The sequence below is a fragment of the Streptomyces yatensis genome, assembly GCF_018069625.1.
GTDB classification, from domain to species: domain Bacteria; phylum Actinomycetota; class Actinomycetes; order Streptomycetales; family Streptomycetaceae; genus Streptomyces; species Streptomyces yatensis.
The window spans coordinates 1777846-1835516 of record NZ_CP072941.1 but is presented as its reverse complement, the minus strand read 5'-3'; the positions used below and the strand labels follow the sequence as shown (position 1 = coordinate 1835516).

Below are 57671 nucleotides of genomic sequence, written 5' to 3'. Positions count from 1 at the left end.
TGATCACGACCTCGCCCGTCCCGGCGGGGTCGCTGGCGCCCGCTCTCACCCTGGCGGTGGCGACCGCCGCGCTCACCCTCCCCGTGGTCCTCTGCCTGGCCCCCGCGGCCTTCCTCGCCGACACCGCGCACCTCGCCGCCCGGTGAGGCCGAGGGCCCTACGCGTCGTCCCGGGCACTCCGCCAGGCCGCGTCGCGCAGCAGGCGCAGACCGTTGAGGCCGACGATGACGGTGGAGCCCTCGTGCCCGGCGACACCCAGCGGAAGCGGCAGAGTGCCGACCAGGTCCCAGACGACCAAGCCGGTGATGAACACCCCGGCGATCACCAGGTTCTGCACGACCAGGCGGCGGGCACGGCGGGAGAGGGAGACAGCTGTGGGAATGGTGGCGAGTTCGTCCCGGACGACGACGGCGTCGGCGGTCTCCAGGGCAAGGTCGGAGCCCGCTCGTCCCATGGCGACGGCCGTATGGGCGGCGGCCAGGGCGGGCGCGTCATTGACGCCGTCACCGACGAGCAGCACCTTGCGGCCCGCGCTCTCCAGCTCCTTGACGGCGGTGACCTTGTCCTGCGGCAGGAGCCCGGCGCGGACATCGGTGATGCCGACCTCGGCCGCCAGGAGGCGGGCGGCGCGAGGGTTGTCCCCGGTCAACAGCACCGGGGCGGTACCCGTCAGCGTGGTGAGCGCTGTGACGGTGGTGGTGGCGTCCTCGCGCAGGCGGTCGGCGATGCCGAGCACGCCGACGGCCGAGTCGTCCACCTCCACCAGGACGGCGGTACGGCCGGCCGCTTCCAGCCGGGTGGCCAACGCGGTAGCGGGGTGGTCGGGGTGCGGCTCCCGCAGACGGCCGGGGCTGCCCACCGCGACGGCGCGTCCCTCGACGGTCGCGGTCACTCCGGTGCCCGGGGTCGAGGCGAAGTCCTGGACCGCCGGAAGCTCCAGGCCACGCTTCCGGGCGGCATCGGTGACGGCTCGGGCCAGCGGGTGCTCGCTGGGGTGCTCGGCCGCCGCCGCCAGGGTCAGCAGGGCCTCCTCGGTCAGGCCCGAGTGGTCGAGCGGGCACACGTCGGTGACTCGAGGGGTCCCCTCGGTCAGGGTGCCCGTCTTGTCGAGGGCCACGGCGTCGACCTGGCCGAGCCGCTCCATGACCACGGCGGACTTGATGAGCACACCGTGGCGCCCGGCGTTGGCGATGGCGGACAGCAGGGGCGGCATGGTCGCCAGCACCACGGCGCACGGAGAGGCGACGATCATGAAGGTCATCGCCCGCAGCAGGGTCGGCTGTAGCGCCGCGCCGAAGAGCAGCGGCACCGCGAACAGCGCCAGGGTGGCGGCCACCATGCCCAGTGAATAGCGCTGTTCCACCTTCTCGATGAACAACTGGGTGGGGGCCTTCGTCTCCGAGGCTTCCTCCACCATCTGCACGATCCGCGCGATCACCGAGTCCGACGGGTCGCGCTCGACGCGCACGGTGAGCGCGCCGGTGCCGTTGAGGGTGCCGGCGAATACTTCGTCACCGGCCGCCTTGGCCACCGGCAGCGGTTCCCCGGTGATCGTGGCCTGGTCGACCTCGCTCGCGCCCTCCCGTACCCGGCCGTCCGCGCCGACCCGCTCTCCGGGGCGGATGAGGATCACATTGCCCACCGCCAGTTGTTCGGTGGGCACCGTCTCCTCGGCCCCGTCCTCGGACAGCCGGGTGGCGGTGGTCGGGGCGAGGTCGAGCAGGCCGCGCACCGAGTCCGCGGTCCGCGCGGTGGCGATGGCCTCCAGCGCCCCTGAGGTGGCGAAGATGACGATCAGCAGTGCCCCGTCCAGCACCTGCCCGAGCGCGGCGGCGCCGAGCGCGGCGACCACCATCAGCAGGTCGACGTCCAGGGTCTTGTCCTTGAGGGCCTGCAGTCCGGCCCATCCCGGCTCCCAGCCGCCGGTGATGTAGGTGAGGGCGTAGAGCGGCCCCCACGCCCATGCCGGTGCGCCGAGCAGCTGGAGCGGCAGCGCGATCAGGAACAGCACCAGGGCGGCCGCCGCCCAGCGGGCCTCGGGCAGGGCGAAGATCCGCGTCCGGCGCTTGGGCGCCACCGAATCACGGGCCGCCCCGGGCGGCGATACCGGGCGGGTGAGGGTCGATGACATGGCAGTCGGTGTCCTTCAGGGGAGGCGGCAATGGGCTCGCCCCTCCACGCTACAGGACTGAATGAACAGCTCTTCATGTGTTCCTGAACGGGCCGGTAGGCTGGACGCATGGGCCATGGAGTCGCACCCGCCGCTGACAACGCCGTACCGCGCGCCCGCCTGGACGCCGGCAGCGCCCCGAGAGTCGCCGCCACACTGCAAGCGCTGGCGACGCCGTCCCGCCTGCTGATCCTGGCCCGGTTGCGGGAGGGACCCTTGCCGGCCACCGAACTGGCCGCCGCGGTCGGGATGGAGCAGTCCGCGTGCTCCCACCAGCTGAGGCTGCTACGCAACCTCGGCTTGGTCGTGGGCACCCGCAAGGGCCGCTCGGTGGTGTACTCGCTGTATGACAACCATGTCGCCGAACTGCTGGACCAAGCCCTGTACCACGCGGAGCACCTGCGACTCGGGCTGAGGGACACACCGGCCGACTCGGTCGGGGACGTGGACGACGACGTACCCGCGGCCCTCTGACCTGAGCACGGGAAGGCCCTCCTCGCCCCTCCGCGAGGATAGGCCCTCCGCTCCGCCCGGACCGGGCGAAGCGGAGGGCCCATGCGACCGCTACTGGCTATGACCGTGCGCCACCGCGGCGGCGCATGACGAAGAACGCCGCCGCGACCACGATCACGGCCGCCACGCCGATGCCGATCCAGGCGCCCGCCGAAAGTCCGTCGTCGTCGGATTTCTCCTCTTCCGCCGTTTCCTTGTCCGAGGAGGGCTGTGCGGTGTCGTCCGCCGTCGGAGTGGGAGAGGCGGTTTCGCTGGGGGAGGGGTCCGCCGGCTTCGCGTCGGACGCCGCGGCCTCGAGCTTGAGCACCGGGGCGGGGCTCTCGCCCTGGTCGTCCAGCTCGATCCACCGGTCGGTGCGCTTGTCGCTGTAGGTCTGCAGCGTCTTGAACGCCAGCTCCTTGGCGTCGGGCAGCTGTCGGACCGTGATGGAGTACTCGGCGTTCTCCCCGGCCTTCAGCGCCGGGCCCCTGACGGTGTAACCGTTGTCCTCGGCGGCGAACTTCCAACCCTCGGGGCCCTTGTCGTAGGTCACATCGGCGGGCTTGATGCCCTCGGGCAGCACCACCTTCAGCTCGGTGATCCCGGCCGAGTCGGACTCCGACTCCGCCTCGAAGGAGATGGTGACGTTCTCGGCGAGGGCCTTGGCCTTCTCGGACTCCACCTCCACGTGGGCGGCGGCCGGGACCGCGGTGAGGAGAACGGCGGTGGCCGAGACGGCGGCCACGATGGTCAGGCGCCGCGCGGCGCGCGGCAGGGCGATACGGGACATGAGTGTCTCCGGGCAGGGTGAGGAGCGGAGCGGCGTAGCCGCCGCCCCGCGATATCAGGTCAGATGACGACGTCGGCCCTGTCGGCTGGAGGCCCCCGCCGGACCACCACATCCGCGAGAGTCGTGCTCAGGGGCGGCGGTCGCGGCTCCAGCCACCCGGCGACCGGCACCGGCGCCACCGGGCCGACCGGTACCGGGCGCCCGGAGAGGTGCGCCCAGGCCGCGGCGATCCTCGCCCGCACCGCCTCCGTCGCCGAGGTCACGCCACGCGCCAGCGTCCAACACACGACATCCGCACGGTGCAGCAGGATCGCCACGAGGACGGCCACCGTGGCGTGGGTCGCCGTCATCGCCGCCGAATCGTGCAACCGCTCGTGCCATGCCGCGTGGGCACCGGTACCCATGGCCTCCGTATGGGCTGCATGGTGGGTGTGCGTGGTCAGCGTCAACCAGAGGTGCAGTCCGGCCTGCCCACCGGCGCTCACCGCCACCACAGTGGCTAACGAGCGCGGGCGCCGCGCACCGGCCAGCCCCACTGCGAAGAGCACCGCCGCCGCCACGGCGCCAGGCGCCCACGGCACGGGCCCGTCAGCGCTCAGATGATGGGCGCCGACCCCCAGTACGGTGCCGGCAATAGCGAACACCGCCGCCCGGATAACGGGCGACGGCGTGCGGAAAGTCGCATTCGGCTGGTGCATGGCTCGCCCATCATGAGCCATCGCCTGGCAGCTCGGCACGCCGATCCCTGAAAGTGGCCATGAGGTGGGAAACCCGTTGCCTCGCCTCGCGCCTCGTAACGCCGGTGGTCCGCCACCCATAGATGCTCGCCGATCTGCTCCTTGGACAGCACCTGACCGGCGTTGACCAGCAGATAGCGCAGTAGTCGGAATTCGGCCGGGGTCAGCTCCAGCGCCCGCCGACCGCGCCGCGCCTGACGGGTCGTATCGTCCAGCGGCAGATCCGCGTAGCGCGGCGAGGGCTCCTCCCGCCGCCGGTTGCGGGTGCGCAGGGCCTGCACCCGGGGCCAGCACCTCGGCGATCCGGAACGGCTTGGTCACGTAGTCGTTCCCGCCGATGCCGAGGCCGGTGACCAGCGGGTCCAGCGAGTCGCGGGCGGTGAGGAAGAGCACCGGCGGATGGTTCTCGTCGGCCGCCACCAGGCGGCGGCACACCGTGAAGCCGTCCAGATCGGGCAGCATCACATCGAGGAATCACCAGGTCGGGCCGCTCCCGCCCGACCCGATCGAGCGCCTCTCCGCCGGTGGCCGCGGTGCCGACCCGGTAACCGGCCAGCTCGAGGGTGGTCGAGAGCAGCTCGGCGATTCTCGACTCATCGTCGACGACCAGGATGTGCTGCCCGTTGCCACGGGTGGGCGCTGGTTTTTCGCTGGCACTCCCGTACACGCCATGGCACTACGTGGACCGACCGTTCCGGGGCACGGGGGCCCTGACCGCGACCGATGAGATCCGGACAGGCCGGAGTGGGCGGGGCCGGGCAGCGCTCGCCGTGGGCATAAACCTAACGGGGACGGGATGTCTCCCGTTCAGGTTCACCGTTTCTGAGTAAAGATTAATCAACGTTGCATCCGCGCAGGTCAAGGCATGTCTATCAGCTCCGGCATAAACATCTCGTGACCTGACGGACATCTTCCCTTCGCTCTCGTCTCCTCGAATCTGGGGGCGGCCGGCCGCCAGAAGGGCGGGCCGGGACGACTAAGGGGTGCCAACATGACCGACGACCGTAGGGGCGCTCTCGGTAAGGTGCTTAAGCGCCGTGGCAAGCTTCTGGCCGAAGCTCTGCGCCCACCGGTGCGGTCTACGGGCGGCGGACAGGCTCGGCCGCCTCTGCCTGCCGAGACCATCGGCGAACCCTACGTCGCACCGGCCACTCCCCGACTGGTGGAATCACCGGTCTTCGTCCTTTCACCGGTACGTTCCGGATCGACCCTGCTGCGAGTCCTGCTCAACAGCCACTCCAAGATCCGTGCTCCGCATGAGATGCACCTGCGGACCCTCCATGTGCACCTGTCCCGTCATTTCACGGCGGACGCGATGCGCGCATTGGAAATCGACAAGCCCGAACTCGAGCATCTTCTGTGGGACCGGGTCCTTCACCTGGAACTTCAGCGGAGCGGCAAGCAGATCATCGCCGACAAGACCCCGCCCAATACCCTCATGTGGCCCCGGCTGCACCGCTGCTGGCCCCAGGCACGCTATCTCTTCCTGCTGCGGCACCCGGGCGCCGTGGTGACCTCACTGGTCAACCGGCGCGACGCCCCCGATCTGGCGCAGATCCACTCCGAGGTGCTGGCGTACGCGGAAAAGCTGGAAGAAGCGCGGCAGGTACTCGGCGGGCACACCCTCACCTATGAGCAACTCACCGCTGACCCCGCTGAGGTCACCCGCGGCATCTGCCGCTTCCTCGGCCTCGAATGGGAAGCGGAGATGCTCAACTACGGTCAGTACGACCACGGCACATTCCGCCCGCAGCTCGGCGATTGGAGCAGCACCATCAAGTCGGGTGTGATCAAAACGGCGCGGCAGTACGACGAGTCGACGGAGCTTCCTCCACGCCTGGCCGAGCTCGCGAAGATCTGGGGTTACTAGGGTCCGTCTTCAAACTGATCTTGCCCAGAGCAGGAATGAGGCGAGTGTGACCGCCGCTTCGTAGGACGTGGCGGTCGATGGTGTTGCGCCGACGATACGTCTCCCGGTCACATGCTGGTGGTCGGCCGCCGCGGCTCCCGCGATGGTGCCGCTGCTGATCGGTCTTCTCGGGAACCGTGTGCGTGATCCCGCGTCGCCGCAGGTGGACGCGGAATCCACGCGAGCTGTAAGCCTTGTCCGCGATCAGATGGGCGGGTCGGCAGCACGGTCGGCCAAGGCCGGTGCGCGGGACGCGAATCCGCTCCAGCACAGTCCGTGCGCAGATGCTGTCGTGACGCTGACCCGGTGTGATCAGGATGGTAAGAGGGCGGCCCTTGCCGGCGCAGGCGAGGTGGACTTTGGTGGTCAGCTCTCCTCGGGAGCGGCCGAGGGCGTGATCGTCCAGTTCGTCCTGTCGCTGCTGCCCCCTTTTCGGCCGGTCGCGGCGCCGTGCTGGTGGGCCCGGGCGATGGTGGACCCGGGAGAACACGCCGTCGAGCGCGTAGCGGCGGAAGCGGGTGTACACCGTCTTCCACGGCCCATTGCGTTCCGGCAGGTCACGCCACGAGATCCCGGTACGGATCTTGTACACCATGCCGTTGATGACCTGCCGGTCCTCCACCCGGGGTCGGCCTGTCGAGGCCCGCGGTATGAAGGGAGCGAGTAATTCTCACTCATGGTCGGTCAGTTCATGACGGCGTATCACCCCTCCATGATCCATCGCCCGGATGATCTCTGAAGACGGACCCTAGTCCTCGCTCATCTGCATCTGCTGGCCGAAGCCGTCCATGGGGGGATGGTCCGTATGCGTCGTTCCGGCTCCGCGCCGGGATCGACGAACAACTGGGGGCAACCGCAGTCGCAGCCGCCGGATCGGCCACCTCCCGCCCCGTGACCAACCCCCAGCATGCCGGGCGGAGCGCCGAACGATCCGGCTCGCCGGGGCCGTTGTCGGTGGCCTCTGCAACACTCCGCAGATGAGCGCCGACTCCCTCGAACTACGCCAGGCCACCTCCCCAAGCGATGTCGACCCCCGGCTCCGGCAGGCCCTGATCAACTGTTGGGTCGACGTCACCAACGCCGGCGGGGCGGCCGGTTTCCCCTTTCCGCCCATCGACGCCCAACAGGCGGCCCCCGCCCTTGATGCCATCATCGCCAACCTGGCCCCGGACACCTGCCGCCTGATCCTGGCCATGGAGGATGGGGAGGTGCTGGGCTGGCTGGACATGCGCCGCGACACCTTCGCTCTCATCGCACACTGGGGAACGCTGCACCACGTCCAGACCCGCCCCCGCGTCCGCGGACGCGGTCTCGGCATCGCGCTGATGGAACGGGCCCGCCAGGTTGCCCGGGACGAGATGCGCCTGGAACACCTGCACCTGGCCGCACGCGGCGGAGCGGGGCTGGAAAAGTTCTACGGACGGCTCGGATGGAAGGAGATCGGCCGCTGGCCCGACGCCCTCCGCCTCGCTCCCGGAGACGACCGCGACGAGATCCTCATGGTCCTCCAGCCGCTGTGAACCCCGGCCCGCAGCTGCTCGACAACATCAGGCACTCGTCTACCCCTGGGCCCGTCTTGCTGGATCAGTGACGCCATCGTTGCGCTGTCGAGCAGCGTGGCCGTCGTCGTGGAGTCCGTGGTGTCCGCGCGGACGGCCTCCGCAGTAGCGACGATCTGTGACTCGGGACGGAGGTTGAGGGCGCAGACACATGTTTCTGCACCCTCGGATGCGGCGTACTGGTCAGCTCAGGTAGATGTGTTTCCATTCGGCGGACGACATGCCCTGTGCCGCTTCGGCCAGCGCGAGCGCCGAGGGTGTCTTCAGCTTCGCCCGCGTGGTGTCCACCCATTCCTGGGCATTGCGGTAACCCTGTTCCAGGTACTCCATGCCTTGCAGCATGCACTCGAGCTTGTCCGCGTCGTGTGCCACGAGAACCTCCAGCGAGTCGCCGTTCTCGTACTCGTGGACCACGGCCTTGATCCCCTCTGCTACGGCTGGATGGGCCTTGGAGACCTGATCGGCGGTGACCTTCTCGTTCGACGCGGCTTCGAGATAGCGGCGCCCGATCCACGGGATGTCCCCGACGCGGGTCTCCTGGGTATCGTGAAAGGTGCACAGAAGGGCGACCTTCGCAGGGTCAGCGCCTTCCATCATCGCCAGCACCGCGCCGATGATCGCGGTGCGGAACGAATGCTCAGCGATGGTCTCGGGGTCCTTGATGCCGGCGATCCACCAGCCACTCCGCTTTCCTCGCTTGAGGGCACCCATCTCAAACAGGTAGCCGACGGTTCCCTTGTCGGCCTGGTCATCAGTCATGTAGATCGTCCCTTCAAGCGGATCACCGGCTGCTCAGCCTCAGACCGTAATGCACATTGTCCAGCTCACGCCTGGACTGGCGCGAGATCGCATCGCTGTCGAGCAGGCGGCCGACTCGGGCGGTCAAGTCGCGGTGCAGATCCAGGTCAGCTGACAGGACACCTGGCTTCGAGCTGATCAGCGCCCACACGGAGTGGATGTTCAAGTCCACGGCGCCCCGCGACGGATCAAGCCGGTCGGCAAGGGCGCGAAGGAGCGGGAGGGCCTCCCAGGACTGGCCGTCGATGTCGCTCATGAACGCGTCGCTCGCACGGGGCACGGGGTCGAGGCCCAGCCAGTGCGCCCAGTAATTGAGGTTGGCCATCTCGCTGGCGTCTGCTCCCATGCCCCGCTCGATGAATGCCTGCAGCGTTTCGATATCTCCATAGCGGATCAGGGACGTTGCCACCGACCTCGCGTCGGACCAGGCCGGTGTCCATGATGCGTGACGCAGTGGCATTGGACGGCGTTCCTGCATGTCAGCAAGCCAGGAGTGGGCGTCGGCGCTGGTGTCGTACGCACACAGGTAGAGCGCCTGCCGACGCAGAAGCGAGCCACGCTCCCCGGCCCGATCAGCGATCTCCGCTGTGCGACGGAGATTGGCGAACAGCCTTTCTCGATCAGGGGCCGGCAGCAGTGGTGAGTCAGGCGTGGGACCTCGCCGCCGAGGGGTCGAGGTGGGGGCTTTGGGGAGAACGGTGGGCTGCTCACCGGTCAGGGCCCAGGTGATCATGTGAGTCGACGCTCGGGTAAAGACCCAGCTGTGAAGGGGGTGCTGGGTGATGTCGTCACCGTCGAGCGTGTCGTCGAGCGAGTACTCGATCACGGCGTCGGCCTCGACTGCGAGATCCAGGAGAGGCAGAAGCGTTGCCTCCGCGCCACGTCCCAGCAGGTGTCGCTTCAAGCGCAGGAATTGCGTGGAGGAGACGGCCGTCAGGGAACGACGGCCTGATTCCCAGCCCTGGACGGTCGTCGTGTCGATGCCGAGTCCCTCGGCGAGTCGGGACTGAGTCAGCGGAATGCGCTCTCGGATGATCTTCAGTAGATGACCGCAGACGATGCCACCCGCAGCGCGGGGTCGGGAACCCTGACAGTGAGTCAGTGTTCCTGTCCTGGAGCCCGATCGATTCTGTGGTGCCATGCCGTGCTCCCGCGTGTTCGGCGTGTGCAACTCATACTCTGTGTCAGTTTTTTTGCCCGCTTGATCACAGTAAGTTCCTGCGTAGTCAGTGACCCAGCGCACACCCGGTCCAGCTTAATCGCGGTGAGCGATCAAGTGGCTACGCAGGTGGTGACCGCGTATGCGCCCTACCAATGAGCAGTGTCAGGGAGTTCGCGAACGCATGGAGTATGCGAAGCGAGATCGCTGGCCGAGAGGGCGGCAATGAGCTCCAGAACCCACCCCGATGGCTTCCGACCGCGACCTGACGGCGACCAGCTTCCAGGCCGCCGCGCGAGGGTCGGACGGACCACTGGCTATGGAGCGTGCCTTTCGAAAAGGGGCGATGTGGAGCCCTTGAGGGAGCTGGTGATGACAACTTCTGTGTGGCCCCCACGAAGCCGCGACGCCCTGGTGAACACGTACGAGGATGCGGATCTGCTCGGGTGGCCGCTGTTTGTCGACAACGAGCCGATGAACGCAGACAGGGTGCAACATGTCTTCGCCCGCAACCCCACAACGGCTTTGTTGGCCGCCTGTACCAAGTTCGACGCGGTGACCGCCTCGCGCAAAGTCGTCACGGATGCGCTGGTCCGGCTCGACCGGATAGGCGCGGCTCTACCATGCCTCTTGTACGGCGAGACGGGCACGTTCCTGGTCGCACGCGGCAGCGGGGTACATGTCTCCGCGCTTGCTGGTGTGCAGGTTATGGCTGGTGCTGACGCACGGATCACTCTGCCGCCGACGCGTGGGGCTCGTTGGGACACTCCGCCGTGGCATCTCACCAAGCGGGCTCCGTTGGAGCTGCCCAGCGCGGCCGTCCTTCATTCCTGTCTGGAAGAGGGACTGCGTCTCTACCCGCGCCGCGAGGCGGGGGTCGGACCATGATGCCGGTGGCCCGACATTCGGCGTCCAGGAGATCAACGAGCTGATGCAGCGCCTTTCTCTGCCCGGGCCCATCAAGGACGTCGCGTAACCGCGTCAGACAGACCTATACCCACGACTCCCTCTTCGGCGGGGTCGTGCGTCGCCGAAGAGAGGCTCTACCAGCCCGGACCGCGTTAACCGGAACCTCCTTTGGTGAGGGCAGCCGCCGCCCCTGCTCCAACTGCCAGGAAGGGAGGGGCGGCGGCTACACCGGGCGTAACACGCGCCCATCACTCCTTACCGCGACCCCGAGAGGACTGAAATGCACCGGGACGAGTTCCCGTGTCCCACGGACAGGCTGCCAGGCAGCCCAGCTGGCGTTCAGCGCCCACGACCGCGTCAATACTTCGCGGGTGGCATTCGCGTGCCGTACATCGCTCCGTGGACAGGAGAAAATGCTCGCCCGGCCGTGATCACGACTCGACACGGGCGCGTGGGCACGGAAATCGGCTACGCGGACGAGTATGGCCTCGCCGATCGCTGGAGCGGCGCTCTGTGGATCAGGGTGCCGGTCCGGCCCGGTACTGGTGCGCCGTTGCTCGGTCGGGTTCATGCCTTGCGTCAGCGACAAGCCATTAATCAATTGCTGTGTGGGGGCTGCGGCCAACCCACCGCTGGCGGCCGCCCCGATCAGCGGCACCTCTTCCTTGTTGCCTCGGCAACCAGGCAGGCGGTTGTCGAAGGAGAGAAGACCACCACACCGCCGGTATGCGATGGCTGCGCTCTTGAAACGGTCCTTGAAGGTCCGCCCCCGCGTACGGGATATGTGGCGGCGCTCGTGGAGCACACCTCAGCCCGGGGTGTCGTTGGCATCGTGTACTCGCCCGACACCCTCGAGCCTCTGCCCGGTGACAACGGCCACAAGTTCTCGTTCGTGGCCTACGACGACCCGAGACTCCGATGGACACTCGCCTGTCGCGAGGTGGTTTCTATGCATGGCTGCACAGCAGTGGACTTGACAGACCTGATCGGACACACCGCCGCCTAGCTGCCCGTCTATCCGCCCGCCCACCCGCGGCCGCCCCCAATCCGAGGCTGTCGGACAGGCCCCGCTCGGGGTCCCGGTTGACACCGATCCCGGGGCCCCGAGCGGTAACAAAATCCCGGCGTGAGAAAGGTGGCACAGCGCCTCGCACCGGGTTTCACGAGAAATCAAACCCAAGAGTTGCGGCCAGGCTGCACGCCGAAGGAGAGTTATGCTCACCCCCCTTAGCTTGACCGGTCTCGAAGAGGCATACCTGGCCTTACTGAGGCTGGTATCCGAGGATCACGATCATCACATCTCTGCCCGTGGCAACGACGCCCGCGAAGTGATCGGCGTGAGCTTCCGCTTGCCGGACCCGCGTCAGCGACTGCCCTTCCTGGCCGAGCGTAAGGCGAACCCGGTCTTCCACTTCGCCGAAGCACTCTGGTACCTGGCCGGCCGCAGGGACCTGGAGATGATCGGCTACTACGCGCCGTCCATGCGCTCCAGCTCCCGGGATGGCATCCATCTGGGCGGTTCCGCGTACGGTCACACGATCTTCAACCCGGCCGACGGCGACACGGTGTCGCCCTTCGACCGCGTCATGGAACTGCTCCGCGGCGAGCGGGACAGCAAGCGGGGTTACATTCCCGTCTTCGCCGCTGATGAGCTGGCGATCAGTGACAACCCCGATATGGCGTGCCTTGCCGGGCTGCACTTCCTGGTGCGGGATGAGCGGCTGCACATGGTGTGCTACATGCGGGCCAACGATCTCGACTGTGGCCTGCTCTCGGATGTCTTCAGCTTCACCATGCTTCAGGAGTTCGCGGCCGTCCAGCTCGGCCTTGAGCTGGGCTCCTACACACACTTCATCGGCTCGGCCCACATCTGCGATCGCAACGCCGAGCGTGTCCACCGAGTCCTTCTGGAAGCCGTCACCCGGTCGGCGCCGATCCAGTTCCCGTTCCCGGCGATGCCGGCCAGCACCACCACGGCGACCGTGGCGCGCGTCCTCGAGCACGAGGAGATGCTTCGCACGAACAAGGCCCACTACAGCGCGGCGCACATCAAGGCATCGGGCCTTCATCCGTACTGGCAGCAGGCTCTGTTGCTGTTCGAGGTCTACCGGCAGGTCCAGCACGACCGGGTGGACAAGGCGCACCCGGAGGTCCTCACCGCTCTGGATCCGGGTCTCCAGTGGCTCGTCGGCCACCGCTGGCCCGCCTGCGCTGCCGCTCTGGACGGAGGCGAGCAGTGAGCCGGAAGCCGCCGAGCGGTGCCGTGGTGGACGGCATCGACTTCGACCGCTGGGCGGTCATCCTGTGCAAGCCGGACTGCGTGGAACGCGGCCTGGTCCAGCGTGTGCTCGACATGATCCGAGCCTCTGGTGTCACCGTCACGGACCGCATGGACGTTGTGGCGCAGCCGTGGCAGGCCCACGTCGTGTACCGCGATCTGCTCGCAGAGGCCAAGCGTGCGCCCCGTGATCTGTCGACCTACCTCGATGAGGCGTTCGCCGACCGCCCGGTGTCCGTGGCACTGGCCCACGGTGAGCCCGGTATCCACGCCTGGTTGCGGCAGCTCGTTGGGCACACAGATCCCACGCTGGCCGTGGCCGGGACGATCCGCGGCGACCTCGGGGACGACAGCCTGAGCGTCGCGCTCGCCGAGCGGCGCCTGGTCCGCAACCTCGTGCACACCAGTGATGATCCGGACGCTGCCCGCCGCGACTTCGGCACCTGGTTCAGGGACGGCGATTGCCTCGCGGATCCCGTCTTCGAGCGGTGCTCGGTCATCCTGTGCAAGCCCGATGCGGTCGAGCGCGGCCTGGTGGACGCCGTCCTGGACCGGATCGGCGCAGCCCAGGTCGCGGTGTCGGATCGGCTCGACCTGACCGTTCAGGCGTGGCAGGCACATGTGCACTACTGGGACCTGCTGGTGGATGCGGACTGGTTCCCGGACCGGGACATCCCCGCTTGCCTTGACGCGGAGTACGCCGACCGCCCCGTCACGGTGGCGCTGGCCCATGGAGAGCCTGGCGTGCATCACCGCCTTCGTCAGCTCCTGGGGCACTTCGACCCCACCAGGGCCGCGGCCGGCACCATTCGCGGTGACCTCGGGGACGACAGTCTGGCCGCGGCGCTCGCCGAGCGGCGCCTGGTCCGCAACCTCGTCCACACCAGTGATGACCTGGACGCCGCCCGCCGCGACTTCGGCACCTGGTACGGCGCCCGCCGCCGCGCCCTGCTCTCCCCGCTGAGCCCGCCGCGCCAGCGCACGTCCGTCGACACCTGACGCCGTTCCCTCGAACTGGAGGCATCATGAGCGAGCCGTACCAGCAACGCCCCTTACCGATCCTCCCCACGGAAAGGATCGGAGAGCTGAAGCCCGCCCTGGCGGAGGTGATCGAGTACCGCAAGTCAGGCCTCTCCCTGAACTGGATCATCGGCTGCCCGCTGGACTGCGGATACTGCATCCGGCACACCTTCGACAACTTCGAGATGAAGGTCCCCCGCCGACTGATGAGCGACGAGGCGGCGGTCACCGCTCTCGTCGAGCACCCGTACTTCCGGCCGCACACCACGCCGCTCCAGCTCCTGAACCGGGCGACCGACCCCATGCTGCCTGCCGTCAAACCGCACCTGTTCACCGTGCTGCGGCACCTGGACGATCGGGGCCTGACCAACCATGTCCTGGTCATCACCCGCTGGCGCGTCTCCCCGCAGGACTGCGCGGTCCTCAACAGCTTCAAGAACCTGCGTCTGACCGTGCTGGTCACCCATTCCGGCATCGACCACGAGGCCATCGAGCCGGTGGACTCCCAGATCGCCGCCGAGAGCCTGCGCACCCTCTACGAGCACGCCGAGCGGTACCGCACCATCCTGTACTGGCGGCCGGTCGTCCCCGGTCTCAACGACTCCGACGCCCATCTGGAGCGGGCGCGCGAGCTGTCCCGGCACGCGCACGCCACGGTCTTCACCGGCCTGTTCTTCCGCCAGGAGATCGCCGCCTACTACCAGGCGCACGGGCTGCCCGTGCCGTACGAGGACACCGCCCGGCGCAAGATCCTGCCCGAGGTGGCCGAGGGGCGGGTGCTCGATGCCTTCCGCAGCCTCGAGGACGTCTCCGCCCCGTGGGGAGCACTGTTCCGCAAGACGAGCTGCGGCGTGGCCTACGCCCACGGCGAGGCCGACTACAACGGCCACTACGGCGTCCGCGAGCTGTGCGACATCTGTCCGGAAAAGCAGCTCGCGCTGTGCCACGCGGCCTGGGACAAACCCGACCTCGCGGACGTCACCGAAAGCGCCCGAGCCCTTGGCACGACGGGGCCCGTTGAGATCACTGACCGGGCCATCATCGTGGAGGGTCTGGACGAGCCGCCGCGCTACTACCTCCAGCACGGCTATGGCTACCAGTGCCACGACCGCGAGAAGCCTCATCACTACCGCCGGCACGGCCGTGCCCCCATCGGCTGGCCGGCGGAGAACGGAACGCCCGCACCATGAACTTCGCCATCTGGCCCGCCCTGTTCGTCGTGGACGTCGAAGGCAACGGCGCCAACCCGCCCGACCTGGTCGAGGTGGCCGCCCTTCCCGTTCGCGACGGCGGGCCGGACACCAGCACGGCTGGGGCGTGGCTCATCCGCCCGCCCCGGCCCGTCACCCCCCGCGCCGCCGGCATCCACGGCCTGACCAACGGACTCCTGGCGCAATCCCCTACGTGGAGGGAGATCGCCGACCAGGTCCACGGACTCCTGGGCACGGCGTGGATCTGCGCCCACAACGCCCACACGGACTACCGAGTGCTCAAGGCCCACCTGCCCAACTGGGAACCGGCTGGAGTCCTCGACACCCTCCGCCTGGCCAAGGCCACCTACAAGGACCTGTCCGGCTACAGCCTCGACGCCCTGATCAAGCACACCGCGCCGGACCTCACGGCCGCTCCCGCCCAGCGGCACCGTGCCACCTACGACGCCTACGCCACCGCACAGCTCCTCATCGCCATGGCCAGCCACTACGACACCTGGGACCAGCTCCTCGCCGCGGCCGTGCCGCCCGGCCTGCCAGGCGCCCCCGAACCAGAAGAGGACCCCGCCCTGTGGTGACCCACCAGCAGACGCCCATCCGTATCGGCGTGCTCGGCACCCACTCCACCGGCAAGACGACACTGCTCAAGCGGATCCAGATGGAACTGCGCGGCCACGGGCTCACCGTGGCCCGCACAGGCCGACTCGCCAAACGCGCCGCCGCCATCGGCCTGCCGAAAATGCAGCACCACACCGCGGCCTCCACCGAGTGGATCATCACGCAGGGCATCGCCGACGACATCGCCGCCGCAGCACAAGGCGCCGACGTCGTCCTCGTCGACCGCGCCTCCTTCGACGCCCTCGCGTATTACCACGCGGCCCTTGAGGACCGCGGCGAGCACGCCCACCGGCTGGAGAGGGAACGCCTGCGGCTCCTCGCCTCGACGCAGGCGCCGAAGTACGACCTCCTCCTGGCGACCGTGCTCGACCCGGATGTACCCGTCGACCCCAGCCACGACTACGACCACCGCTACCGCCTCCTGGTCGACCGCCACGTCCACGGCCTCTTGGCCGAGGACGGGATCCCGCACCAGCGCGTCACCAGCGACCACGAAAGCCAGGCCCGCGCCATCGAACGCGCCCTTCAGCTCTGCCTCCAGGAGGCCGCCGTATGACCGTCACGCCGCCCGCGGGCACCATCACCCTCGCCGGGAAGACCGTCTCCCGGCTCGGCTTCGGCACGATGCGCCTGACCGGCCCCGGCATCTGGGGCGATCCAGCTGACCGGGCCACCGCGTTCTCCGTGCTCCGCCAGGCCGTCCACGCCTACGGCATCACGCACATCGACACCGCGGACGCCTACGGGCCCCACACGGTCGAACACCTCATCCACGATGCCTTACACCCGTACCCCGAGCACGTACTGATCGCGACCAAAGTGGGCCTGGCACGCCCCGCCCCGGACACCTGGGTTCCGCACGGCCACCCCGTCTACCTGCGCGCATGTGTCGAAGCGAGCCTACGGCGACTGGGCGTGGACCGGCTCGAACTCTGCTACCTCCACCGCATCGACCCCGAGGTGCCTGTCGCGGACCAGATCGGCACCCTCCAAGCCCTGAAGGACGAGGGTAAGATCGGGCACATCGGTCTGTCGAAGGTCACGCCCGAGCAGATCCGTACCGTCACCAATGACACCACCGTCGCCGCCGTGCAGAACGTCCTCAACATGAGCGGAGACCGACACGACACCGCACTCGAACTCTGCCGCGACCTCTCCATCCCCTACGTGCCCTACCGGCCCCTCGACGCCGGCACTCTCGCACGGCAGGGGCATATCGACGCAGCCCTCAACTGGCTGCTTCGCCTCGGGAACCACGTCGCACCCATCCCCAGCACCAGCTCTCCGGAACACCTCCGCCAACTCGTCACCGTCGTGACGGGCACGCGGTTATGACGCGAACACTCAGGCCGACCAACGCGGTTCCCCTCGTTCGTCAACGCCACACACGGAAATCAGCTCCTTACAAGAACTGGCGGCCGCCGGTGGCAGGAGTGTCCTTACTCGTGCCCATCGGGACTACCCACCTACTCGTCGCCGAACTACGCGGCGACCTGCTCGTGCCGTCGGGTCCTGTTCACAACGGGCAGGCCCCGGAGCAGGCCGCCCAAAATGTCCTCCTGGGAGCGCCGGGCGGCATACCCGTCCTTCGACGGGTCGCCGTTGACTGGGTTCAGATGCGGCGCCGACAGATCTTCACCCATGTCGTAGCTGCCAAGCCCCTCACCCGCGCCGACGCAGCTTGTCTCACCTACCGCGACGGACGAGCGGACCTGCTGGCGCTCCCCACCGCGCAAGCCGCCGCAGCTCTCCCCGCCCTGGCCCGAGCACGGGTCCTAGCCGGGCTCAAGGCTCTCGCTGATGGGAAGATGGCCTATCTCGAAGCCGGAATCGTGAGCCGCACCGAGTCAACCAGGCTTACCGGCTCCAGCCCACTGGGAATCCAATGGTGAGGGTCTATGAACGCGGGCCAGCGCGAGCAGCGGGGCCGTGGAGACCGGTCACGGGCCAGCCTCGGCAGGAGGCACCGGCTGGTGGTTCGTGACTCGAAACTCAAGAACAACAACGCCTCAGCCCACTGCCAACAGTGACCAGTCCGCATATTCGAACCCCGAGTGGTCGCTCGTTGCGCGAGGAATGCGTGACTCTCAGACAGAGTTTGGTCCCGGCGGGCGCACGTCAGGTGGCCGAAGAGTCCAAGATCGCGGATGCGTAGGAGAAGCACTGCATCAACTCACAGGCAGCCGAAGGGGAGATCTCGGGGACTCGGAGCTCGCCACATCGCTCAAGGTCAGCACGTTGGAAGATTCACGGAACAGCGGCGCCAAGCGTGAGGCGTTCGACTGGTGGTCCGCATGCATGGACGAGCGAGGTTACGCGTATCCCGACCCGCTCGCTGCCCTCGCCGATTCGCGATGGCGCAAGGGCAAGAAACCCACCGAGACCGAACTCCGGACCGCGGTTGCCGACCAGCAGCGCCGCGCCAAAGAGAACGTGGTCGGCATCTGGTTCAGCGTGAATCGGGAGTACCAGGAGCGGGCGGTGGCAAACCACGCCAAGGAGCTGGCCGCGGCAAAGAAGAGCATCGATCGGAAGGTCGATGCTGCACGACGCGCCCTGGCGGACTGAGCGCGGACGCGCCCACGGGCGAGAGACACCGGGTCCCGACACAACCTGGGGGCTTGGTGCTGGTATCCCAGGACGCCAGCACCAACCTTCATCCGCTGTGGTTGATGTGATCCTCAAGGTGGTGGGGCTGGCCCGAGCTGTCGCCTATGGCAACGTCGCTCGGCCCATTGCTCGCTCGATCGTGACCTCGATCACGACGCGCTCCGGATCCGGAGCCGGGGTGCGCCCGTACCGGGCGCCGTACCGCTGGACGGCATCGTCGACGGCGTCGGGGTCGGTAAGGACTTCTGCTGTCCCTTCCAGAGTCGCCCAGCGCCCTCTGTCCACCTGACAGAGGGCAACGCGTGCCTGGCTGGACTGCGCGGCCAGGATGTTGGCGACCTTCCTGCTTCCTTTGCGGGTGATAACTCGTGCCACTCCTGAATCCGCATCGATGGTGACACCCACCGGTACAACATGCGGACGTCCGTCAGGTCGCAGCGTAGTCAGTGTGCACAGATGGTATTCGTTCCAGAACTTCAGGTAGTCGTGGCCTTGGTCGTGGAGCACCTTGGGCATGACTGAAAGGGTAGCTCCTGTATCTACCTGATCCGGCTTAAAGTGACCATGCATGCATATCGCCCATCGGCGCGTCCGGGGGCTATGCAAGGCTCGGCATCTCACCTACTCGGAGAGGTCTCGAAAAGATAACGTTCCTTCTCTTTCCTGCTCTGTCGAAGTGGATCTGTGCTGCGACTGAAGTGCCAGCGCATGGGCGTAGTTCAATAATGAACTGTTGTGTTTGTGCTTTTTGCCGCTCGTGTCGCCCGACGAGGGATGGTGCAGGGCGTTGCTATCAAGCCTCGCTCCCGTGTGTGCATCACGTATCGTCCGGGGTGTGGTGCCAGACGCCCCGCGCGTGTATCCGGTGGGGCGTCGTTGCTTGTTCGCGTTAGCGATCATGGGTGCCCATCGGGGGTTTGGGAGGGAGTCCATGACCCCGTCCAAGCCGCTCTGGCGGCGCGTTCCGACGTGCCCCTGATGACCGCGCTCTGCGTGAGTGCGGTTCGCAACTAGGCGGGGTAGCTCGCCTGGCTCCCAAAGGGAGCAGCTCGGCTGGTACGGAAGGGACTCGAATGCGATCGGGGAAGAGTGGTCGCGACATTGCTGGAGGCATGGCCTACCTTCGGGGTGCGGGAACGAGCTGGCGCAGAGCTCGGCGCCAGCAGGGGTCTCCGACCGCTGAGGCCAAGCTCCTTCAGCGGATGCGTCATGAACTTCGCGATCTCGCAATACACCCGCCGATCGACGTGCACCGTTTGTGCCATGCGCTCGGGCAGAAGCGCGGGCGCCCCATCGAGTTGCAGGCCAAGCAGCTGACGGCGCCTGGGCCCTCGGGACTGTGGGTCGAGACGTCCCGGCGGGATGTGATCGTCTACCAAGCGGAGACGACGCGCCTGCACCAGGACCACATCATCCTCCACGAACTGGGCCACATCCTCGTCGCCGATGACACGGACGACGAAGAGGAGCTCGAAGACGCTGTCGAGACCTGGTCGGGTCTGATTCCGGTGTTCGAGTCGGAGATGATCCGCCGGGTAGCGCAGCGCTGCTCGTACGAATCCGAAGAGGAGTGCGCCGTTGAGGCGGCAGCCACCTCGCTGCTGGAGTGGTCCTCTGTGGAAGGGGCCACACCCTTGTCGGACGACCCCTCGCTACGTAGGGTGCAGTCGGTCGTGGGCGACCAGCGCGGCTGGCGATAGCACGTGTTCGGTCTGCTGCTTTTCGTACCCGTCGCGGTTGCTGCCTGGAAGTTCTACCAGTTCGCGCGGCACCCCAAGGACGCGCCGTTGCGGTCGGTGACGCTGTGCCTGGTGACCGCAGTCGCCTCCTACCCTCTGGCGATGCCCGCCACGTCGAAGGTCTCGCTCATCGCCGACCACGGGACGGCGAAGCTCGCGCAGAACGTGCTACTGCTGGGCACGGCCTATTTCCTCTTGTGCTTCTACTTGTACTCCGCCGACGAAAGGGCCGGCGGACGCCGGGCGCGCAGGGAAGCAGGTGTCGTCCTTGTGGTCGCTGCGCTGCTGATCGCGGATGCTGCGACTGTCCCGCACGATGTCTTCATCGGTTCTTTCAGCACGGCGGACATGACCATTCCCCAGGTCGCGGTCTTCTATGGTCTCGCCGGCGCGTACCCCACATACGCGATGACGGTCGCGGGCAGGTGGACTCGGCTGTGCGCCCGCCAGTCGAGCCGACCGCACTCGACAGGGTTGTGGATGGCCGCCGTAGGAATGCTTGCGATGGCCGCCGCCTGCCTAGTCCGCGCCGTCATGGTCCTCATCCGTTGGGCCGGAGGAACGGTGTCACACCAGCTGATGGCCGTGGTCGCCTTCTGCCTCGCGGTGGCGATCCTGTTGTTCGTAGTGGGCATCACCTATCCCGCCGTTCGTACCCGGATCACCTCCGCGCGCCTGTGGCTCCGGCACCGCCGGGACTACCGTCGTCTGGCTCCACTGTGGCAGCTGCTGGCCGAGGCGTACCCCGACAACATCCTTAAGCCGTCCTCCGATGACCCGCGTGAAACACGCCGGGCTCGGGGCACGCATCGACGCTACTACCGTCGCATCGTCGAATGCCGAGACGGACTCGTCGACATCAGCCCGTACCTGGTCGGGCAGGAGGACGAAGGCGCCCTTCTCGATTTCGCCCCCGACGAGCTGGCCGACAGGCTTCGGCACGCCGTCGAGCAGGTCGGGCAAGGCGCTTCGGTACCTCGCCGCGTCATTCCGCTGGCCCTGTCTCACGGCGCCGATCAGGATTCCGACGTCCGGCAGCTGGTCGCCGTCTCAGAGGCGCTCAGTTCCTCCCACTCGCAGTCCTCCTGATCGAGGAGAATCAGATGATGCTCATCACCGCAGACCGAGTCCTAGTGGACTCGGGCACCTACTTGGAGGACGGCGCCGTTCTCACTGTTGGCGAAACGATCGTCGCTGTAGGCCCTAGGGAAGAGGTCAGTCGGCAGGCACCACCGGACGCCGAGCACGTCCCCTTCTCTGGCACGGTCATGCCCGGCCTCATTGATACCCACGTTCACTTGATCTTCGACGGGAGCCCCGACCCTGTCGCCGTCCTGACGGCTACTGACGAGGAGCTTCTCGGCCAGATGCGGCAGCGCGCCGAGCGGCTGCTGCACACTGGCGTGACGACGGCTCGCGACTTGGGGGACCGCAATGGACTTGCCTTCCGTGTTGCCCGAGAGATCGAGACGGGCAGCGTGTCCGGCCCGCGCATTCTTGCAGCCGGCACTCCGGCGACCCCGCCGGGTGGTCACTGTTACTTCCTCGGCGGAGAGGTCTCCGGCGAGACCGAGGTCCGCGCTCTGGTCCGGCGTAATGTCGCCGCCGGTGCCGCCGTCATCAAGGTCATGACCAGCGGGGGAGGGCTCACCAAGGACGGCCCACGCAGTTGGCAGAGCCAGTTCTCCCGCGAGGAACTACGCGCCCTGGTCGATGAGGCGCACTCCGCCGGGCTGCCGGTCGCGGCGCACGCCCACGGAACGGAGGCCATCACCGAAGCCGTCGACGCCGGGGTCGACACCCTCGAACACTGCACCTGGATGACCGAGACCGGCTTCGACCTCCGCCGCGATGTCCTCCAGCGCATCATCGACCGGAACATCGCGGTCAGTGTGACCGTGAGCCCTCATTGGCGCATGCTGCCCAAGGTCTTCGGCGAGGAGCGCGCGGCTTTGATGTTCGGCCAGGTGCGGCAGATGGCCGAGGCCGGAGCAAACGTGATCATCGGGACCGATGCTGGGGTCCAGCGCACCGGCTTCGATGGATTGCCCGGCGCGCTGACCTTCTACGCACACCTCGGCATCCCGAACAGCACCATCCTCGACATGGCCACCCGCCGGGCTGCCGAGGCGCTCGGGCGCGGTGAGGTGACAGGACGCGTCGCCCCGGGCTTCCGGGCCGACCTCCTCCTCGTCGACGGTGATCCGCTTGAGGAGCTCGATGCATTGCAGCGGGTCCCGACCGTCGTCAGCGCCGGCCGCAGGCATGAACGGGGGTAAGCCCGGCGCGGGTTACCCCAGAGGATCCCTCCAGCACCAAGCTGCGCGATTCGGGGTGAACGCACGATGACGGACGATCGGTCGGAACCGAATGAGGGCGAAGATGAAGGGGGCCCTGAGAAGTCCCTCGGCCAGTATGGGGTGAGGCGGGTGCCCTTCAGGAACCCGTATGCCTCCTGGATGACGCCAGCCTTCCGTGCTCGACTCCTCGGCGGCCTCTTCGCTGACTCGCCTTGGCTGGACCAGGTTCGTCGCGCTGTGGCATCAGCGGCATTGAGTGAACGCTTCCGCGCTGGGCCTGCGCCGTTCTCCGAGCCGGACCTCCGGCGCTTGGGGCTGGGATTCAGCCTCCAACGTAACGAAGCCTTCCAAGTCGCGAGGCAGCTGGCGGACTCACAGAAGCTCATCGAGCAGCTGGAACAGTACGAGCCGGAGAACTGGCGACGTGCAACCCTCGACCATGCCGCCATGCTGACCGTCATGGAAGACGGCATCCCCCTGGTATGGGTGCCCCCGGCTGAGGTGATTCGGGTACTGTGCGCCGAGTCGGCCCCGGCCCGCCGCCGAACGGTCCTCGTCGGGCACGTCGACCAGATACTGGAGCATGGCCAGCACGTGCTGGCCAGCATCAGGCGTCAGGACCTGGCCTACCCGAGAGAGTACCTACGGGAGTGCCTTGACCTTCTCGGGGATGGCCGCCCTGCCGCCGCACAGGCGTTGGCCACTTCCGTCTGGGACACCACGATCCGCGCCCTCGTTCGGGCGGACCCGTCCCTCCAGAACAAGTACGGCGAGTTCGAGTACAGGACTGCCAAAGAGAAGATGCCACCGGCCAGCATGGCAGCGACGATCAGCAAGTTTCGGGCGTACTGTCTCCACACCTGCCTGCATGCGGCCTGGGCCAACTACTTCGGTCCTCCGGTGCCGCGGGAGTACAACCGGCACGCCACTGCGCATGCTGTCGGCCCCACTCAGTACACCATGGCTAATGCCCTGGTTGCCTTCATGAACGCCCTGGGCTTTGCGCGAGAGCTGGAGGAAACTCAGCGCCCGATCAGTCCAGCCGACTGACCTGTATGTCGGGCGTAACGCCTACTTGGAGCGGGAATCTCTCTGCTCCAACTCGTCCACCAGGTCGTTGACGATCGACATCACGTCGGCCGGAAGCCCCTGGTTTCCGCCGCGGGCGCGCACTCGACCCACAGCGCCCCGCCGCGAGGCGGACAGGAGCCGCAACCCCTCATACACCTGCTGTGCCACGGCATCGTCGGGCTGGAAGTACATCGGCGAGACGCCGAAGAAGGCGGCGAGTCCTTCCCGGACCAACGGAGCAGCGTCCTCCTGCTGACCGGTCCGGAGGTTGCGGACATCTTCTTCCGAGGTGACCTCTGCTCCGGCGTGTATGTTCACAGCTTCGGCGATCTCCGCGTCCGAGGGGGGCTGCTGCTGGCCGGGGAACGAACGCTCCAGCAGGAGGGTGATCTTCTCCGAGAGAGAGCCGGGCGGTCTATCAGCGTCGGCCTGGCTTTCGCCTGACTGGCCGGCGTCCGGCAGCTCTTGCGTCTTGGCGATCGACCTCTCCTGGGCGCGAAGCAGCTCTTCTTCGCTCACGCCGTAGGCGGCTGCGAGCGGCGATACGTACCGCTCCTTGAGCCGTCGTTCTCCTCGCTCGGCGCCCCGGACAGGTCCAGCGCTCTTGGTCCCTAGGATCGCGCTCGTCTCGTACTGGTACAGGCCCGCATCACAGCGCAGGTCCGCGAGGTCCGGCAGTCCGGTGCGGGGGAAGAGATCGTCCAAGTCCCGCCCGAGGACGCGGGCCAGGGCGGGGAGCTTTTCCGGGTCCGGCGTGGTCGGATTGTCCGCTTCCCAGCCGGCCACGGAGGACGTGGCGACGCCGACACCAGCCGCGACGTCGCTCTGCGACAGCTCCGCAGCTCGGCGCACCGTACGCAGGCGGCCTCTATCGAAGTGGCGGGCAGGCATCGGACCTCGTTTTTGCTCTGAACTGAATGAATGTCGGTACGTTGACTTTATCGCTGGATCGGAATAGCTTCAGGTTAGCGAAAAACAGGGTGGTCCGCACCCCGCGTTTCGTATCGGCTGTGCTCGCCTCGTGGACTCCATGGGGCGGGCACACCGTTCCTCCTGCTGTCGCCGTGGGCGGGGCTCATGTGGGGCGATTCGGCACCGCGGAGTCTCGGCCGAGGTGATCGCAGCCGGGAGGGGGATGCGTCCTGCTGCTGGATGTGCTTGCCCTGCGCCTTGCGTCAATCGATCGGGGATGTGTTGGGTCGGAGTCGGCGTGGACTAACCCCCTCTAACGGCTGGAGTGTTGGCCGACCTGCGCATATGTTGCTGGTCCCCCGGCGAGAGCCGCCGGGGCAACGTCCGCGAGGAGGGCCAAGTACACCGAGTGCACCGGAGGGAAACAAGCCCGGCGCCTGGAAGTAGCAGCTTCCGGGCGCCAGGGGCCGCCACCCCCGAAGGGGCACGGATTCATAACTGGGGCGGTTCGGCTGACCTTTTCGACGAGAGCGGCCGTCCCTCCCCACCTACGAGCGAGGGATTATCGCATGCCCGACTACGCCCGCGGAAGGGCGTCCGCCGTCCTGCCTGCCAAGACCAATCGCCCCGAGACTTGCCAGCAGCGCCTCGCCCACCTGCTGAGGGACAAGGTGCCCGGTGCGCGCACCATCCGCGTCACCCAGCATCAGCCCGACCGGACTTGGCCGAGCCCTCACGCCCGCGCCTATGACGCGCAGGGCAACCTCCTGCCTCTGACCCGGACGTTGCGCATGACCGCCGCCCGCTGGGTGATGCGCACCTATCCCGGGCTGGACTGGAATGAGCCGCACGACCTCGACTTGGTTACCGGTGAGCTGCGGCCCACAGCCGAGCAGCACGCTGTCGCCGCCGGGAGGTGCTGAGCATGGCCCGGATTCGCACGATCAAGCCTGAACTCTTCGCCTCCGAGTCGCTTGCCGAGGTCACTGTCGCCGCGGAGCGGACATTCCTCGGCTTGTTGACCCAATGCGATGACCAAGGTCGGTTCCGGGACCAGCCGGCCGTCATCACGGGTCTTCTGTGGCCCCTGCGCCCCGAGCACGGGCCGGTCGACGTGGAAGACGACCTAACTCAACTGGCCGCTGCCGGGTTGATCTGCCGCTATGAGGGCGAGGACGGCAAGCGGTACCTGCACATCGTCACCTTCCAGCAGCACCAGAAGATCAACCGGCCCAGCGGCATCCGCCACCCTGGCTGCCCCGTCCACGACACTGAGCAGCCCGCCCCGCAGTATGCGGCACAGACTCCGGGAGCCCTCCATGAACGTTCACGGAAGGCTCACGGAGGACGCCGTGAGGACTCAGTGAGTCCTCACGGAGCGTGCCGGGAGTCCTCCGCAAACCACGAAAATGCAGGTCACGAGGAAGTCCACGAGAGCTCAGGGAAGTTTCACGGAGGAAGCAGTGAGTCCTCCGTGAAACTTCATGGTCCGGATCTAGGACCTAGGAACATGGATCTGGGATCTTCCCCTTCGGGGAGCGCAAGCGCCCCCGCACCGGAGTCCGTCTCCACCCAGCAGCTCATCGGCGAGTACGCCGCCTCCTGCGCCCATCGCCCGCCCAACGGGGTGCTCGGCCACCTCGGACGTGAGGTCGCCAAGCTCTTGGCCGAAGGCATCGCACCTGAGCACATCCGGGCTGGGCTGGCCCGCCACCGGGTCAAGGGATTGCACCCGAGCACGCTGCCGAGTCTGGTCCACGAGGCGATGAACGCCACCAGCCACACGGATGGCTTGGCGCAGCCGGGATCCGGGCCTACCGTGCGCGGTCACCGGGCCTGGGCCAACCCCTCCGACCCTGCCGTCGCCTACGCCGAGGAGCTGTGATGCGCGATACCGACGCCCAGCCCATCGGCGGCATCGCCCGTCGTTTGACCGGCATCCTCAAGGCCCGAGGTATCGACCCCAGCACGCCGGTGTCCGACGAGAACGAGCCAAGCCCGGCTCTGGAGGCGGCCCAAGCCCGCATCCCCGCCCGCTACCAAGACGCCGTCGCCGACCACCCTGTCGTCGCCGCCTGGGTGCGCGAAGTCGCCGCCGCCGGGCGCCGGGGCCCGCAGGGCTCCCCGGGCATAGCACAGGGCCGGTCACTGCTGATCGTCGGCACCACCGGCACCGGCAAGACCCACCAGGCGTACGGCGCAGTCCGGTCGCTGCTGGCCGCCGGTGTTCGGCTGCGGTGGAAGGCAACCACCGCAGCCGACCTCTACGCCGAACTCCGGCCCCGCCAGGGAAGCGACGGTGAGCGCGAACTGCATGACCTGGCCCGCTGCCCACTGCTGATCATCGACGACCTCGGCGCCGCGAAGGCCAGCGAGTGGACCGAGGAGATTACGACGCGGCTGATCGACCGCCGCTACACCGAGATGCTCCCGACCCTGGTCACGACCAACCTCGGGATGGCCGATCTGCGCGCCCACATCGGCGACCGTGTCGCCTCTCGGCTGACCGAGATGACCGACAAGGTCATCCTCGACGGGCCGGACCGTAGAAGGCTCATCGCGGCTGAGCGTCGCCGCCTCGCCGCCGTCTGACGGCCACCTGTACGCCACGCGCACCACCCTGGGCACCCGCCTGCCCGTATGCGCCCGGGGCACATCGGAGACCACTCATGCACCACACCCAGACCGCCGAGCCTCGCACCCTCGGGGACTTCACCTGGCACAGCCACGCCGCCTGCCTCTCCACCCCCGACAACCTCGTCGACCCGGAGATCTTCTTCCCCGAGCCAGACGAGATGGACCGCATCCGCGCGGCCAAGGCCCTCTGCGAGCAGTGCCCGGTCAAGCAGACCTGCCTGGATGCCGCGCTGGAGGCTGGTGATCGCAACGGCATCCGGGCCGGGATGACGGAGGAGGAACGCGAGCCACTGCACCGCAATCTCCACCGCCGCCTCGACTACGCCCGCGTCAATGCCACCCTCGCCGGGCGCGACATCCACCTCACCGATGCCGAGCGCCGAGCGGTCACCCGCGCCGCCTACCAGGCCGGCACCCCGGCCGAACGCGTCGCCTGGCTGCTAAAGATCAGCGAGGAGCACGCCGAGAAGCTGTACCGCCAGGTCCGCCGCGAGATCCGGAACCGCTCGGTCGACCGTAAGAAGAACGACCAGAACGTGACCGCCGCCCGGACGAGCCGCGACGAACTCGGGACGGCCGCGTGACCGACAACGACGCGATACCCGTACGCATCACCGGCTGGGACCGCGCCGCCATCGTCACCCTCGGCGGTGCCGGATGCGCCCTCTCATACGACGCGCTGCAGCAGATGGCCGTCGCCATTCACATCCGGGGGCTGCTGACTTACCTCTTCCCCTTCGTGATTGACGGGTTCATCGGGTACGGGGTGCGCGCGGTGCTGGTGATGCGCAGCGCTTCCTTGGGGGCCCGCTGCTATGTGTGGATGCTCTTCGGCACCGCCACGGCGGCCAGCATCTGGGCGAATGCTCTGCACGCTGTTCGCCTCAATGACCAGCCCAGCGAGGGTGGTCTCCGGCTGGGGGACGCCACGGTCGGTGTGCTTTCCACCCTCGCCCCGCTCGCCTTGGCCGGAGCCGTCCACCTCTACATCCTCATCGCCCGCCGCTCTGTGCAGCCTGGCCACCCGGAAACGGCGGTCTCCTCGGATACCGCGGCTGTCCGCACCGAGCGAGTCACTGCTGTCCCGGACACCCGGCCTGGCCGAGCCACCCCGAACGGCCAGGACACTGTCCCGGGCCAGGGGGCTGACCTCGCCGGTGGACCGGACACCAGACGGGGTCACTCCGCTCCGACCCGGACGCCCGCCCCGGAGGAACCAGCTCCGGACAAGACCACTGATACCGACTCCACCGACGCTGAGACGGACTGCCGGACGGCCGCCAGTGAGGCGAACGAGCTGCTGCCGATCGCCCGCCGAGCGGTGACCGAAGCCGGAAAGCTGACCCGCAAAGTGGTCGCCGAAGCCATCCGCGGACAGGGGCACCCACTGTCCAATGACCGGCTGACCGAGCTGATGCAGCAGCTCCGCACCGAGGCGGACAACCGGACACTCCGTCCCACTGGCTGACCGCTCGTACCCACCGGCGGACACCCCGAAGGACTACTTCGGGCCCCGGTCACCGGGTCACCCCGGTCACCGGCCACGGGGTGTCCGCCCCGGTCCCGGCCTCGAACCACTACTTCCTCTGCGCAGGAGAACCCCCGTGCGTACAACGCCACCCACCCCCGACGAGATCGATGTGTGGATCGATGTCCTTAGTGCCCACGGCCATCTGCACCGCGCCGACCCCGGCCCCGCAGGCGCTTGGACGGTGCAGCGCACACCGACGAGCGTGCCCCACACGTTCCACCACCCGATCCTCGCCTACGACTACATCATCGAGATCCTCCGAGACATCCGCCTCGAAGCCGGGGGAAGCCCCCGATGAAGCCGAACGACCCGGCCACCCCTCGCCAGGGACACCTGAACGACCAACCGGCACGAGGCCGAGCAAGCTATACCTTGCGAAACTCCCTCGCCGGGCAAGCCGCCGAGGAAGTTTCGCAAGGGCCTGCCCCGGCCTTCGGAGGCGCGGGGGAGGCTCGGCACCAGGGGGCGCCGGACCTCGAGGCTGGGACCGAGGGTGGGCCGCAGCTGGGGGAGGGGGACGCGCCGCGCACCGTCGTCGAGCCGCGCACACGTCCGCGCCTGCGCCAGTCCCAGCAGCGCGATCGCGTGCGCAGCGTTCGCCTGACCACCGACGAACTCGCCGACATCCAACGTGCCGCCTCCTCCGTAGGCCTGCGGGTCGCCGGGTTCCTCGCAGATGCCGCAGTCGCCGTCGCCCGTGCCCAGGAAGGCCCGCACACCTGGTTGATGGACCAGCGCACCGTCGTCGAGAAGCTTATGAATGCCTCGGCCCAGCTCGCTCGCGTCGGTAACAACCTCAACCAAGTCGCCCGCACGCTGAACTCGGGCGGCGAGGCCCCGTACGCCGAAGACGCCATCGCTCGCGTCCTGCGGGCCGCCGCCCGTGTCGAAGCCGCCGCCGTCGAGATCGCGAGGCGCTGACCGCGTGGTACCCGACATCTCCACCGGCGGCCGCACGTATGGGTTGCTCGCCTACCTCTACGGGCCTGGTCGACGGGACGAGCACATCGACCCGCACCTGGTCGCCTCCTGGACACCCGAGCTGGCCCCCGACCCCGGCCGGGACCCGGAGGCCACGCTCAAGCAACTGACCGACCGGCTCGACCTGCCTGTCCATGCCCGACCGCAGGGTCGCCGCCCCCGACGGCACGTGTGGCACTGTCCCGTGCGCACCGCACCCGGCGACCGGCACCTGAGCGACGCCGAGTGGGCCGAAGTCGCCCGCCGCGTCGTCCATGCCACCGGCGTCGCCGAATACGGTGACGCCCAAGCGTGTCGCTGGATCGCCGTCCGCCACGCGGATGACCACATCCACATTGTCGCCACCCTCATCCGCCAGGACGGACGTTCCCCACGTCGGCACAACGACATGCCCCGTGCACAGGCGGAATGCCGAAGGATCGAAGCCGACTTCGGGCTCCAGCAGCTGAACTCCGGAGACGGCACCGCAGCGAAGCGGGCTACCAGCGCCGAGCGAGCCAAGGCAGAACGGCAAGGCCGCACCTCCACCTCCCGCGAACTCCTGCGCGACCACGTCCGCCAGGCCGTGGCCGGCGCCGAGGACGAAACTGAGTTCTTCCGCCGCCTGTCGGAAGCCGGAGTGCGCATTGACCGGCGGCTGGCGCCCTCCGGCGACGTTCTCGGATACAAGGTCGCACTGCCCGGTGACCGCAACCGCGACGGCGAACCGATCTGGTTCTCCGGCTCCCGCCTCGCCCCCGACCTCTCCCTCCCCAAGATCCGCCAACGCCTCCGCACCGACGATGAAGCAGATGACTGGCTAAGGGTGAGCCCGCATACCGGCGGCGCAACACCGGCACGCGCCCGTCGCGAGGCTACTGGCGTTATCCACCACACTGTCTCCGTTCTCGCTGACGGAGACGAAGCCGAGGCTGTCGCGCAGATCTCCGGCCTCGGCGAAGTCCTCGATGCCGTCGCCCAGACCTCTCCGGCCGCCACCCGGCAGCAGACCACCGAAGCGGCCTGCGTCTTCGAGCGCGCCACCCGATGGCATTCCCGCGCCGAACGCGCGAATAACCGCGCCGTCCGCTCGGCCGCCCGCGGCATTGTCCGCGCAGGAAACGCCTTGGGGCGTGGCGAAGACGGCGGTGCCACCGCGATGCTGCTGTCCGCCCTCGTGCTGGCCACCGTCGCGGCTGCTCGCTGGCACGCCGCTCGGCAGCACGCTCAGCAGGCCGCCGCTGCGCACCAGGCCGCGCAGCATCTGCGTACTGCCTACCGCACTGCCGCGTCGTCACCGATGCGTGCGATGCGCGACCACGGACGGCGCCTTCCCGAGCCCACCCGGAACCGCCACGTCGACACGGTCGAAGCTGTCCTCCCCGGGCAGGTCGACTACCTACGCTCCGAACGCGGCTTCGACGCCCTGCTCGCCACTCTCGACCAGGCACAGCGCGCGGGGCACAGCCCTCGCTTCCTTCTGCGAAACGCAGTGTCCCAGCGCGAGCTGGACACCGCCGAGAGCGTCACCGACGTCCTCGTCTGGCGCGTGCGCCGCCTCAGCAACCTCCCTGCACATCAACCGCGCCCACGCACCGCCAAGGCCGCGAAGCAGCAGCCGCGAACCGCACGGCCGCCTACCGCCACACTGCCCCGGAATCCTGCTCAGCCCGAACACCGTCACCGTTACTGAAGCGCAAGGCCCTGGACGCCGCCGGCATCGCCTGTTACGGCTGGTCAAAGGAGTATGAGGAGAACGATAAGCGTGACCACCAATAACCCGCGGCCCAGAGTCGTTGTACCGGGGATGCTGCCCGGGGACGACCCGCTGCTGCGGCTGCAAGCCGAAGCCGAACCGGACACCTCCCGGATCCGCGTCACCACCCACGTCGACCCCATCGCCATCAGTGGCATCACCGTGATGTGCCTTCAGTGCGGTGCCCGCCGCGATTGGATGGTCATCTGCGATGTCCCCGGCCGTGTCTTCCTCCGCTGCCGCTGCGCGCACCAGTGGCACGAGCCCGAACTCACCCGTGCCGACTTCGACCTCATGATCGGCGACCCCGGGCAGAAGTACCCCAGCCTTGATGCCGTCGCCCGTGACACCGGACACGACGGCACCATGGCGGGCACCTACCTGCCCGACGCCCTCGATGCCGGCACCTGGGGCTGACGGAGGTCGGAGAGACCTCTCCCCCCGGTTCCGGCCGCTGCGGCGGCCCAGACGTGTTGGAGGAGGGTCCCAAACTGCGTAAACGCCATGAGGGTTGCCCCCGGTGGGAGGCAGCCCTCATGGCGAGGCGGGTGTCAGCCAGGATCGAGCAGATGATTGGCGAGATGGAGAGCGTCCTTCGCCACGGACATCGCCGCATGAAGTCCGAGGACCTCATGGAGGGTGGGATGGACGATGCGGACCCGGTCCCCATGGAGTCTTGGCCAGATGGCCAGCGTGACTTCCGCGTTGGCCAGACCGAGGCGGGGGCGAACACGCCCGTAGTGCCGTCGAGCATCGAATACCAGCTGAGCAGGACGACGCCGTCAGAAGCACGTCCGGCTCCGTCTCGAAGCCAGGTCGCCGGGATCGGTGCGTTCGAGTCGTCCGGAGCGTGTGGGACGAGCGCGCCCCGCATCCCATGCAGGCATGGGATGCGGGGCGAGGTCGGCGAGAGAGGTGTAGCCCTCCGGACAGGCGCTTGGTCCTGCACGTATGCAGCGTTCGGAGTGACCGGGCACGGTCTTGCCGAGTATGGCGTTCACGGGCTCCTCCTTGGTTCAGCGGTTGGCAGGGGGTGTAGGGGCCTGTGACGCGGGAGAGTGGCCGCACCACGGGCGCCGGGCGTGCTCATGGCCAGGCCAGTTCCGATCGAACGGCGGGCGGGAGAACGCCGGCCTGGCCGTCCTCCGCGATGTAGACCGCGCCCGGGTGTCCCTCGGTAAGCGCCACGACCTCGCCGATGCGGTGGGCGTAAGGCCAGTCGGGGTTGATCGCGAGGTAGACCGGCAGGTCGTGATCGAGGGTCTCCAACTGGTGGCGCAGTTGACCGACCGTCAGGGCATGGGGCATGAACGAATACCTCCGATGGTGTGTTGGGTCAGGGATGAGTGACCGGTGGTGTCCTTGTGCTCGACGCGCAGATGCTGCTGGCGGTGTGGTGGAGTTCCTATGCTGGAGTGACGTGGTACGGGCGGGCCCGCGAGGCAATGAGCGGGACGTCACATGCAGTCGCATCGGCGGCTGGGATAGGCGATGAGCGCGGCTAGGAACCCTGGTGACGGCCTGGGTCGGGATGTCGTGGCCGAAGGTGGTGCTCCAGGCGCGGCGCCTGTCGGCGCCGTGGACGTCACGAGGAATCCTTCCTTGACCTGTGGTTTCCGCGGTGTCCGTATATTGACTTGGACTCGGAGCGTCATTCCAGTCCGTGGGAGGGGTTTCTGTCTGCCGCAGGCGAACTTGCCGGGTGGAAGAGCAGATGGACTTCTCATGGAGGAATGAAGCGGTCGCCCCGCGGACTGACCCTCGGGACGACCAATGTCGGAGGGGCGCAACACACGTGGACGCAGACGAGCAGCGCCGGTTCGGCGAGAGCGCCGACGATCTAAACGCGGCCTCCGTGGGACGAGCCCGCGCGGCTGACGGAGGGCGGATCGAGCTGACAGTCGACGAGCTGGCCCAGGTCCTCGATCGGCCTCAGCCTCCGGTGCCGCCGACGGGGAACGTGCGCGGGGGACGAGTGACGGACGTTCCGCACGGTGCGGTGGGGTACGAACGCCCGCGCACAGCCGCGACGGGTTGTGGCGGGCGCCGTTGTGGGCGGGGCTTCTGTGACTGAGCGTGCTGCTCACCGGGTCCGCGAGGGATGGGAGAGCGCGACGATGTGGGCTGGCACGCGCGGCTGCGGCTCAGGCGGGTGCGAAAACAGCCCCGTCACTGCGGGAGCGGAGGCAGTGCGCTGCCGGGCTGCCCGAGCCCGACTCGTCTCGGCCGACCACTGGTTGGCCGTCGCCGCGACGTCGGCTGACCGGATGCGGCGGCCGAAATCGTGCAGCTCGACGTATACCGGAGCCAGACTCCGCCCGGTTTGGGTGAGGGTGTAGGCAAAGTGCTGGCCTGGGCCGAGTCGGGTGACGAGACCGTCCTCGAGGACCTGCCGCATGCGGTAGTGGAAGGACCCGGTCGCCAGGTGGGTGGTCTGGCGCAGGTCGGTCGGCCGCAGCGGACCGTTCTGCTCCAGTGCGGTGAGCACCTCGATGGTGCCTTTGCCGCGTAGCCGGGCCAGCGCGTCCTCGACTCGGTCGGCCCGCTTCCGCGACGTAGCGCCCACCTCGAAGTGCCGCGCGTGCCAGGAAGCGAGGGCGCGGTGGGCGGGACGTGCGTCCTGGCCGAGGGGCGAGGCTGTGTAGCAGCCGCGATCAGGCTTGGTGAGCAGCCCGCTGGACTGCATGCGCATCAGAACCTGGCGGGTGGTGGTCGCGTTCAGCCACGGCATGGTGGCTGTCAGTTGGTGCGCCCGCATGGGCCCGTGCTCGTGGAGCGTCTCCAGCGTCCATGAGGTCCACCGTGGAGCGAGGACCCCGACAGCGTGGCAGATCCGGTCCGTGTCGGACGTAGGGATGGTCGGGTGCAGCATGGTGTTTCTCCCGAAGTTCAGCGCCGAGGGCGGGCTGCCGTACGAGTAAGTGCCTCGGTGCCGGCACGGGCCGGGGCGACGGGCGTCGCGTTCGGCTGTGGTCGGGCATGGGCGGTGCGGATGCGGGCGGCGTGGGCCCACCCCGCGCCGTGGTGGCTGTGCGCGGCCCGGTGAACGGCGGCGGTGACGGCAGCCCTCCTCGCGTCCAACGGGGTGGGCACTCGCGAGACCGATGGCGTCTCGTCCTTCGTGAGTTCGAGCTGGACGAGATGCTCGACGTCCTGGTGGAGCATGTGCCTCTCCCGCACGACGGGGGCGGGATCGCTCATGGCAGCGGCGGTGGCCGCGATAAGGTGACTCGGGGTATCTGCGGTGAAGTGCGCCTCCGCGCGGCTGGCCCAGCCCGGCGGGCCTGCCCACAGCGTCACGGTCTCGTCGTCCCGGCCGTAGCTGCGGGTATCGATCAAGGCTCCCGCCTGATGGTCGGGCGCGAGGAGTTCAACCGTGCCACGCTCGGCCGCACCGCGTTCCCACCCGGTATCCAGCAGGGGTTCGACACTGTCGGCCCAGTACACCGATGGCCGTGCCAGGAAGCGGTCGCCGTTCGGGCCCCAGTCGTGTGCCAGAGCGGTGGTGAGCCCCGCGACGATCTCGGGCGGAAAGGTGTGATCGAAGGTTGCTTCCCATCGGGGCGCCGAGACCCCGTCCACGGCGGCGGTGATCTTCCACAGGATGTAGTCGTCGCCGTACCAGCCGATGCGGATCCGGTGGTCCGGTGAGGTGACCATCAGCTGGCACGGGCCATTGTCAAAGGAGTGATGAGGCCAGTGGTTGACAGGGGCGAAGCCGGGATCGCCGACGTAGCTGGATCCGGCGAGGTAACGCGGGGTTACGTAGTAGTCGCACCAGTGCTCGTCGACTGGCTCGTCAGACATGAGAAATGTTCCTCTTCGGATGTGTCGGTCAGCGCACACGTCGAGGGCGCTGCGAGGGCGCGCCGTTCTCCGGCGCCGGTGTCGCCGCTTCGGAGCGGGGGCGTCCGGAGTGGGCGGAGCGAGCCCGTGCGGCGTGGGCCCGAAGGACGTGCGGGGTGGCATCCATGCGCTGGCGTTCGCGTTCCAGGCGGTGGGCGGCGGTGCGGTAAGCGGCGTGGTCCTGCCGTTCCCCCACGGTCAGCAGGTAGATCTCCCGTTTGTGTTGGGAGGAAGCGGGGGCATCTCGGTACTGGATGACCATCCTCCAGCGGGTTTGGGGGTCGACGTAGACCTTGTGGCAGTCCGCGAGTTCCCTCTTGAGCGCGGCACCGCGCTCGTTGCCGTGCACCAAGTGCTGCAACTCCAACAACGCCAGGTCTCGAATGCTCTCCGGAACATTCCGCAAGTCGGCGAGCGCCTCGGGGTGGGCGGCGAAGGCGTACCGGGCACTCACGCGCGCCCGCCCCTCGTACGGGCCCCGCCCGGAGCGGGCGCTGGTGCTGTCTCCGGCGCGTCCGGACTCGGGCTGGGCGTGACAGCGGTGATGCTCCGACCCCGCGCAGCAGCGGCCAGGCGCCCGAGCGCTCCTGGCAGCTCGGGGGCGAGCGGCAGCGGCGTATCTCGCGTGTTGAGCCACTCGTCAGCGGCTTCAGCAGTGGGGAAGGCACCTTCGCGCACGGTGTAGGTCTCGAACGACGGGCCGGTCTCTTCGAGGAACAGCCGGTAGGGCTTTTCCATCGCGTCGGGATGGGCGTCGTACAGAAGGATGCTGACCGCTACACCCCCCTGGAAGGTGCCGGGGTTGTGGGTGTACTGGTCCAGCAGCGTGTACCTGCCCTCTGCGTTGTAGCGCAGCTGGTCCTCTAGCCGGGCGGTCAACGCGTCGGCCGGACGCGGACCCACAGAGCGATCCGGCTCAATTCCCTCGGGCGGACACCCGCGGGTGATGAGCCAGTTCTGTGCGAGCGGGACGGTGGGCTGGCGGCTGACCTCGAAGGTGAAAGTTCGCTCGTCCAGGTCGCGCTCGATGTGCATGCCGATGTACTCGGCGGTGCCAGGAACGTCCCACACGGCAGCGCCGTCGTAAAACAGCAGGAAGCTCTCCCGCCCATTGACGGTATGGTGCGCGGCCAGGCCCGCGTACATGTCGTCGCACAGTGTCACGGTTTCGAAATCGTCCTGGACACGGTCGGAGGCTGCCTCGAAGCCGTCGATGCGGTAGTCAGGAGCAGCCACGTCAGCCTTCGTCGTCGGCAGGCTCGGGGGCGGACAGGAGACGGTGGTTCGGCCGCGTGGAACTGGTCGTGCAGGCACCAAACGGGCCATCAGGCGCGCGTAGCTGGAGCAGGGCGGGGTCGAGGTGGTCGCGGTGCCACATCGAAGGACCACCGAGGCCGGCCTCGGCGTCCGTGTACTGCTGCCAGGCCAGCCACAGTCCGTGCAGGCGGGCCACGGCCTCAGGGTGCTCGATCCATCGCTGACACCAGGGGCGGCTGGAGGTGATCTCACGCCCGTACACGGGCAGCAACAGGTCGTGCACCCAGGTGGCGAGCGCGGACAACTCCTGGGCGTACGTGCGGCCTTCGAGCGCAAGAATGAACGGTGAGGACAGCCCCTCGGAGTCGTCCGCAGTGCTTGGCGCTGAGGTGGCTTCTGGGCCGACCCCGTTCTCCTCCCCGCCCTTCTGGGCGGGCTGCTCGTCGGTGAGCCGGTCGAGGGTCTCGGCTTGCCTCCGGCTCTGGGCTACGAGCGCGCCGACCGTGGCGACCACGTCGTCCAGGTTGTGGTCCGGTATCCGCACCGGCTCGCTCTCGTCAGCGGACTCCGACATCGATGCCCCTCCTTATTCGGGTAGTTGGGGGCGTCGACGATCCGGAGAAACAGCGGTTTGGTCCGGCCGGGAAGCAAGGTATAGAAGGAGCCGTCCCCGGTATAGGCGGTGGGGACGGCTCGGGCGGGGCGAGGATGCGTAATGTCTGGGTGGCCTGTTGCGGGACGACGCCGTTGCCCAGCGCTGTCAGCTGGGCGGGCGGTCGAGCCCCTGTCTGGCGGCCGGTCACCCCCACCATCGCTTAGCCTCGCTGTTTCGCTTGGGTGCGGCAGCTGTTGCGGCGGAAACGCGAAAGTGCCTTCCTGACCTGGGACGATGAACCTTGCTGAGGGGTTCTGTCGGTCCAGGCGGAGGGCACTTTCTACGTGCAGGGTATCGGGTTGCGTCCCAAGATCCATGTCAGCGCCGATGGTTCGGGGGTGGTCGGTCATGTCGGGGCACGGCTGCTGGCGGATCTCGCCGATGCCACCGGGTTGACCGCCGCATACTCCGCCGCGCTCAGTGCGTGACGCTGTCGGGGATCTTGAAAATCGGAGTCGTTCAGCGTGGTCAACGTGCTGGTGACGCGATGCGTTTCCCCTGATCAGAGCTTCGCAATTAGGCTGGCGAGCCCCTGAGGGCCGCAGCGATGCATTGGTGACCGTTAGGCGAACGCTTCGTTCGTGTCGGCCGTTGTCCACGTGACTGGAGTGGCTGACGTGTCGATGGCGTGCACTCGTTCGTGGTGGCCGTGCCGGGAATCTCGGGTTCGGAGATGTGTGCGGGTGGGACGGTTGGCGTCCCGCGATTCCGGAGGACCCGAGATGTGTGTTCGCCCCCGTACCGGCTGCGTGATTCCCGAGCTGACGGTGCGAGTCGCTCGTGCGAGCAACCCCAGGGGCACCACGGCTATGGCCATCCGTGACCATCTCAACGGCCTGTGGAGCGACGAGGACTTCGAGGAGTGGTATCCGCGGGACGGCAAGCCGGGCCTGTCACCTGCCCAGTTGGCGACTGTGTCGGTCCTGCAGTTCCTGCTGGAGCTGTCCGACCGGCAGGCCGCCGAGTCGGTGCGGAACCGCATCGACTTCAAATATGCGATGGGCATGGAGCTGGAGGACCCCGGCTTCCACCACAGCGTTCTCGCGGACTTCCGTGAGCGCCTGGCCGAGGAGGGCCGGGCCGACAAGCTGCTGGACCTCGCGCTGGAGAAGATCAGGGCCGTCGGGCTGGTCCGGGAACGCGGCCTACAGCGCACCGACTCCACCCACGTCCTGGCCGCGGTGCGGGACCTGACCCGCCTGGAACTGGTCACCGAGGCGATGCGCGCCACCCTGGAGGAACTCGCCCGCCGGGCGCCGCACGAGCTGGTCGGTCTGGTGACAGAGGACTGGGGCAAGCGCTACGGCCGCGCGGCCCGACTGGGGAAGAACCCCTCCAAGCCCAAGACCCGGATCAAGGACACCGGCGAGGACGTCCGTCTGCTCCTGCGCTACGTCCACCGCTACCTGCCCGCCCTCCGCGACGGTGAGCAGGTCCAGGCTCTTCGCCAGATCTTCGTGCAGAACTACTTCATCGACGCCCAGGACCGCCCGAAGTGGCGGGAGGCAGAGGGCGCCGGCCTGCCACCCTCGGCCGTCGCCATCGTCTCGCCCTACGACGTGAGTGCCCGCTACGCGCGCCGCGGCGAGACCCGCTGGAAGGGCTTCCTGGCGCACGTCACCGAGACCTGTGACCCCGATGCTCCGAGCGTGATCACCGACGTGACCACCACCAAGGCCGCCGTCCACGACACCAAGGCCCTTCCCGGCATCATGGCCAGCCTCGATCAAAGGAACCTGCTGTCGAAGGAGCACTTCGTCGATGGCGGCTACCTCTCCGTCGCGCTCAAGCAGCGGGTTGCCCGCGAGCACGGTGTCGGCCTGGTCGGACCGGTCCGGGCCAAGAGCACCCGGCAGTCCCGCAAGGGCACCGTGTTCCACCGCGACGCCTTCGCCATCGACTGGGATGCCAAAGAGGTGAGCTGTCCGCAGGACAAGGTGAGCCGCCGGTGGTCGACACCGCCGTCCCTCGCGCCCTACATCAATGTCGAGTTCTCCCCGGACGACTGCCGCCAGTGCCCGGTGAAGGCCGCCTGCACGCGCACCGACGCCCGGAAGGTCACCTTCCTGCCGCGCGAGCTCTACGACATCCAGTCCGAGTCCCGGACCGAGCAGCAGACCCAGGAATGGCTCTCGCGCTACTCACTGCGGGCCGCCATCGAGAGCACGATCAGCGAGTTCGTCAACGGCCACGGCATGCGCCAGTGCCGCTACCGCAGCGAAGAGAAGGCCCACGTCCAGCACGTTCTGACCGCCATCGCGGTCAACCTCGAACGCATCGCCGTCCACCTGCTGCCGACATCCGCCCGGCAGCCCCGGAACCCAACCGCTCTCCAGGGCTTCCTCGACTGGCAGCACATCCCCCGGCCCCGGTCCTGGCGCGTCGCCACCCACCCCGCAGGCTGAGGTGAACGTCTTCAAGGTGGCGACCACCACCTTGCCCGAGACCGGTCCGGAAACCGACCTCCGAGTCCAACCCTGGCACAGCACCCCGCGGGGACCGTCCCGTCAGCTCGATGATCTACCAAAAAGGCGCTCGACCAAGATCCCCGACAGCGTCAGGCACTGAAGGTGTTCACCCAGCGCGTCGAACAGCACCGCAACGAGCAGCGGCGCCGCCAGCAGCAGCTGGACCAGCCCGCCGACCAGGCCACGCCCTCCAGTCAGCCGCCGACGGCCTGACCCCGGCCTCACCCTCGGCGCGGCCCTCCTCTGCGCTCGGACCGCGCGGGCACCGGCGGCGCGCCGGTCGGGCCCCGCCTCCCGCGTCCCCAGGGGAGGAAGAGGGTCAGCGCGGCCAGGACTTGGCCCAGGCCGGGAAGGATGTGCTGTAAGTCCTCGGGCCGCGCCTTCGCCACCACCGCCCGCGCGACGATGGCGACCACGGTGAGCAGCACGACGATGACCGCGAGCGCGGCGAGCAGAACGTAGGCGGGCATGGCAGAAGCAAGATCCATCACGGAGACCTCCACAGATACGGAAAGCCCCGGCGGCTGCCGGGGCTTTCGAACACGGGACAAACAGGGATGGGGGAGACAAAGAGGCCCCCACCTCTGCATGCCGGGGGCAGGAGCCTTCGTGCGGTAGATCCGGCCGGAAAGGGGCCACCCCGAGCTGGCCGAGGAAACCTGCGCTGATCGACATCTGAGCCCCCGGCGCCCGAGTTACCAGCACAGCGGGCTCAGTAGTCCTCATCGCAATCCGGTTCGTTACGCGCAGCCGCGTCTGCGGCTCGCTCATCGAACCCGGACAGCCCGGACAGCGCTGTCGCGCTCTCCGGATCCCGCTCTGCGGCAGCGTCGATCCGCTCCGCAGCTTCCCTGTCCATCGGCGTTGAACTCATATTCCCGTCAGGGCTGATCACGCACCAGGGCTTATGAATAAGCGCTCATACTTTACCGTGGCGTCAGCCGCATGGGCGGTCCTTGCCCGCGAAGTCAGGGTCGAAGGGCTCGAACGTGGCGTCATCGAGACTCATGTTGAAGGTGCTTCCGGACCGGGGGTCCCAGAGCCAGATGCGGTCGGCGTCGGGACCGAACGTGAGCACTGGGTAGGTGAGGGGCACGGTGCCCCCGTAGGAGGCACCGGGAAAGCCGCGTTCGGGGTGGGCCACGTGTGTGACGGGCTGGACACAGACCAGGACAGGGCGCAGGCCGTAGTAGGGCGGAGGCTCATGGAGGTGCACTGCGGCGTTCCGGGCCTCCACGAAGGCGCCTTCGTGAAGGTAAGACAGCATCACGGTGAGGGCTATGCCGACGATGAGTCCCTCACCCACTGCGCCGGCGGCCTTCGCCAGATCCCAGGCATCGGGATTCGCATGGAACCGCCGGTTCCAGCCATACGCCGCGACCCTGAGCGCCACGCAGTAGAGCATCGCGCCCACCAGCAAGGCTCCTGCCCACAGGCGGTCGAGCGTGCCCGCGTGCACCGAATCGGACGGTATGCCGAACGAGCCTATGTAGCGGTCCTGAACCAGCCCGCCGCCCCAGGTCACGAGCGGCAGCAGGAGAGGCGAAGCCAAAGGCAGGGCCCACAGGGTGGTCCGCCGCGCAGGGGAATCTCGCAGCGCGTAGCGGAGACCCCAGATCAACCAGGGCAGACCGAACAGCATGGTGATGAACCATCCAGTGAGCTGCCAGCCGGTGTGCGCGATGGCTGCCAAGACAACGGCCAAAAAGGCCACCGCGTTTCCGATGTTGACCGAAAGGACGTTGCCCCTAACTGCGATGGACGGCTCGTCGGCGGGATGGAGGTCAACGTCGGAGGCGTGCACATGGCCGGCCAACTCCCGGGCGCGCAGGTCGGCGAGCGCGCCTGCCCGGCCACGGGGCTCGACCGTCCGGACTACCCGACCGGGCTGTGGGACACCGACAGCGGGGCTCACCCGCCAAGCCGTGTACCGCTCCGGTTCGTGCTCCAGGAGAACGGCATCCCGAGCCCACATGTTCAGCGAGGCCGCCACCGCGAGCCGGTCGACCAGGCCGAGTGCCCGCTCGACAGCACCCTCCCGCGCCCCGGTCAGCCGGACCTCCACCACGCGAGCGACACGCTCGGGCGGGCAGCCGACCCGTTCGGGTTCCTCCGCAGGACGCGCCGGCCACCCGCGGTGGTCGAACAGCTCCTCGGCTAGAGCTATCTCGTTAGGGTCGTCGGCGATCTCGAGGAGGATCACCACGCGACGGTCGAACGGCAGGCCGGAGCCGGCCTGTAAGCCGCTTCTCGCGGTGGATTGGGCGTTGTCCCCGGTAGGCGACTGCATAGCGCCCACCTTGGAGGAAGAAAACTGGCTACGGCAAGCTCGTCTGCATCTTTGCCCTGATGACTAATGCGGCTACCGGCTGCGTACCCGCCTAGGGCGTCGGTGTGTTCGATCGTCATCGCGGCGCTAAGCGCTTGACCTGGGTTTGGTTCAGAAACACGTTCTCAGACCACTTCGGCCGCGCGGGACCGGACATCACCCCGGCCGGGTCGCCACCGACCTGGGGGTGATGCTCGCCGACGGCGGTGAGGCCATTGCGGACCTGGCCGTGCTACGGGACCAGGCAGCAGTCTTCGGCCCTGTCGCCTCGGCACCGACGGCCTGGCGGCTGCTCGCCGACGTCGACGAGACCGCCCTCGCCTGGCTGTCCTCTGCTCGCGCCCAGGCCCGGGAAGTCGCCTGGCTGCAGGCCGCCGAACATGGTGAGGGCATACCCGCAGTCCGCACCGCGGGGCGCTTGCTGCCCGGTCTGGTCCTGGACCTCGATGCCACGCTGATCGCCTGCCACTCAGAGAAAGCGCAGGCCGCACCCACCTACAAGGGCGGATTCGGGTTCCACCCGCTGCTGTGCTTCCTCGCTAACACCGGCGAGGCACTGTCCGGCCGGCTGCGGCCCGGGAATGCCGGTGCCAACACCGCGAGCGACCACATCACGGTGCTCGACCAGGCGCTCGGGCAGATCCCCGACGCCCACCGGCACGGCACCGACATCCTCATCCGCACCGACGGCGCCGGTTCGGCAAAAGCCTTCCTCGCTCACGTCCGCGACCTGCGCAAACGAGGAATCCGTACCTTCTTCTCGGTCGGATACGCCATCACCGAGCCGGTCCGACGCGCTGTCCGAGCCATGCCGGACCGACTCTGGCATCCTGCCCTGGACCAGGACGGGACAGTGCGCGCCGGGGCCGAGGTCGCCGAACTGACTGGCATAGTCGACCTGGACGGCTATCCGGTCGGCACCCGCGTCATCGTGCGCCGGGAGAGGCCGCACCCAGGAGCCCAGTTGTCCCTGTTTGACCAGGGAGGTTCGTCACCGCGGCCATGCACGCGTCGAGGACCACATCCGGTGCGGTAAGACCACCGGCTTCGGCCACTTCCCCTCCCGCGACTTCAATATCAACGCCGCCTGGCTCGAACTCAGCCTTGCAGCGATCGACCTGCTGGCCTGGATGCGTGTCCTGCTGCTGGACGGTGAACTCGCCTCTTCCGAGCCGAAGAAGCTCCGCTACCGGCTGCTGCACGTCGCCGCACGCCTTACCCGCGGCGGTCGGCGTCTGCGCTTGCGGATATCGGCGACCTGGCCCTGGAGACACGAACTCGCCACAGCATTCCATCGCCTCGCCGCACTGCCCCGTCCCGTCGGCTGATCGGCAGCCCCTGCCCGCCCACGACCCGAAAGACCTTGGAGAACCCGGCCACCGCGCTGGGACTCCGTCATGCCCGAGCAGCGAAAACACTCGCCCACCCAACAGCAGACACGATCAGCGACGTCCCACCACCCCAACCGAAACAGCGAGGTTAGGGCTCCCCTCCACGCACCGTGGGTTGAGAGGGTGCCGGCCTCGTCGGTCGCCAGCAGTGCCGAGGGGTGAGCCTCTTCCATTGGATGATCGCCTCGCCGTACCGTCCCCAATCTCCGGCGAGCCTCGGTCGGCATCGAGCCGTCGGTTGTGCTCCGGGCTGTGATCGCATACGGGCGGGAGGTGCGACAGCGCGAGTTCCCGGCCTGAAATGAGAAACACAACCATTCGCACGAGCGTCAGCACTGTTTCTCCGCCCCTCCCGTCGTCATCTGTCAAATAGCCGATCTCCGACGGCAGCACTTCCCGGCCAATAGTCACTTCAGGACAACCGCCCAAAGTCCCGCTATGGCTAATTCGTTACGGAAGGAGGGTTCGCTCCACCGGCATTGCCCTGCGGCTTCTGCCTGCCCGCCGGGCTCGGAGTCACGCGATCTGGGGTTGGACTGACCTGTTCCGCGTGCTTGGTAACTACTCATTCCTGTATGTAGCAAATACTTTCGATTGCGGTGTTCTTCGCTGACCTAGACCTTGATATGTCGACTATGCCGCTGACTCCTGCATGCGCTACGTCGCAGGAGAAATGATCGTGGGGGATGCATTGGAAATCACGCAGCTGGCCAGCGTGGGAGCCGCCGCTCTCGTCACTGAAATGGCCAAAAACACCTGGGATTCTGTGCGCGACGCTGTGGCCCAGTTCTTCAGAAGGGGTGGCGAGGGAACCGCCGAGCAGGAGCTGCGTCTGATCGACGCGGCGCGTCAGCGGCTGGTGGAGAGCACGGAGAGCGAGCGCGGTCCGGTCGAAGAGCGGCTGCGCAACGACCTCATGATCCAGCTGGCGGCATTCCTGCAGAAGCATCCGGATGCGGCCGCGGAGCTGCAAGAGCTGGCGGACCGGGTCCAGCGGGCGGACGGCGCCTCCGACGTACGCATGAGCGCGCACAACAACACCAACAGTCAGGTCGTCATCGCGGGCGGCGCTATCAGCGCCTCCGGTGGCTTCCACTACCGGACCCCGGAGGCAGGTCGGTGAGCGAAGAGACTGCTCCCGGCGCCGTTCCGCCCGCGCCATCCGTTCCTCCCACCGTCCCGCCCGCGCCGCCGACTTTCCCACTCGTCCCGACTGCGCCGCCCGGCCCCTGGATGAACGCGAGCGGCAACCAGAATTCGAAGATCATCATGGCCGCGGGCCCTGTCACTATGACGAGCAAGCCGCAGCTGCCCGTCGCCGACATCCCCAAGGCGGAGCTCGGCGTTGTACGCCTGGCATGGGTAGACCTGGACCGACGTAACGAGAGAGTACGGACAGCCGGCAAGGCCATCGACCGTCTCACCGGGGACGGGCCTGCGCTCGCGGTCGTCGCCGGTCCGGCCGGGTACGGGAAGCGCACAGCAGGGATCAGGGCGCTGTGGGAAGTTTCCAGACCGGAGGAGCACGCCGGTGATCAACTGAGGCTTCAGGAGATCCGGCCGGACTGGGGTGACCCCCGTTCCCCGGACACCTCGGAGCTGCCCGATGATCCGCACACCGGCTATCTGTTGGACGTGGCCGCAGAGATCGGCTCGTGGCAGAGCCCGGCGAAGGTCGCCGAGCAGCTGGTGCGTTACGCCGAAGACCTGCGTCATCTGGGCTCATTCCTCGTCGTGATCGCAGACGAGTACGGCTGGCCTGAGGCAGTCTCCGGAACCCTGGCCCGTGTCGTCGCCCGCGCGACGACACGCCCGTCCCCGCATCTCGTGGCCAAGAGGCACCTGGAATACGTGCACGGCCAGCCGGACCGGGTCCGGTGGCTCTCCACAGTCCCTTCGGAATCGGAAGGGATCGGTGTCGCTTCCCATCTGCTGACCGACGGCAGTCATCCCGCCGACGCGGCGCGGCTGGCCGCTGTGCTCGCCGACGCAGACGACTCGCCGGAGAGCCTCAAGACCGCGCTCGGCACGTTCCAGCAGTGGCATTCAGATGTGCTGAAGGTCTTCAACAAGACCGAGGACAATCCGGATGACCGAGCCCTGCTCATCTCGGCTCTGTTCCTCAACAACAAGGACGCGCTGACCATCCAGGACGGCTCTCGGGCCCTATTGGGCGAGCCGCAGGAGACGAGCGTACGGAAGATCCTGACCGGTCCCGACCTGACCACCCGACTCGAGAATATGGGTGCCAAGGTGACCGGGCGAACCGTCACCCTCGATCACAAGCCTGGATACACCGGCTCAGTGCTACTCCGCCTGTGGCAGCAGCGCGCCGACATCCACCCGCACCTGCTGAAGTGGCTCGACACCATCACCGCGCCCAAGGAACCGGGCGCGGACCGCCTGGCCGCCATCAGCGATCTCCTGGTCGAACTGGCCGTCGCGGAGAACGACATCCGGGTCATCAAGCAGATCCACGCCTGGATCGACAACGGAGACAACAGCGCCGAACACCGCAGACTGATCGCCCGGGTCCTCACGGTCGCCGCCGAGGCGGACCCGTTGGGCGCGGAGGTCCGATCGCTGCTGCTGGACTCGGCGCAGGACACATCGGAGGCGGTCGCGACAGTGGTCGCCCTGGTCTGTCAGGGCGACTTCGCCGAGCACTATCCGCGCCAGGCACTCGTCCGGCTGCGCCACATCCTCGACCGGCCGGAGCCCGACGAGGCCGTCCGGACGGCGCGGGCGGCGCTGAGGGACATCGCCGCCCGCGAAGGCCAACTGCCGCGGGTGTGGAGCACGGTCATCAAATGGGCCACCGAAAAAAAGCACTTAGCAGGACACCGGGCGTTCGTTTCCCTACTGGATCCCCGCGTCGACCCTTACGTCCTGCAGGTCATGCTCGCCGCGGCCGAGCAGAAGCAGGACGTCAAGAACGCACTCGTGCAGGGTTGGAGCGTCGCACTGACGGACACCCGTGTCGACGCTGAGTGCCGGGAACTACTGGCTGCCTGGGCCCAGGCACGACAGGAGAATCAGGTACCGCACGACCTGGTGACGGAGATCCTCAACCAGGTCGTTGTGGAACACCTGTACTCCACTCCGATCTCGGCACTCATCTTCGGCGAACCCGGCGTCGCCAACGACGAAGCCGTCATCGAACTGCGTAAGGACCTCAGGTTGCCTGCTGCATTGTCGTCCGTGCGGTTCGATCACGAACGCACTACCGCGGAGTCGTGATCCATGGCCGCCACATGGTGGTCGCGCCGCCGCACACGCAGAGCTGTACGGCGCGGCCTGTCCCGTTTCGAAGTCCGGCTGCGCAGCGCCTCCCCCGGGATCGGCTTCACCGCCCGGATCACCGCCAGGGTCCTCACCGAGCCGCCTTACCCGGGTACCGACGAGGAGATCGTGACCGCCGTGCGCACCGCTTTGAGACGAGCGGCCGCCGAGGCATCCACGACGTGCGACCCAGCCGACCTGGCCTCAGCACGAGACGTCTGCGGTCAGCATCTCGGCCGACTGCGCCGGCTGCCGACCGACCCGCCCCTCGAGTTCCACGCCAAGCTCACGCTCGATCTGCTGCCAGACGACCGGGCCGCCGTAGCCGCCCTGCTCACCGCCCAGCGCCGACAGGCCGTGACAGATGTCCTGCGCCGGCAGAAGACCGAAGCGCTCGCAGCGGAACTGGCCCACCCCGCAGCCCTGCTGGTGCGGTGGGTCGAACACGACGGTGCCGACTTGGCCAAGCTCTCCACCCTCGTCGAGCACGCGGGGAACGTCGCGGAGGTGTTTGCCCAGTACCGTCCCGACGACGAACGGACCGTCGAGCACGAGGCCGTCGAAGTGCTGCGCGAGTTCCTTGGCAGCTTCCCGGACCCCGCCCAGAAACGCATGCTGTACACCCTCCTGGCTGCGGGCATGGACGGTGCACAGCGACCGCAACATGCCGCAAAAGCACAGGCGCTGCTCGACGGGCATCCCGTGGCGGATCCGGCGGGTGAGTCATGAGGAGCTCGGCGGGCACCAGTCCCGTACGAGAGAGCACGGTGCGCCAGTGAACACGTCCATGCTGCGATGTCTGCTGTCGCCTTTGACCAGCTGGCGGGCGTGGCGTCTCGCGCGGGCCAGCGGGGGCAATCTCTCGTTCGACACGGCCTGGCGGCGTACCCGGTTGGAGCGCCACCCCGATGAGATGCCCTATCAGCAGCACGGACACATCCCAGGGGACAGCGGGGTCGACGACGTCGCAGAGTGGCGGAGATGAGGCCTGCCACGCTTCGTGGTACGTCAGTCCCCGGCGTTCGTGACCTCGCCGTCACCCTGAACCGAAAGCCTCAGTAGTGGCGGCCACGGTGAGGCGTGAAAAGTGGAGGCGGCACAGCGCCCCCCCACAGATCGGCAGAGGGTCACGAAGGGCCCCTCCGAAGGAGCTGGAGGGGTGAGGTGGATGGTGGCGTAGTCGTGCTTGGCGGTGTTTTGGTTTCCGTGCGGAGTGCGGGACTGCGGGCCCGGGCGGCGGCAGCATGGGTCGGAGGCGGCGCGGGCGAGGATTTCGGGGCCTTGTCCGGTTCTGGGCCGCCAATCGCGGTGGCACGGCGTCGGCGGGCTTGATCGAGTGGAGTGAGAGCGGAGAAAGCCTGGCTGATGAGTTGGCCGGCAGCGAGCGCGTCGTTCTCGGCCAGATCGCGGATCTGCCGGGCAGAGGCGGCGGCGGTGCGCAGGAGGGAGGCGTCGAGGACCTGTTCGCCGAAGTGGCCGGCTGATCCCCCGGCAGTTGTGTCGCACAGGCGGCGGACGCGGTCGGGCTCCAGCGTGCCATCGGCGAACACGCCTCGGCGCTGGCACTCCCACAGCACGGTGAGCTGGTCGACCGGCTCGCCCCGGTGGTGCAGTGCGCCCAGCGCGCCGTAGATCTGGCGGTGCCCGGGATCGGCGAAGTCCTCGGGGCGCAGCCAGTGGACTACTTCTCCCAGCTGCTGCGGCTGTGTGGTGAGCATTCCGAGGAGAAACTCCTCCTCGGCAAGTACCTGTTCTTTTGCCCGGCCCGGCGCAGGGGCGGACGCAGGGGAGGGCGTTCCGGGTGGAGCGGGGCGGGGTTCGGTGCCCCAGCGTCGGGCGAGCTCGGTGAGCACGTCGGCCAAGACCTGGGCGTGATGGAGGGTCTCTTCGACGCCCGCGCCGCGGGCGGCGTGGTGCAGGCGGACGGCGTGCTGGGTGACGCTGCGGTGGATGGCGCCTTCCAGCACCATCCGCCCGTAGACCGGCGCGTGCGCCGGGCGCGGGCAGGCGGAGGGCAGCGAGTGCACGTACGCGGCGGTCACGCCGCGCGTGTGCTCACTTGCTTTGTCCCTTGTGTCGTTGACCCAGGTCAGCGGGACCGGCACGTCCGCCGGCGCGGTCGTCGCGGGGTGGCCGCTGGCGTGTAGGTCGAGCATCGCCCCGTACAGGGCGGCGTGCGCGGGACGGTAGAAGTGCTCGGGCCGGAGCCACCCGGCCAGGTGGCCGAGCTGGCGCGGCTCCAGCAGCACCGCGCCCAGGACGGCCTGCTCGGCCTGTAGCAGCGGTGTCACCGCAGCTCTCGGACCATTCCAGCGACGGCGCGGTGCGCCGCCGCCAGGTCGGCGGCGTGGCGGTCCAGATGGCGGGCGAGCGCGGGATCCGCAGGGACGGCACCGCTGTGGGCGACGAGCCACCAGCGATCTGCACTGCGGACGGCGGGGGAGTCGGCAAACCGGCCAGCGGCCCGCAGGGGGAACAAGGACGGGGCAGATGGGGACACGAGACGCCTCGGAGTGATGAAAGTGGCGGGCCGGCGTGAGAGCTGACGATGTGTCTCGCTCGGATGTGGAGCAGGGAGCGGAAGATCATGCGGCCGGTCCATACTGGTCGCGGCCGGACGGGGCCTTGGCGAGGGCCCGCTCGGTGATGGCGGCAGTCGCTTTCTTGGAGGCCGCGCCGAGCCGGTCGGCATCTGGCTCGCGGTACCAGGGCTTCAAGTTGAGTAGCGCGGGCCGGATCCCGGTGGCCAATAGCAACGCCGACCCCTTGGGCAGGGCCCGGATCGCATCGGCGGGCAACACCCGCTCCTGCCGCATGGAGACGGAGGAGGACTTGCCGGACGCGCTGGTAGAGACCGAGAGAGTCTGCACCTCGTGGTCTCCGGCGAGGCGGGAGAGCTTGTCGGCGAAGTCGGCGTCGTCGATGCCGCTGCCGATGAGTTTGATCGTCGCTGCGCTCCACAGGGCGTCCATACCGGTCTCGCCCCACACCCGCTGGCCCTGTCGGTAGGACTGCAGGATCGTGATCGGGATGACCCCGCGCGAGCCCAGGTGGGAGTACAGGTCCGGCAGGTCCTGGATCTTGCACACGTTGGCGGCCTCATCCAGGATCGCCAGCATGGGCGGGTCGAGGCGTCCGCCGTCGCGCTCGGCCTGGAGGACGGCCGCGCGCATCACCGCGTCGGCGGCGGCGGCGATGATCGCCGAGGCAGAGCCGCCGCCGTCCTTGGAGAGCAGGAAGAGCGTGTCGCGGGAGGTGGCGAACGTCTCTGGCCGGAACTCTCGCAGCGGCGAGTCGGGCGGGGGCGGGGTGACCCAGTCGGCGATACGTGGGTCCAGCAGACAGCTCGCGTATTGCCTCGCCGTCTCGAAGATCCCGTCCCGTGTTTCGACGGCTCCGGCGACGGTGCCGTGCAACTGGGCGGCGACGGCATCGAGGCCGGCATCGGTCAGAAGATCGATCGGTGTGCGGTCGGCCGGAGAGGCGAGCCAGGCCGTCACCTCGGTCACGGGGCATGCGCCCTGCGCGGCGGCCAGAAAGAGTGCCGTGAGTGTGTTGGCGGCGGCGGTGGACCAGAAGTCCCCGGCGCTGGACTCGTCGACAGAGGCGGCGACGAAGTGCTGAGCCAGGCGTCGGGCCCCGGCAAGGTCGCGGGCATCGGCGAGGATGTCCCACCATATGGTCTGCTCGGCGTGCGCAATCTGTTGTGGATCCAGCGTCCACACCCTCCCGGCCTTCGCTCGTTCGTCGAGGGTCGCGGTGTAGGCGTCGTTCGCTGCTTTGTTGGAGGTCAGCAGCACCGGCCCCGGTGCGCGCAGGATCGCCGGGATCGCGAGTCCGCTGGTCTTGCCCGAGCGCGGTGCCATGATCGCCAGCAGGACGTCCTCCCAGGAGGACCGGACCTCCGTCGTGCCGGGTTTGAGGGTGCCGAGGAGCACGCCGCGGTCGTCCGGCGGGACGTCGTTGGGGTGGGCCTCGTTGAGGCTGGAGCGCAGGCCGGTGGCCTTCGCCGCTGCCTTCTTCGGCAGCAGATCGCCCAGGTCCCGCTGGTTGGCAAGTGAGCCCGGCTTCGGGCGCAAGCGCAGCCACAGCTTCGTGCCGAGGGCGGTTGCTGTGACCAGGAGCAGCGCCGGGATGCCGTAGCAGCCGACGAGCAGAGCAGCATGGGGGAGATGCGGCCAGAGCTGGTGGGGGTGGGAGAGGGACTGCGTCGGCTTGAACGCAGCCCATGGACCGGAGCCGAAAGCGGCATTGGCGAGGTTGCCGAAGAGCCAGGCCAGTGAGCCGCCGCTGATGCCGAGGGAGGCGAGGCCGAGCAGGAGAGAGAGCAGGACGTCAGTGCCGGTGGTGGTCGAGGGCGTCCTGGTGCGTGTGTCAGGCAAGACGGATTCCGGGAACGTGCGAGGGTGAGCGAGAAAGCGTGGTGAAGGAGCGGAGCTCTGCGGGTGGTCACGGGCGGCTCCTGGCGAGTGCGGTGAGCGTGGGGCGTAGGGCGTGGGAGGTGCCTGACAGGCGGCGTTGCGCCTGTGGCGGGTGGCGTGACAGGGGCTCCGGCGCTAGAAGTGAGGGTTCTCACTGGTGCGGTCGGTCTCGTGGGGAGCATCAAGAAGCTCGGGCCGCCGAGCCAGCGGGTGTGGTTGGCACGTTGGTCGGCGGCGCGGCTGGAGAGGTCGACGCCGGCGCTGTGGTCGCAGACATGGTTGATGGCCCAGGTCTTCTGCACGGGCATCGCAAGCTCTCTTCCGGTGCCAGGCAGACATGAGGCGATCAGCGAGTACGGCGGGTGGCGGGTGTGGATGCTGAGTGCCGAGCGGCCTGCTCCGTGCTCGGCCTCGCCGGTGTGGTCGGACGGTGGGGGGAAGGGCCCGTCGCGGCACGGGAACGCGCTGCGTGATCCGCCTCCAGCTCCCGGCCCCAGAACGGTCCCTTGTCCGGCTTGACCGGGGACAGTTCGTCCAGGGACCGAGCGATGTGCGTGATCCGCTCTCCCAGAAGCTCGACCTGCTCAGCGATCTCGCGCAGGTGGTGGGCCAGTTTGGAGCCATCGGGGTGGTCGAGCCGGTCGCACCAAGCGGCCGCCGTGTCGATGAACTGCCGCAGCTCCGGGATGACGCCAGTACGGCCGTCCACGGGATACAGCAGCCACTCGGCGACGTCCGAAGGCTCCTCCAGCGTGGGCAGTGCGGCGGACAGGTCAGCCAGAGACTCACGCGGGAGGGGCTCCGGCTCGAATGTCGCTGCAGAAGGAGCGCTGGCCACGACGCGGGGATCGGCTGAGACTGACAGGCCCGCCATCTGAAGCTTTCGAGTGGCGGTGGCCACTGCCCGGACGACTGTGCGGTGGTCGGTGTCTTGCGGCAGCAGGTAGACGTCCCGCCGGGCGTTGTAGGCGAAACCGTGCTGGCGCAGCACTTCGTCGAGAAAGGAACTGTCGTTTGCCACGGCGGCGGCCACGCCCACGCCGGGGATGGCACCGAACGCGACATCGGGCTGGGGCGGTTGATTGGACAGAGCCACGGGAGAGTCCCTCCGGGGGTTATCGGGTGTGGGCAGCCTGCAATGCACGAGCCGGTGCAGGGCGGAAGGCGTGCTCGACGGCGGAAGGCGGCAGGGCGGAAACGGTCTGGATACGGGCGGGAGAAGCGGTGAGCGCGGCCTGTGCCCGTCGCTGTGCCGCGGCAGTGGTCTGGCGGACGAACTCCGCCTCCGGGGCGAGCGGAGGCGGGAGGCGCTCGCCGGGGTGAAGGTCGTAAGCGGCGTCCGCGGTGACGCTCTGGCGCGCGGCGCGCAACGACTGGACGGCCAACTGCGTGCGTCGTACCGGATCCCGGTCCCGCTCGGTCAGGGTGTACAGGCGGCTGTCGGGGACCGGCTCGAAGCCGACCCTGCGCAGCAGGTGATCAGTGACATGGTGATCGTGGGAAGGGGCAGCCACGACGCCGACAAGGGGGCGGTGACCGATGGTGATGTGCGGGGTGTCCGCCACGAGAACCTCGCTGGAGTCGGTGACATGCGGGACGACGAGGATGGGTGGCAAAGCGGGACTTGGCGGTGCCGGAGATGGGTGCTAACGGAAGAGTGGCGCCTTGCCGGGGCCGCGCTGTGGGATTGCTGACTGGCCGGGTGGGGCGGAGAAGGGCAAAGGGAGGCGCGGCTGGCCTCGGCAGCCCGCACCCTCTGGCCCGCGCGCAGGTCCCGCTCGGCCTATTGGACTTCCATCAGGGCACTCGCGCGAGCCGAACAGGCCGACGTCGTGCCCGGTCAGGCGTGCATCCGGCTGTCTGTGTCGAACAGCTCGCGCTCCCGTGGATGCAGCAGGTGCTGTGTGACGAAGGACCGGCCGGCGACCTTCCACAGACCGCGCCCCTTGGTAAGGGCGGAGACCGCTCGCGTCTCGACGCCGGTCAGGCCGAGCAGGGTTGCGGCGGCGCCGAGTTGGTCCGCCTCCTGTCGGTAGATGATCCGCGTGGAGCAGTCGGTCAGCAGTCCTTCGGCCAGAGCTCGTCCGCGCGATCCCGCGTCTCCGGCGGTCAGCAGGTCGGAGAGGCGGTGGATGATCATCACGTTGGCGATGCCCAGCCCCCGGCTGAGCTTCCACTGGGATTGCATGCGCTCCAGCAGCGCGGCGTGCCGCATCACGCGCCAGGCTTCGTCATAGATCACCCAGCGCTGTCCCGCATCCGGATCGGCGAGGGCGGACTCCATCCACGCGCTCGCGCAGGTCATGGCCAGGACGAGGGCGGTGTCGTCTCCGGCACCGCCCAGGCGGGACAGATCGATCGAGAGCATCGGCGCGGCCGGGTCGAAGGCGACGGTGCTCGGAGCGTCGAACAAGCCTGCCAAGTCGCCGTGAACCAGGCGCCGCAGGGCGTGCGCGAGGTCTCCGGCGGCATGCACCAGGCGCCCGGGCATCTCACCCACCGCAGAGTCGAGTTGCTCGGGGAAGCCGAGGACTTGAGCGATTTCGCCGAGCAGGGGCGTGGTTCCGCTGGCCTCGGCACGGGCGACGACTTGGTCCAGGGCGACGTCGAGCGCGGTGTGCTCCATGGGGTGCAGCTCGCGCCGCAGCACCGTCTTCGCCAGCGAGCCGAGCAGGAGCAGGCGTCGCTTGCGGACCTCGGTACGCCAGTCTCCCTCGTCGACGCCACGCGGCCGGGCCGGCGCATCGAGAGGATTCAGCCTGCCGGTAAGGCCGGGCCCGAGGGCGATGGTTTGGCCGCCCAGTGCGCTGGCGACGATGGACCACTCGCCCTTGGGGTCGCAGGGCACGTAGATGCGGTAGCCGAAGGCGACGGCACGCACCCCGAGGGACTTGGCCAGGGCTGACTTGCCCATGCCGATGATCCCCGCGAGCAGGATGTTGGGGTTGGTGAAGCCGTCGAGGCGCCCGTAGAGAGCGAACGGGTCGTAGGTGAAGGCGCCTTCTGCGTGGACGTCGTGTCCGACGTAGATTCCCTGGGCACCGAGTCCGCCTTCGGCGAGGAAGGGGTATGCGCCGGCCGCGACAGCCGTTGTCATGCGGTGCGGCGGGAGCTTGAGGCTGCCGCCGCGGGCGGAGGTCGGGCCGGGGCGCCCGCTCGAGGGGTAGGTGGCCCGCAGGCCCAGGTCCATGCTGGAGCCAGTAAGCCGCATGGGAGTAGGGGAGGCGTCCCTGGCTTGCTTGCGTGCGGTCGTGAACTGCTCGCGGGCCGCGCGGCGCGAGCGGCGGTCGATCCTGCTCGGCGTGTACAGCGGGCTGGCGGTGGCGCGGGTGCGAGTGGTGCGAGCCATGCTCGGTGGTGCTCCTGGTGAATCGGTCAGTGGCGGACAACGCCGGTTACGGGGTCGTGGAGGTCGGTCGGCGTGTGGCCGCGGCGCACCCGGACTGCGATGACCAGGTGGCGTTGGCAGATGGTGAGTTCGGGTGCGCCCTCGGGCAGCGGTTCTCGCCATGGCTCTCGGCCCGGGTGGCGGGCATCGGGGCGCGGGGCGGCGTGGAAGGCGTCGTGCAGGTGCTCGGCCGCTTGCCACAGCCGGACCCTCCCAGCTTGCAGGTGGTCACCTTCAGCCTGGGCTACCGGCCCGGTGCGGCCGGTGTGGGAGTCGAGCAGCCGGTACAGAGCGATCACGTGGGCATGCAGGGCGTCGATCTCCACACGGCTCGCCGCGGCCTGGGCGGCGGGCAGGTTGAGGGAGCGGTGGAAGTCGAGCGCGGCGGTTGCGAACGGCACGAAGCCCGAGTCCAGCTGGTCGGGTTCGGGCGGAAGGTCGGTCGGCATGGTTGCCTTCGATCGGGTGGGTCAGATGCGGGCGAGGGGGAGGGCGGCCGTGGTGAAGGCTTCGGCCTGCTGCCAGGTCAGGCGCCGTAGATCGGTCATGGCGGAGACGGCGGCGGCCTCGATCGACGCGCAGGCGGAGTTCAGCTCCTGGTCCGTTTCGGCGGAGACGGTCAGCAGGCCGGTGAGGGCGACGTCGGCGTGGCCGGTGATCAGTTGGCGTTCGCGGTCCGTGATGTCGGTGTACTCCACTGAGTCCGCTTCGGAGTGGACCTGGCCCTTGCGGGCGCGTTCGGCGGCGTCCGCGATGACGCTGGCCTTCTTGCGCCGTACGTCCTTGAGCGCGGCATCCAGGCCCTTGGGGGTGTAGATGAGGGAAAGCGAGCGGCGCACGCCGGAGACGAACAGCAGCCGGTGCAGGAAGCCGGGGCTGGTCTCGACCCGGGGCCAGTTCTCGATCCAGTACGTAGCGTGGTGCGCGGAGTCGGTCGCGATGCGATCGCTCCTTTCCACCAGCACCACCGGCCCCGCGGCAGCCGGGTCGGCCTGGGGGCGGCCGGTGTCCGACCACTGATCGAGCGCGGCCGAGGAGCCCGGGTCATAGGCCGCGCGGATCACTGCGGCGATCTCATCCCCCGCCAGCCACGATCCCGGGGCAAGGCCGAAGTTCCGTGCGGCCTCGTCGAAGGCGGAGGTCAGCTGTGCAAGGACAGCGAAGGCACCGGTCAGCCCGCCTCCGGCCTGGTTGATCAGCCGGCGTGCTGTTTTCATATCGAGGGCGAGGGCGACGTACGCCTCGTGCGGAGCGGCAGCCGGACCGGCGGCGTCGATCAGATCCCGGTACACCTGACCGGACAGCGACGCTTCGACGTTGCCGTGTTCCCTCCAGTACCGGTTGAGCGCATCACCGGAATCGGGGACGGTCCGCTCCAGCACCTGAATCCGAGCGATGTGCCCGGTACGGGCGAGCGCGGCCAGGGTGCGGCCCCAGCTGGCCACGTTCGCCGACTGAGCCGCCGGGTCCAGCAGTGCGAATGCGCGTGCGGAGACACGCACGACTGCGGTGAGAGTGGCCCGATGCGGGTCGTGGACCGCACCGAGGTGTCCATCGGGGAAGGAGACTATCCGCAGTGACGCCGCTGTTCCCGGCAGGTGCAGCAGACCCTCCCGGCGTGGGCGGGTCGATGGGCGGGTGAGCCACAGCAGCTGGCCTGCCGTGCGGCGCAGGGCATAGCGCAGTGCGATGGGCGTCCAGTCGGCGAGGGAGCGTCCCCGGTGCTGGAGGAAGGCCATTATCAGCAGCACGGCCCAGACCGGTATCAGCTTCAGCACTCCGACGACGCCGGACATCAGCAGCACCGCGAACAGCAGCAGTCCGGTCGCCGACACAGCGATCAACTGCGGAGCTGACAGGCCCATCAAGAGGCCACGGCGTGTGCGGTGGGGGAACCTCACGGTGGCCGGGTCGATGGGAGTGGAGGGTTCGGAAGTCATGGCGAAGCTGTCCTATGGACGTGAAAGAGGGGCTAGAAAAGAAGGACCTGAGGACGGGCCGGAGTCCGGCCCCCAGGGGATGCTGGGTCAGGGACCCGGCCCTTTGGACTCGTCGGGGTAGACCCACCGCTGTGGTGTGGCGCCGCCCTGCGGCGAAGAGCCGCTCCCCGTAGGTGAACTGCTGCGACTGGCCGAGTAGCGCTGCGCCGCACCGCCGGTGGCTCCTTCGGGTGTCGGTCCGGAGGAGAGCGGTGCCGCATCGGGGCTGCTGCCGGATTCCTGGCCGGGGCGGCGGATGAGGGATTGGCCTCGGCCACCTCCGGTCGGCGGACGGCGGATCAGCGCCTGGCCCTTGTCGCCTCGGGCGTTCGGATCCTCACCGAAGCGAAAGTGAGTCGGCTTCGACTCCTCACCGCCGCTGCCGGAGCCGCCGCCGGTCGGATCGATCCCCGAGGCCATGCCCCCGGCACCCTGGCCCGGCACCTTCGACGGCCCCTGCGGTGCAATCCCACCCATCCTGGCCTGCATCGCCAGCTGGCCTGCGCTCCTCGCCGCACCAGCCGCCGTGCCGACGCCGGCCACGCCGGTGCGGTGCAGGTCGTCGTGTCCGCCTCCGTCGGAGGCCCAGTGCACGAACCGGTAGGTGGCGTAGGGGCAGAGCAGAACCAGGACCATCACGACGATGCCCGCCATCGCGTCCGAGAGGGCGCCGATGCCGCCGTGGGAGTCGGACTTGCCCATGGCGGAAACACCGAGGAGGAAGACAATCGTCATGAGCAGCTTGCTAACGATCAGCGAGGCAGTGGCCTCGATCCATCCGCGCCGCCAGCGCCTGGCGGCCTCCCAGCCCCCGCCGGCACCGGCGAACACGGCCAAGGTCACCAAGACCAGGATCCCGACCTTGCGGGCGACCATGACCGCCCAGTACAAGAACGCGCCGACCGCGCAGCCCAGCGCGACGATCGCGGGGATACCCCAGCCCAGGCCGTACATCGTCCCCAGATCGTTGACCTTGATCACGCGGCGGATCGCGTCGTCGACCGAGGAGTTCGCGGCCTTGAACAGGCCCGCGCTCAACGCGTCGGTGACGGTGAGGGCGACGGTCGTGCAGGCAATGGCGGCGAAGGCGAAGAAGACGCCGGTCATCGTCCCGAAGGCCGCTTGCACGAGGGCTCGTTCGTCCCGCCGCCAGGCGGCGCGGGTGAGCTGGAGGCAGAACGTACCCACCGTGAGCACCAGCCCGATCGGGAGGATCAGCTCGTAGTTGTGCCGAAACCACTCGGCGTTCAAGTCGACGGCGGTGGTCTTGTCCACAGCCCTGGTGGCCAGGTCGGCGGCGGACTGGGCGACCTCGCCCATTGACTTGGCGATCCAGGCGCCGATGCCGTCGGTGATGGCCTCGCCGGTCTTGCCGACCACGCCGCTGACAGCCCCGCAGACGTGGTTCATCAGGGGAAGGTCACAGGCCCCCACTGGGCACCTCCTTTGTGGTTGTGGCATAGGTCATGGGGCGACCTCCGGCAGCACG

The 57671-nt window shown here is 68.3% G+C and carries 54 protein-coding genes and 5 pseudogenes (2 of these 59 only partly in view); 31 read left to right on the top strand and 28 right to left on the bottom strand.

What is annotated here, in order from left to right; all coding sequences use genetic code 11:
• On the top strand, positions 1-146 hold the 3' portion of the coding sequence (locus J8403_RS07005) for a M56 family metallopeptidase (RefSeq protein WP_211122382.1). 826 nt of this gene lie to the left of the window's left edge; the window shows 146 of its 972 coding nt (coding positions 827-972); the start codon falls outside the window, past its left edge; its stop codon occupies positions 144-146.
• Between the two features lie 11 nt (positions 147-157).
• Here J8403_RS07005 and J8403_RS07000 read toward each other — a convergent pair whose 3' ends face one another.
• On the bottom strand, positions 158-2131 hold the full coding sequence (locus tag J8403_RS07000; protein WP_211122381.1) for a heavy metal translocating P-type ATPase: 1974 nt from the start codon (positions 2129-2131) through the stop codon (positions 158-160).
• A 108-nt stretch (positions 2132-2239) separates the two neighbouring features.
• On the opposite strand from J8403_RS07000, the gene J8403_RS06995 reads away from it, so the two are divergent.
• Complete coding sequence (locus tag J8403_RS06995; protein WP_211122380.1) at positions 2240-2644, top strand: ArsR/SmtB family transcription factor; 405 nt, start codon at positions 2240-2242, stop codon at positions 2642-2644.
• 97 nt (positions 2645-2741) lie between these two features.
• Here the strand turns inward: J8403_RS06995 and J8403_RS06990 are convergent, their stop codons facing one another.
• The 5 genes and pseudogenes from J8403_RS06990 to J8403_RS44310 all read right to left on the bottom strand — a co-directional run.
• Positions 2742-3452 (bottom strand): DUF1775 domain-containing protein, encoded by a 711-nt coding sequence (locus tag J8403_RS06990; RefSeq protein ID WP_211122379.1) that lies wholly within the window; start codon positions 3450-3452, stop codon positions 2742-2744.
• Positions 3453-3511: 59 nt separating this feature from the next.
• Positions 3512-4150: a hypothetical protein gene (locus J8403_RS06985; protein WP_211122378.1), complete on the bottom strand. Its 639-nt coding sequence runs from the start codon at positions 4148-4150 to the stop codon at positions 3512-3514.
• Entirely contained in the window at positions 4048-4470 is a 423-nt protein-coding gene (locus J8403_RS43505) for a winged helix-turn-helix domain-containing protein (RefSeq protein ID WP_246586308.1), read from the bottom strand. Before J8403_RS43505 ends, J8403_RS06985 begins: the two co-directional genes overlap by 103 nt.
• A 67-nt stretch (positions 4471-4537) precedes the next feature.
• Positions 4538-4651 (bottom strand): annotated as a pseudogene (locus J8403_RS44315) (response regulator transcription factor); the annotation flags it as partial.
• Between the two features lie 73 nt (positions 4652-4724).
• Positions 4725-4856: pseudogene (locus J8403_RS44310) on the bottom strand (response regulator transcription factor); the annotation flags it as partial.
• A gap of 324 nt (positions 4857-5180) precedes the next feature.
• Between J8403_RS44310 and J8403_RS06975 the strand changes: the two are divergent.
• The gene (locus J8403_RS06975; RefSeq protein WP_211122377.1) at positions 5181-6059 is read left to right on the top strand and encodes a sulfotransferase family protein; all 879 of its coding nucleotides are present in this window, start codon (positions 5181-5183) and stop codon (positions 6057-6059) included.
• Here J8403_RS06975 and J8403_RS06970 read toward each other — a convergent pair.
• Positions 5980-6756 (bottom strand): annotated as a pseudogene (locus J8403_RS06970) (IS5 family transposase); the annotation flags it as partial. The gene J8403_RS06975 and the pseudogene J8403_RS06970 overlap by 80 nt on opposite strands.
• A 319-nt stretch (positions 6757-7075) precedes the next feature.
• On the opposite strand from J8403_RS06970, the gene J8403_RS06965 reads away from it, so the two are divergent.
• A complete protein-coding gene (locus J8403_RS06965; protein WP_211122376.1) occupies positions 7076-7618 on the top strand; it encodes a GNAT family N-acetyltransferase in 543 nt (180 codons plus the stop codon).
• 222 nt (positions 7619-7840) lie between these two features.
• On the opposite strand, the gene J8403_RS06960 is transcribed toward J8403_RS06965, so the two are convergent.
• Entirely contained in the window at positions 7841-8416 is a 576-nt protein-coding gene (locus J8403_RS06960) for an HD domain-containing protein (protein WP_211122375.1), read from the bottom strand.
• A gap of 22 nt (positions 8417-8438) precedes the next feature.
• The gene (locus J8403_RS06955; protein ID WP_211122374.1) at positions 8439-9596 is read right to left on the bottom strand and encodes a helix-turn-helix domain-containing protein; all 1158 of its coding nucleotides are present in this window, start codon (positions 9594-9596) and stop codon (positions 8439-8441) included.
• Positions 9597-9986: 390 nt separating this feature from the next.
• Here J8403_RS06955 and J8403_RS06950 point away from each other — a divergent pair, with 390 nt between their 5' ends.
• The 8 genes from J8403_RS06950 (at position 9987) to J8403_RS06915 (ending at position 18218) form a co-directional block, all read left to right on the top strand.
• Positions 9987-10502: a hypothetical protein gene (locus tag J8403_RS06950; protein ID WP_211122373.1), complete on the top strand. Its 516-nt coding sequence runs from the start codon at positions 9987-9989 to the stop codon at positions 10500-10502.
• 1253 nt (positions 10503-11755) lie between these two features.
• A complete protein-coding gene (locus tag J8403_RS06945; protein WP_246585737.1) occupies positions 11756-12763 on the top strand; it encodes a thymidylate synthase in 1008 nt (335 codons plus the stop codon).
• Positions 12760-13800 carry a nucleoside-diphosphate kinase gene (locus J8403_RS06940; RefSeq protein WP_246585736.1) on the top strand — a complete coding sequence of 347 codons (1041 nt, stop codon included), beginning with the start codon at positions 12760-12762 and terminating at the stop codon, positions 13798-13800. Before J8403_RS06945 ends, J8403_RS06940 begins: the two co-directional genes overlap by 4 nt.
• A gap of 26 nt (positions 13801-13826) precedes the next feature.
• Positions 13827-15011, top strand: coding sequence for a radical SAM protein (locus J8403_RS06935; RefSeq protein WP_211122371.1), 1185 nt, complete (start codon positions 13827-13829; stop codon positions 15009-15011).
• Positions 15008-15610: a 3'-5' exonuclease gene (locus tag J8403_RS06930; protein WP_211122370.1), complete on the top strand. Its 603-nt coding sequence runs from the start codon at positions 15008-15010 to the stop codon at positions 15608-15610. Before J8403_RS06935 ends, J8403_RS06930 begins: the two co-directional genes overlap by 4 nt.
• Entirely contained in the window at positions 15607-16206 is a 600-nt protein-coding gene (locus tag J8403_RS06925) for an AAA family ATPase (RefSeq protein WP_246585735.1), read from the top strand. Before J8403_RS06930 ends, J8403_RS06925 begins: the two co-directional genes overlap by 4 nt.
• Positions 16203-16985 carry an aldo/keto reductase gene (locus J8403_RS06920; RefSeq protein WP_211122369.1) on the top strand — a complete coding sequence of 261 codons (783 nt, stop codon included), beginning with the start codon at positions 16203-16205 and terminating at the stop codon, positions 16983-16985. The genes J8403_RS06925 and J8403_RS06920 overlap by 4 nt, the downstream gene beginning before the upstream one ends.
• 963 nt (positions 16986-17948) lie before the next feature.
• Positions 17949-18218: a hypothetical protein gene (locus J8403_RS06915; RefSeq protein ID WP_211122368.1), complete on the top strand. Its 270-nt coding sequence runs from the start codon at positions 17949-17951 to the stop codon at positions 18216-18218.
• Positions 18219-18362: 144 nt separating this feature from the next.
• Here J8403_RS06915 and J8403_RS06910 read toward each other — a convergent pair whose 3' ends face one another.
• Positions 18363-18776 carry a pyridoxamine 5'-phosphate oxidase family protein gene (locus J8403_RS06910; RefSeq protein ID WP_211122367.1) on the bottom strand — a complete coding sequence of 138 codons (414 nt, stop codon included), beginning with the start codon at positions 18774-18776 and terminating at the stop codon, positions 18363-18365.
• 686 nt (positions 18777-19462) lie between these two features.
• Here J8403_RS06910 and J8403_RS06905 point away from each other — a divergent pair.
• From J8403_RS06905 to J8403_RS06890, 4 genes are all read left to right on the top strand, one after another.
• A complete protein-coding gene (locus J8403_RS06905; protein ID WP_211122366.1) occupies positions 19463-19960 on the top strand; it encodes a hypothetical protein in 498 nt (165 codons plus the stop codon).
• A 3-nt stretch (positions 19961-19963) separates the two neighbouring features.
• Positions 19964-21088, top strand: a complete 1125-nt coding sequence (locus J8403_RS06900) for an MAB_1171c family putative transporter (protein WP_246585734.1) — start codon at positions 19964-19966, stop codon at positions 21086-21088.
• Between the two features lie 14 nt (positions 21089-21102).
• Positions 21103-22278, top strand: coding sequence for an amidohydrolase family protein (locus tag J8403_RS06895; protein ID WP_343245260.1), 1176 nt, complete (start codon positions 21103-21105; stop codon positions 22276-22278).
• A gap of 180 nt (positions 22279-22458) precedes the next feature.
• Entirely contained in the window at positions 22459-23349 is an 891-nt protein-coding gene (locus tag J8403_RS06890) for a hypothetical protein (RefSeq protein ID WP_211122365.1), read from the top strand.
• Between the two features lie 21 nt (positions 23350-23370).
• Here J8403_RS06890 and J8403_RS06885 read toward each other — a convergent pair whose 3' ends face one another.
• Positions 23371-24222: a helix-turn-helix transcriptional regulator gene (locus J8403_RS06885; RefSeq protein ID WP_246585733.1), complete on the bottom strand. Its 852-nt coding sequence runs from the start codon at positions 24220-24222 to the stop codon at positions 23371-23373.
• Between the two features lie 629 nt (positions 24223-24851).
• Between J8403_RS06885 and J8403_RS06880 the strand changes: the two genes are divergently transcribed.
• From J8403_RS06880 to J8403_RS06840, 9 genes are all read left to right on the top strand, one after another.
• Positions 24852-25205, top strand: coding sequence for a hypothetical protein (locus tag J8403_RS06880; RefSeq protein ID WP_246585732.1), 354 nt, complete (start codon positions 24852-24854; stop codon positions 25203-25205).
• Positions 25206-25207: 2 nt separating this feature from the next.
• Complete coding sequence (locus J8403_RS06875; RefSeq protein WP_211122363.1) at positions 25208-26167, top strand: hypothetical protein; 960 nt, start codon at positions 25208-25210, stop codon at positions 26165-26167.
• Positions 26167-26874 (top strand): ATP-binding protein, encoded by a 708-nt coding sequence (locus tag J8403_RS06870; protein WP_211122362.1) that lies wholly within the window; start codon positions 26167-26169, stop codon positions 26872-26874. The genes J8403_RS06875 and J8403_RS06870 overlap by 1 nt, the downstream gene beginning before the upstream one ends.
• A 77-nt stretch (positions 26875-26951) precedes the next feature.
• Entirely contained in the window at positions 26952-27503 is a 552-nt protein-coding gene (locus tag J8403_RS06865) for a WhiB family transcriptional regulator (protein ID WP_211122361.1), read from the top strand.
• Positions 27500-28387 (top strand): DUF2637 domain-containing protein, encoded by an 888-nt coding sequence (locus J8403_RS06860; RefSeq protein WP_211122360.1) that lies wholly within the window; start codon positions 27500-27502, stop codon positions 28385-28387. Before J8403_RS06865 ends, J8403_RS06860 begins: the two co-directional genes overlap by 4 nt.
• 136 nt (positions 28388-28523) lie before the next feature.
• Complete coding sequence (locus J8403_RS06855; protein ID WP_211122359.1) at positions 28524-28748, top strand: hypothetical protein; 225 nt, start codon at positions 28524-28526, stop codon at positions 28746-28748.
• Positions 28745-29371, top strand: a complete 627-nt coding sequence (locus J8403_RS06850) for a plasmid mobilization protein (protein WP_246585731.1) — start codon at positions 28745-28747, stop codon at positions 29369-29371. Before J8403_RS06855 ends, J8403_RS06850 begins: the two co-directional genes overlap by 4 nt.
• A 4-nt stretch (positions 29372-29375) precedes the next feature.
• Positions 29376-31103, top strand: a complete 1728-nt coding sequence (locus J8403_RS06845; protein WP_211122358.1) for a relaxase/mobilization nuclease domain-containing protein — start codon at positions 29376-29378, stop codon at positions 31101-31103.
• A gap of 72 nt (positions 31104-31175) precedes the next feature.
• Entirely contained in the window at positions 31176-31583 is a 408-nt protein-coding gene (locus tag J8403_RS06840; protein ID WP_246585730.1) for a hypothetical protein, read from the top strand.
• A gap of 669 nt (positions 31584-32252) precedes the next feature.
• Here J8403_RS06840 and J8403_RS06835 read toward each other — a convergent pair.
• From J8403_RS06835 to J8403_RS06810, 6 genes are all read right to left on the bottom strand, one after another.
• Entirely contained in the window at positions 32253-32474 is a 222-nt protein-coding gene (locus J8403_RS06835) for a hypothetical protein (RefSeq protein WP_211122357.1), read from the bottom strand.
• A gap of 775 nt (positions 32475-33249) precedes the next feature.
• Positions 33250-34038, bottom strand: a complete 789-nt coding sequence (locus J8403_RS06830) for a winged helix-turn-helix transcriptional regulator (RefSeq protein WP_211122356.1) — start codon at positions 34036-34038, stop codon at positions 33250-33252.
• Positions 34039-34055: 17 nt separating this feature from the next.
• Positions 34056-34973: an SPDY domain-containing protein gene (locus J8403_RS06825; protein ID WP_211122355.1), complete on the bottom strand. Its 918-nt coding sequence runs from the start codon at positions 34971-34973 to the stop codon at positions 34056-34058.
• A gap of 28 nt (positions 34974-35001) precedes the next feature.
• Positions 35002-35466: a hypothetical protein gene (locus tag J8403_RS06820; RefSeq protein WP_211122354.1), complete on the bottom strand. Its 465-nt coding sequence runs from the start codon at positions 35464-35466 to the stop codon at positions 35002-35004.
• Positions 35463-36248: a hypothetical protein gene (locus tag J8403_RS06815; RefSeq protein ID WP_211122353.1), complete on the bottom strand. Its 786-nt coding sequence runs from the start codon at positions 36246-36248 to the stop codon at positions 35463-35465. Before J8403_RS06815 ends, J8403_RS06820 begins: the two co-directional genes overlap by 4 nt.
• Before the next feature lies 1 nt (position 36249).
• The gene (locus tag J8403_RS06810; RefSeq protein ID WP_211122352.1) at positions 36250-36843 is read right to left on the bottom strand and encodes a DUF4913 domain-containing protein; all 594 of its coding nucleotides are present in this window, start codon (positions 36841-36843) and stop codon (positions 36250-36252) included.
• Between the two features lie 335 nt (positions 36844-37178).
• Here J8403_RS06810 and J8403_RS43245 point away from each other — a divergent pair.
• Together J8403_RS43245 and J8403_RS06805 are read left to right on the top strand one after the other, a co-directional pair.
• A pseudogene (locus J8403_RS43245) lies at positions 37179-37346 on the top strand (IS1380 family transposase); the annotation flags it as partial.
• 300 nt (positions 37347-37646) lie between these two features.
• The gene (locus tag J8403_RS06805; protein ID WP_211122351.1) at positions 37647-39329 is read left to right on the top strand and encodes an IS1182 family transposase; all 1683 of its coding nucleotides are present in this window, start codon (positions 37647-37649) and stop codon (positions 39327-39329) included.
• Positions 39330-39613: 284 nt separating this feature from the next.
• On the opposite strand, the gene J8403_RS06800 is transcribed toward J8403_RS06805, so the two are convergent.
• Together J8403_RS06800 and J8403_RS06795 are read right to left on the bottom strand one after the other, a co-directional pair.
• Positions 39614-39880 carry a hypothetical protein gene (locus J8403_RS06800; RefSeq protein WP_211122350.1) on the bottom strand — a complete coding sequence of 89 codons (267 nt, stop codon included), beginning with the start codon at positions 39878-39880 and terminating at the stop codon, positions 39614-39616.
• Positions 39881-40329: 449 nt separating this feature from the next.
• Complete coding sequence (locus J8403_RS06795; RefSeq protein WP_211122349.1) at positions 40330-41682, bottom strand: hypothetical protein; 1353 nt, start codon at positions 41680-41682, stop codon at positions 40330-40332.
• Positions 41683-41812: 130 nt separating this feature from the next.
• Between J8403_RS06795 and J8403_RS06790 the strand changes: the two are divergent.
• The 4 genes and pseudogenes from J8403_RS06790 to J8403_RS06770 all read left to right on the top strand — a co-directional run.
• Positions 41813-43049: pseudogene (locus J8403_RS06790) on the top strand (IS1380 family transposase); the annotation flags it as partial.
• Positions 43050-43764: 715 nt separating this feature from the next.
• Positions 43765-44235 (top strand): hypothetical protein, encoded by a 471-nt coding sequence (locus J8403_RS06780; protein ID WP_211122346.1) that lies wholly within the window; start codon positions 43765-43767, stop codon positions 44233-44235.
• A complete protein-coding gene (locus J8403_RS06775) occupies positions 44232-46352 on the top strand; it encodes a hypothetical protein (RefSeq protein WP_211122345.1) in 2121 nt (706 codons plus the stop codon). The genes J8403_RS06780 and J8403_RS06775 overlap by 4 nt, the downstream gene beginning before the upstream one ends.
• A gap of 3 nt (positions 46353-46355) precedes the next feature.
• Positions 46356-47123 carry a hypothetical protein gene (locus J8403_RS06770; protein ID WP_211122344.1) on the top strand — a complete coding sequence of 256 codons (768 nt, stop codon included), beginning with the start codon at positions 46356-46358 and terminating at the stop codon, positions 47121-47123.
• A 398-nt stretch (positions 47124-47521) separates the two neighbouring features.
• On the opposite strand, the gene J8403_RS06765 is transcribed toward J8403_RS06770, so the two are convergent.
• From J8403_RS06765 to J8403_RS06725, 9 genes are all read right to left on the bottom strand, one after another.
• Positions 47522-48685 carry a DnaB-like helicase N-terminal domain-containing protein gene (locus J8403_RS06765; protein ID WP_211122343.1) on the bottom strand — a complete coding sequence of 388 codons (1164 nt, stop codon included), beginning with the start codon at positions 48683-48685 and terminating at the stop codon, positions 47522-47524.
• 294 nt (positions 48686-48979) lie between these two features.
• Positions 48980-50776: a type IV secretory system conjugative DNA transfer family protein gene (locus J8403_RS06760; RefSeq protein ID WP_211122342.1), complete on the bottom strand. Its 1797-nt coding sequence runs from the start codon at positions 50774-50776 to the stop codon at positions 48980-48982.
• Positions 50777-51161: 385 nt separating this feature from the next.
• Complete coding sequence (locus J8403_RS06755) at positions 51162-51911, bottom strand: hypothetical protein (RefSeq protein ID WP_211122341.1); 750 nt, start codon at positions 51909-51911, stop codon at positions 51162-51164.
• A gap of 19 nt (positions 51912-51930) precedes the next feature.
• Positions 51931-52380, bottom strand: a complete 450-nt coding sequence (locus tag J8403_RS06750) for a hypothetical protein (protein ID WP_211122340.1) — start codon at positions 52378-52380, stop codon at positions 51931-51933.
• A gap of 275 nt (positions 52381-52655) precedes the next feature.
• The gene (locus J8403_RS06745) at positions 52656-54164 is read right to left on the bottom strand and encodes a P-loop NTPase family protein (protein ID WP_211122339.1); all 1509 of its coding nucleotides are present in this window, start codon (positions 54162-54164) and stop codon (positions 52656-52658) included.
• Positions 54165-54190: 26 nt separating this feature from the next.
• Positions 54191-54652 (bottom strand): DUF6238 family protein, encoded by a 462-nt coding sequence (locus J8403_RS06740; RefSeq protein ID WP_211122338.1) that lies wholly within the window; start codon positions 54650-54652, stop codon positions 54191-54193.
• A gap of 21 nt (positions 54653-54673) precedes the next feature.
• On the bottom strand, positions 54674-56143 hold the full coding sequence (locus J8403_RS06735) for an SCO6880 family protein (RefSeq protein WP_211122337.1): 1470 nt from the start codon (positions 56141-56143) through the stop codon (positions 54674-54676).
• Between the two features lie 87 nt (positions 56144-56230).
• Entirely contained in the window at positions 56231-57616 is a 1386-nt protein-coding gene (locus tag J8403_RS06730) for an SCO6881 family protein (RefSeq protein ID WP_425519756.1), read from the bottom strand.
• Positions 57617-57646: 30 nt separating this feature from the next.
• On the bottom strand, positions 57647-57671 hold the end of the coding sequence (locus J8403_RS06725) for a hypothetical protein (protein WP_211122335.1). Its footprint extends 659 nt past the window's final position; the window shows 25 of its 684 coding nt (coding positions 660-684); the start codon falls outside the window, past its right edge; the stop codon is at positions 57647-57649.

Coding starts and splice junctions, on each gene's coding strand:
- J8403_RS06935 (WP_211122371.1), top strand. CDS start 13,827: ATGAGCGAGCCGTACCAGCAACGCCCCTTACCGATCCTCCCCACGGAA.
- J8403_RS06895 (WP_343245260.1), top strand. CDS start 21,103: ATGATGCTCATCACCGCAGACCGAGTCCTAGTGGACTCGGGCACCTAC.
- J8403_RS06950 (WP_211122373.1), top strand. CDS start 9,987: ATGACAACTTCTGTGTGGCCCCCACGAAGCCGCGACGCCCTGGTGAAC.
- J8403_RS06875 (WP_211122363.1), top strand. CDS start 25,208: ATGGCCCGGATTCGCACGATCAAGCCTGAACTCTTCGCCTCCGAGTCG.
- J8403_RS06905 (WP_211122366.1), top strand. CDS start 19,463: ATGCGTCATGAACTTCGCGATCTCGCAATACACCCGCCGATCGACGTG.
- J8403_RS06795 (WP_211122349.1), bottom strand. CDS start 41,682: ATGCAGTCGCCTACCGGGGACAACGCCCAATCCACCGCGAGAAGCGGC.
- J8403_RS06865 (WP_211122361.1), top strand. CDS start 26,952: ATGCACCACACCCAGACCGCCGAGCCTCGCACCCTCGGGGACTTCACC.
- J8403_RS06975 (WP_211122377.1), top strand. CDS start 5,181: ATGACCGACGACCGTAGGGGCGCTCTCGGTAAGGTGCTTAAGCGCCGT.
- J8403_RS06850 (WP_246585731.1), top strand. CDS start 28,745: ATGAAGCCGAACGACCCGGCCACCCCTCGCCAGGGACACCTGAACGAC.
- J8403_RS06915 (WP_211122368.1), top strand. CDS start 17,949: ATGGACGAGCGAGGTTACGCGTATCCCGACCCGCTCGCTGCCCTCGCC.
- J8403_RS06830 (WP_211122356.1), bottom strand. CDS start 34,038: ATGCTGCACCCGACCATCCCTACGTCCGACACGGACCGGATCTGCCAC.
- J8403_RS06985 (WP_211122378.1), bottom strand. CDS start 4,150: ATGCACCAGCCGAATGCGACTTTCCGCACGCCGTCGCCCGTTATCCGG.
- J8403_RS06960 (WP_211122375.1), bottom strand. CDS start 8,416: ATGACTGATGACCAGGCCGACAAGGGAACCGTCGGCTACCTGTTTGAG.
- J8403_RS06990 (WP_211122379.1), bottom strand. CDS start 3,452: ATGTCCCGTATCGCCCTGCCGCGCGCCGCGCGGCGCCTGACCATCGTG.
- J8403_RS06810 (WP_211122352.1), bottom strand. CDS start 36,843: ATGTCGGAGTCCGCTGACGAGAGCGAGCCGGTGCGGATACCGGACCAC.
- J8403_RS06880 (WP_246585732.1), top strand. CDS start 24,852: ATGCCCGACTACGCCCGCGGAAGGGCGTCCGCCGTCCTGCCTGCCAAG.
- J8403_RS06825 (WP_211122355.1), bottom strand. CDS start 34,973: ATGTCTGACGAGCCAGTCGACGAGCACTGGTGCGACTACTACGTAACC.
- J8403_RS06800 (WP_211122350.1), bottom strand. CDS start 39,880: ATGGATCTTGCTTCTGCCATGCCCGCCTACGTTCTGCTCGCCGCGCTC.
- J8403_RS06920 (WP_211122369.1), top strand. CDS start 16,203: ATGACCGTCACGCCGCCCGCGGGCACCATCACCCTCGCCGGGAAGACC.
- J8403_RS06910 (WP_211122367.1), bottom strand. CDS start 18,776: ATGCCCAAGGTGCTCCACGACCAAGGCCACGACTACCTGAAGTTCTGG.
- J8403_RS06995 (WP_211122380.1), top strand. CDS start 2,240: ATGGGCCATGGAGTCGCACCCGCCGCTGACAACGCCGTACCGCGCGCC.
- J8403_RS06870 (WP_211122362.1), top strand. CDS start 26,167: ATGCGCGATACCGACGCCCAGCCCATCGGCGGCATCGCCCGTCGTTTG.
- J8403_RS06930 (WP_211122370.1), top strand. CDS start 15,008: ATGAACTTCGCCATCTGGCCCGCCCTGTTCGTCGTGGACGTCGAAGGC.
- J8403_RS06735 (WP_211122337.1), bottom strand. CDS start 56,143: ATGACTTCCGAACCCTCCACTCCCATCGACCCGGCCACCGTGAGGTTC.
- J8403_RS06890 (WP_211122365.1), top strand. CDS start 22,459: ATGACGCCAGCCTTCCGTGCTCGACTCCTCGGCGGCCTCTTCGCTGAC.
- J8403_RS06965 (WP_211122376.1), top strand. CDS start 7,076: ATGAGCGCCGACTCCCTCGAACTACGCCAGGCCACCTCCCCAAGCGAT.
- J8403_RS06955 (WP_211122374.1), bottom strand. CDS start 9,596: ATGGCACCACAGAATCGATCGGGCTCCAGGACAGGAACACTGACTCAC.
- J8403_RS06770 (WP_211122344.1), top strand. CDS start 46,356: ATGGCCGCCACATGGTGGTCGCGCCGCCGCACACGCAGAGCTGTACGG.
- J8403_RS06745 (WP_211122339.1), bottom strand. CDS start 54,164: ATGGCTCGCACCACTCGCACCCGCGCCACCGCCAGCCCGCTGTACACG.
- J8403_RS06740 (WP_211122338.1), bottom strand. CDS start 54,652: ATGCCGACCGACCTTCCGCCCGAACCCGACCAGCTGGACTCGGGCTTC.
- J8403_RS06805 (WP_211122351.1), top strand. CDS start 37,647: ATGTGTGTTCGCCCCCGTACCGGCTGCGTGATTCCCGAGCTGACGGTG.
- J8403_RS06835 (WP_211122357.1), bottom strand. CDS start 32,474: ATGCCCCATGCCCTGACGGTCGGTCAACTGCGCCACCAGTTGGAGACC.
- J8403_RS07000 (WP_211122381.1), bottom strand. CDS start 2,131: ATGTCATCGACCCTCACCCGCCCGGTATCGCCGCCCGGGGCGGCCCGT.
- J8403_RS06780 (WP_211122346.1), top strand. CDS start 43,765: ATGCGCTACGTCGCAGGAGAAATGATCGTGGGGGATGCATTGGAAATC.